Source organism: Endozoicomonas sp. ALB091, from assembly GCF_049310265.1.
GTDB lineage: Bacteria > Pseudomonadota > Gammaproteobacteria > Pseudomonadales > Endozoicomonadaceae > Endozoicomonas.
Genome location: NZ_JBLYNQ010000001.1, coordinates 230,685 through 282,500 on the forward strand (window position 1 = coordinate 230,685; position 51,816 = coordinate 282,500).

Genomic DNA, 51,816 nt, shown 5'->3' on the forward strand with positions numbered 1-51,816 from the left:
TTCACAGGGAAGAAAGTTCGCTGGGCCCAGAAGTGTCTGGACCGATTCAGATACAGGATACTCAAGTTGACCAGTCGTCGCTGGGGTGTCTCACTGCAACATCGGTTACACAAACTGGCGCAATATATCCGGGGTTGGATGGGGTATTTCCGGTTATCGGAATATTACCGACCAATACCCCTGCTGGATCAATGGATACGTCGGCGAATCCGTTGCTGCTTTCTGAAGCAATGGTGCAAGCCGAAAACCCGTTTTAAAAATCTGGTCAGGTTAGGCGTTGATAAAGTGAACGCTGCCAAGATCGCAGCCAGCAGCAAAGGGTATTACCGTCTGAGTAAAACCTATGCGGTACAGCAGGCACTGAATAACAGTTACCTCGCGAAAGTTGGGCTTGTTTCATTGAAAGACTTATGGGTCAGGTTTCACCATCATCGTTGAACCGCCCGGTGCGGACCCGCATGCCGGGTGCTGTGGGGAGGGTTGGAGAAAGACCAACCCTTACCCGATTTATGCGCGGCTTTGATAGTAAAGCAATTAATCTTTTCTAGTACTTAGATACAGATTTAAAGATTTTTTAAGCTAGAACTATTTAATAAGAAAATCGAATTCAATTTTTTGGATTTATAGCATAGAGAATCTCTCCCTATGCTCATGAAAAATTTAAAATGAATAATCAGATGAAGGTGGTTTTTTGGGAGCCGGTGGCTCAGGCTTAAACATGGAATCTATGTATGCTATTGCTTCAGCTTCTGTATTAAATTCTTTTAAAAAAGTACCATCTGCCGCAAAAACGGAATATGTGACAGTAAGTTCGTAATTATCTCCTGTCTTGTCAATTCTTTGCGCTTTAACGCCGTTTTTGCTGTATATATCGATACTTCGTACCATGATTATTACTTCCAAGTAACAGGTAAAAAATAGATTTTTATATCTGTGTTTTACAGACTGAGGATAATGAAATCAACCCGAATCTACTATTTATTATCTATAGATTACAGAAACCATAATAGTTCGATCATTTACTGAGAAGGTATGGTTGAGTATAAGCGCATAACGCCTGCATAACAGTAATTCCCGCAATAACTAAAATCCCTTTGCTCCCAAGGGCTGGAAGCTTGCGGGACAATTTCAGCTACGCAGTCTAGAATAGAGGATATTTTTGGAAAAATACTCACACATTGTCATATGCCTTCCTCTCATAATCATTCGGTTACCTCTGACCTCATTGATATTGTTTTTGAAAAAGTTCAAGAGATTCCTGACCCTCGCTCACAAAAAGGGCGTTCATCAAATATTTCCATTGCCGATTTTTTTATGTATAGCCTTGGTGTTTTTCATAATAAAAATGCATCATTACTGACCTGCGATGACAAACGAGACCAGCCAACAATTAAAGAAAATGCCAAGAGTTTGTATCACGTTGAACACATACCTTGTGATACCTACCTGAGATCAACTATTGACCTCGTTCAGACAAAACATATTCGTCCACTGTTTCTCGCCTGTCTTGCTTATTGTCAGCGGCGTGGGAAATTGAAACAGTTCCAGTATTTTAAAGAGGGCTACCTGGCTCCCATTGATGGAACACAAACCTTTACGTCAAAGTCCATCAGCTGTAAAAACTGTTGCACAAAAAACGCTGACAACCCAAAAAAAACAACCATTTACTATCATCAGTTATCAGCAATCTGTCTTGTAAAGCCAGGATTGAAAACGGTTATTCCATTAATGCCTGAACCGATTACCCAACAAAAAGATGCTTCCAAAAATGACTGCGAAGTGCGTGCCCTTGAACGCATCCTGGAAGACCTTGCCAGGGAACACTATCACCTTAAACTGGTGCTGGGTTTAGATGGTCTCTATTCCAAGGGACCAACCCTTAAACTCATCCGGTCTTATGGTCACCATTTTATCGCTGTTGCCAAGGACACGGATCATAAGGCATTGCTGGAAAGCATTGATGATCTGGACCGGAAAGGCCAAGTTCGGCGATTCACTTATACGGACAAACGGGGGCATCGGCACTCGTTTCGCTACGTAAATGGTGCTCCACTAAATAAGTCACACCCTGACTTTATAGTCAATTACGTGGACTATGTGGAAACGGATCCGGATGGGAAAGTAAAATACTTCAATAGCTGGGTAACCAATCTGCCAATTCACAACCATATGTGTTGCATGAAAATCATGCGAGGAGGACGCGCAAGGTGGTTAATTGAAAATGAAACGTTTAATACACTGAAGAATTTGGGTTACAGTCTGGAACACAACTTTGGTCATGGTGAAGATAATCTGTCAAGCAATCTTGCCTGTCTGATGTTTCTTGCCTTTCTGATTGATCAAATTGTCGAACTTTCCTGCCCCTTGTTTAATGAAGCGCTGACGGCTAACAAACGGAAAAAGACGCTTTGGGAGAAACAGAGAAATTTCTTTGAGATTTTCGTGGTTAGTTCTTGGGCGTTATTCATGAAGGGGCTGATATTGCAGGGAGCACCTGAACCAAAAGCAAAAGCAAAAGCAAAAGCCAAGCAAGTTAAACAGTGGCTCCCGACGAATACACGTCAGAAGGCCGAACCTGAAAACCGGTGTATTCATAATTTCTGAAAACGCAAAGAGACTACAGCTCGTGCTGCTATGGAAAATAACTATCACTACCCTGAAAAGTTCTGGCTATCTTGCCAAATCATGACGTGTCAAAAGCTATCTTTTGTGCTTTAGCACCATGGGCAATCGCTTTAAACAAACTGTCCCAGCTATCAATCATCAACGTGAGAAAGAAACTGGTGATCTTCCTCCATAATCGCTTGCGTGTAGGCTTCTTTGGCTTATTTAAAGCCTGTTGAAATTTTGGACAAGCCAGTTCCTGTATCTGATCAACCAGGAATGCCAGAAAAGTAAGGTAGGCGAAATTAGTAGCCAGATGTTTTTCGCCATGACCGTAATTGTGCTCAAGTTGATAGCCTTGATTTTTCAGGGTATTAAACGTTTCATTTTCAATGCGCCATCTACAACGACCTCCTCGCATTACGGATTCAACGGTATCATCGGTTAATTCAATATCGGTTATCCAGCACCAGACATGCTGAATTCTTTTTTTGTCGATTTCAATGTAATCCAGAACATTAACCCGCTCAGTTTCATCCTGAAGATTGAGTGGTACGTTATTGGCGTAGCGAAATTTATCAGTCGTGTTATTTTCCTCATCAACGATTTTGTGATGATGAACCTGACCCTCATCATAAAGGGTGTTCATGGCCTCAATAAGCGACACATGGTTACCATCCTTGGCCACGATGATAAAGTTCCACCCATACTCCCTGATCATGGCAATGGTAGGGTTGTCCGCATATAGACCATCTAGCAGAATCACCAGTTTCAGACGTGGATGGTCGTGTTTTGTCTGGGCCAGAAAACGTCTTATTGCCGCTTTTTCACAATCATTCTTTGTGGAACCATCTTGTCGACAAATCGCTTCGGGCGCTAATGGAATGACGGTTTTTCTGGATGGGTGGACAATACAGCCCCCCATAATGTTGTGGTAAAAGGATTCATTTTTTTTGCCCTCATTTTTAATGCAGCAGTCATCACAGCGGCAGGTTCCCGAATAAAAGAGACCAGTGCCATCAATAGGAAGCAGATAACAATTTTTCAACTTGGCGAAGTTGAATGCATAAGCCTGCAGAGCGCCATTGCGCTGAACGACAGAAAACAGTTCTTTAAACGGTGTCTTCAACCCAATGGGGTTAACCGGATCAATAACCTCTCTCATTCGAGTATCGGAAGGAACTTTGCCGTCTTTTACATGATAGAGTTTTTCAAGATTATGACAGCAAATATCATCCAGCCGCTCTTCATCAAATCCTAATAGCGAATCGAACTTCTGGTGCATCATAGCAAAGGCAGATTTCAGGAAGTTAGGAAAGGGAATAACGCATTTATTTGGACGATGATCTGGGATGTTTTCGAAGCATTCTGACACCGTTTTTATCAAGTAAGAGGCGCTGAAATGCCTGATATTTTTCTTAATAGCGGTACCCATGATTGACCCGACGACAACGATTGATTATTAGGCAATTTTAGTTGAAGAATTGTGCGGACATGATTTTTTTACCTTGCCTGCAGCCCTTATGGCTGTAGTGCTTCAGAGTTCATCGGGAATTGCTGCAAGTTAAACCTGGTGAACAGCCAAAACGAAAAATGATCAGCATCCGGAGTTTATTTCCTGATACGGCATAGTTACCAATAAAAAACCATTTTCTTCAGTGTATTTAAATTAACCTATTGATCAGTTTTTTTTCTGATGGTTCTGGTTGTGTCTAAAAAATCAATAAAACAATTAAGGGAAAATCGTAGCTTCTCAAAAAGTGCTGGGAACCGATAAAAATATACAAAACAATAGTACTGTATCGGTGATTACCAAGGGCTTTAGATACTTGGTAGTTTGGTTACCCAGCAGTTTTTGAGAAGCTACGGAAAATCTTCATTTTTCTATTTTTTGCGGGAATTGCTGGCCTGGTTACGGTTATGATTCTCCGAAATGTCGTGACTATATTCAATGAACCGAGAAACCTATGTACGGGACAAAAAATCTGGAGGCCAGAGCTGGCAAGAGTTTAGATGGGATGAGCTGACTTCCCATGTAAGGTAATCTATGCGGTCTCTAACCTCCGAACAGATTATCGTAGTAGAAGTACATGGAAGAAGTCAGCTCATTAGCCAAGGAGCTTAAAGCTCATCTGCCCTGGCATCAAGCCCGGATTATATTTCTTGCACAATTCATTCTCGGCTTGATACGTGGGCGCTCATGCAATCTTTATCGTGTGGCAGAAGAGTTCCAAGGTCAGTCTCAGGCAGAATCAAGCTATCGCCGCATAAAGCGCTTTTTTGCCGGTTACACCTACTGTTATGAGCAGCTGGGTAAACTGATACTTCACTGGCTGAATCTCGACAGATACACACTCTGCATGGAGCGAACCCTGAAATTGATTCCAGCGGATAAGATAGATGAGCTACTTGCTGATCGTGAATTCATTGGCCGTGACTGGTTCAAATGGCTGGACAATCAGGGCATCGTCTGTCGACTGCGAATCAAGGAAAGCACTACTGTACTGGGTAACTGTGGCAAGAATATCAAAGCCGCACAATTATTTTGGAACATAAAGCTTGACCAGACAGTGACCTGGCACAGCAAACGCAAAGTCTCAGGTATTTATCTGTATATTGCTGCAAGGCGCACAATCAAGGGGCTTTTAATTGTCGTGGCAACCCAGAAACCAGACACCATGATTGAGGACTACTTTAAGCGTTGGTCGATAGAAACGCTGTTTGGTTGCCTGAAAAGTCGAGGCTTTGATCTTAAGTCTACCCACATGACGGATCTAGACCGCATGGAAAAGCTAATGGGCATGCTTGCATTGACATTTGCCTGGTGTTTGATTGCTGGTCACTGGCATTATGGTGAAGCGAAAGAACTCCCTCTGAATAAGCATATGCGGCCAGCCAAAGCTCTGTTCAGACTGGGAATAGACATGCTCCGCAGGGTTTTGAAAAACGAAGGTTCAAAAAATGATCAGATTGGATTTCAGACCCTGCTTCAGGTTTTGTCCCGTACATAGGTCTCAGATAAAACCGGGTAGTATAGGCTCTGCTTTGTCAACAGCCCCCTGTCCAGCGGTAACTTTGTCCAATTGCTTCTCAAGACCATCCCAAAATCTTATTCGTGCTGAAATAGCCTCTTTCGCCTTGGCAACGGCCGATGCTTCGGCAGTTTTGTCCCCATTTATAGACTGTTTCAGCAGGTTCTCTGCTGCCGGGCCATGCTCATTCCCATCAAGGTCAATATGTCTCTCAAGGTAGTAGGTCATGGCAGGAACGGACGCCGGGGGGATTTCCCAATGATTCAACAGGGAAGAAAACATCTGCGGAATGGCATCTTCACGGCCGAAAAGAAAATAACTGGCCACTTCCGGTAACGAACCATACTGGGCGATCTTCAGCGTATCCGAAACAAATGCCTGAATGTATTCCGGTACCTCAGCAACCACCAGGGCCTGCTGCCAGGGAACCCCTGTCTTGATGCTATAAATTACCTGTTCGATTTTGCTGGTATCCGCGGATACTTCATTCATGGCAGCGAGATACATTTCCAGATGACTCATGGGCGTGCCATGAAGATCCTTATCCGTCTCTTCATAGAGAATAATTTCATTAATGAAGCGGGCAGACGGGGCATCCGTAACTGGCACCCAGGGTAGCTGCATGGAAGTAAACTCAAGCTGCAATCTTTTCGCCAGCGACATAAAATCCCATACAGCAAATACATGAGCTTCCATAAAGGCCGACAACGTCTCCACACTGTTAATTTTCTGGTAGATGGAGTGATTGAAAAGTTGTTCTTGAAGAGGGCGTAAGTCTTCTGTAAACATGATAGTCTCCCGCTATAAGCAATTTGCTCTGGTAGGCCGACAAGACTACATAGATATTGGACACATGGCAGCCTGTGCTCATTTTTTTATCGGCAAAACATGTGTCGGCTGGAAGGCCCTGACTATATTTCCAAAACACAGAACTCCAAGGGCGCAGATGAAATTTATACAATCGATAACAGGCGCTGATAAATGTGCAGAGCTGCTGGATCAGCACGTACCACGCTGGAAAGACTTTATTCAACTGGCTCGCCTTGATCGCCCCATTGGCATTTATCTACTGCTATGGCCAACACTCTGGGCGCTCTGGCTCGCGGCCGAAGGCATACCCTCTGTTGGTAATCTGGTGGTTTTCATTCTTGGGGTGGTGCTGACCCGCAGCGCTGGCTGTGTTGTTAATGACTATGCTGACCGACATTTTGATGGTCATGTAAAACGAACCCGGCAACGTCCGTTGGTGACCGGAAAGATAACCCCGAAAGAAGCCCTGATATACGCCGCCAGCCTGTTTTTCGTGGCCTTTCTCCTGGTGTTGACCACCAATGCCCTGACCATCTATCTCTCCTTTGCCGCCCTGCTACTCGCCTCAGCCTACCCTTTTGCCAAACGACACACGTATCTGCCGCAAGTGGTATTGGGTGCCGCATTTGGCTGGTCCATCCCCATGGCATTTGCCGCCGAGGCCGACACACTGACCACTCAGACATGGCTGTTGTTTATCGCCAATCTGTTATGGACTGTCGCCTACGATACCCAGTATGCCATGGTGGACCGAGATGATGATCTGCAGATCGGCATTAAGTCCACCGCCATTTTATTTGGCGAAATGGATAATCTGATTATTGCCTGTTTTCAGACGTTTACCCTGATAGCCCTGCTGATGCTGGGTTTACAGCTGGAATTAGCCTGGCCATTCTATGTCAGCCTTGTTGCCGCCGCCGCAGGTTTTACCCACCAGCAATGGTTAACCCGCAACCGTGAAAGGGATCCTTGTTTCAAAGCCTTTCTTTCTAATCATTGGGTTGGTGCCGCCATATTTCTCGGTCTGGTCTGTTCTCTGTGATGACTGACTGAAACACCTGAATTTGAAGGTTGAGCCGAAAGCGCTCAACCTTCACCTCCCCTTTATCACTTCAACGACGGGAAAACAGTAACTCATGGGTTGGACAACCCGCAAAAAGTCCATCAAATTTTCCTCAACGTCATTTTTCTGTAACATTCCCTCGCTGTAATACCTGTCATAAAGATAAACGGTTACCAAAGCAATCTTCTCTCATTCAACCCCGGGGTATTCTCATGTCTGGCAAAACAATTCTAATTGTGGATGATGAAGCACCCATCAGGGAAATGGTCGCTATGGCGCTGGAAATGGCTGGTTATCAGTGCCTGGAAGCAGCTGATGCAAAGCAGGCGCACTCACTGGTGGTGGATAACCGACCCGATTTGATCCTTCTGGACTGGATGCTACCGGATATCTCGGGTATCGAACTGGCCAGACGACTTAAGCGTGACCAGCTGACAGCAGAAATTCCGATCATTATGTTGACCGCCAAAGGGGAAGAAGACCATAAAATCCAGGGGCTGGAAACCGGTGCGGATGATTACATCACCAAGCCTTTCTCCCCCCGCGAGCTCGCTGCCCGACTTAAGGCCGTACTGCGCAGAACTCATGGAATGGACGAACAGTCGGCTATCGTCGTCAAAGGACTGGAACTGGACCCTGTCAGCCACCGGGTCAGTATTGATGGCAACCCGGCCGAAATGGGGCCAACGGAATACCGGCTGCTGCAGTTCTTCCTGACTCATCAGGAGCGAGCCTATTCCCGTGGGCAGTTGCTTGACCAGGTCTGGGGTGGCAATGTGTATGTTGAAGAGAGAACGGTGGATGTCCATATTCGCCGCCTGAGAAAAGCGCTGGGCAGTGGCTATGAGAATTACATTCAAACCGTCAGAGGTACTGGCTACCGTTTTTCCACTAAAGCGTAGAATGCTGGAATTCAATGAAAATGGCTTCAGTGACGTTTTCCTCATCACCACCTGATGACATAAGAATGATGGTCAGGATCAATCACCATAAGCTCAACAAACTGCGGAACTGCCTGTGACCACCTCTGCCCGATCCTGGTTTACTGGTCGAATAGTGTCAATGCTTGCCATCGGGCTGCTGGTCGGCTGGCTGGCGGACCGGATTTTTCTGGGGCTTTTTCTTGCCACATTATTCTACCTTCTCTGGAGCCACCAGCAACTGCACCGATTGCTGATATGGCTTGATAAGGCTGCCCACAAAGAGCTGGATCCCCCGGAAAGCACAGGCGTATGGGGTGAGATCTTTGACGGTATTTATAGAATTCAGCGCAAACACAACCGCTCAAAACAGCGACTTGCCAGCGTGATAGAACGCATACAGGATTCAACGGCAGCATTAAACGACGGAATCGTCATGGCCGACCAGAATGGTTCCCTTGAGTGGTGGAACCGTGCCGCCGGAGAGTTACTGGGCCTGCAAATGCCCGATGACCAGGGACAGCTCCTGACAAACCTGGTCAGAAATCCAAAATTTGCCCGCTATATGAACAATAGCCACGGCAAAGAGCCCATTAAGATCGATTCACCGGTGCATGAGAGCCGACAGCTTCAAATAGCCATTACCGTTTATGGGCAGGGCAATCGACTTCTATTGGTCAGGGATGTCAGCCGGTTGCATCAGCTTGAAATCATGAGAACCGATTTTGTTGCCAATGTTTCCCATGAATTGAGAACACCTCTAACCGTGATTTCCGGTTACCTGGAGACCATGAGTGACGGTATAGCAATGAATCCGGATACACCGCCCATCTTTAATCGTGCCCTTGGTCAAATGCAGGAGCAGGCAACCAGAATGCAGCGACTGATTGAGGATCTTTTGTTACTTTCACGGCTTGAAGCGACGGAACCGGAAAGAATAAGTCAGTCAGTGACGCTTAAGTCTCTGCTTGCCGGTATCGTTAACGACGCCAAAGCATTGAGCGGTGAAAATCAGCACCAGTTACAACTTGAATGCGACGATGATGCCTTATTAACGGGTGATGCCGTGGAGCTGCGCAGTGCCTTTTCTAACCTGGTTTATAACGCTATCCGCTATACCCCGTCTGGAGGAAAGGTGCAGGTGAAGTGGTGGCAGGATCAGGAAGGTGGACACCTGATGGTTCAGGACAATGGTGTTGGCATTGACCCCGTTCATATTCCAAGACTGACTGAGCGTTTTTATCGGGTGGATAAGAGCCGCAGTCATGCCACAGGGGGGACCGGTCTTGGACTGGCGATTGTAAAACATGTGTTATTAAGGCATGAAGGTCGTATCAGTATCAGTAGTCATCCGGGAAAAGGCAGTCGTTTTATATGTCACTTTCCCCTGTCGAGAATCAAGCATGCCAACGTCGTCAACGTATAGCAGGCCGGTTGAACACGATCTTTCCGGTAAATGATGATATTAACGCCGTATTTGCCAAAATAGAAAATAAAAAAGGGTCTGCAAGACCCTTTTTTATTCAGAGCGAATAAAACTTACTCTTCGATCTGTTCCAGAGCGCAGTCCAGACGCTTCTTGCCAGTACGCTCCAGGTACGCCTGGAAATCACGTGGCAGACGGCCAGTAGTGGCACCTTCCCACTTAATGCGCTCACCCGCTTCGTTCTCGTATTCAAAAGTGTACTTTTGAATGTTTCTGCGACGCTTCTGTACTGTCTCTTCCGGTTCCAGATTACCCACACCCAGATCATTCATGGAAACACCACGGTCGGCCATAATCTGCTTGATGGCTTCAATGCTTTCCTGCTTCTTCTTACGCTTCTCTTCGTCTTTGGCACGCGCTTCCTGCTTCTCAGTCAGCACATCGTTCAGACGGGAAATGATGCGCTCCAGATCTTCCGCGTGTACATCTTTAAACAGTGAGCGAATACGGGTTTTGCTGCTGAGGCGATGCAGAACTTCTTCAAAAATATTCATTTACTCTACGACTCCTTGGTCTTGATAGAACTTCCTACTTAGGAATAAAGATGTTCAATTCGATGAACTTTATACAGCAAGATTTTTTTAGATGGAAGTACCATTATATAAATTTTAAAAATAATGTGAATCACTGATAGTAAAAACTGTCAGTTTATTAATCCAAAATCAGGCAGGTTGTTTTTTTGATCAAAAGGAATAAGTTGTATAACTCCGATATGGATCATGTTGAATGGGAACCACAAAGGACACAAAGAGCACGAAGAAGAGCTTTTCTTTTCCTTTGTGCTCTTTGTGTCCTTTGTGGTTCAAAAATTAATGGATAGTTACTTAATATTTACCGTAAGCGTACCAGCAATCAATCGACGTTTATTTGCGTTTCTTATTCTCACTGCACTGCCAGCTTTGAGTGACTGCGCCATTTTCAAACGACTCAATCTCCACATCAAACTGCCAGATCCGGTGTATATGCTTCAGCAGCTCATCGGTCTCTTTTCCCAATGGCCGACCTTCATGCTGGTAATGACGGAGGGTCAGCATGCGGTCACCCCGGATATTGACATTATAAACCTGAATGTTTGGTTCCCGATTGCCGAGGTTATACTGAGCGGCCAGTGACTCACGGATGGCTTTATAGCCTGTTTCATCGTGAATACTGTCCACCTCAAGATAAGTGCGGGACTCATCATCCAGAATTGAAAACAGTCTTAAATCTCGCATCACTTTGGGTGACAGAAACTGCAGGATAAAGCTTTCATCCTTAAAGTTTTTCATGGCAAAGTGCACAGTATCCAGCCAGTCGCTGCCGGCAATATCCGGAAACCACTCCTGGTCTTCATCGGTAGGGTTTTCACAAATACGACGAATATCCATAAACATATTGAAGCCGAGGGTGTATGGATTGATACCACTGTATTGCGGGCTATCAAAAGGCGGCTGATAGATAACACTGGAATGGGAGTGAAGAAACTCCAGCATAAAACCATCGGACACCTTGCCCTCATTGTATAGCTCATGCAGAAGGTGGTAATGCCAGAAACAGGCCCACCCCTCATTCATCACCTGAGTCTGTTTCTGAGGGTAGTAGTATTGGGCAATTTTTCTGGCTATTCGCAACAGCTCCCGCTGCCAGGTTTCCAATAACGGTGCATTCTTTTCCAGGAAGTAGAGCAGGTTTTCTTCCGGGTCTTTAGGAAAGCGCTCTTCCTGTTCCTGCTCATCTTTCTCAACCTTTGGAATGGTGGTCCAAATGTCGTTCAGAGTCCTCTGGATATACTCCGCCCTCTCTTCCTGCCGGGCCTGTTCCTGCTCAGCGGATAAGGGCCGGGGCCGTTTATATCGATTCACCCCCTGATTCATTAATGCATGGCAGGCGTCGAGTATTTCCTCGACCGCCTCAATGCCATACTTCTCTTCACATTGTGCAATATAATGTTTAGCAAATAACAGGTAGTCGATAATGGACTCGGCATCAGTCCAGGTTTGAAACAGATAGTTCCCTTTAAAGAATGAATTATGACCATAGCTGGCATGGGCTAATACCAGTGCCTGCATGGTCATGGTATTTTCTTCCATTAAATAGGCAATGCAGGGATTTGAGTTGATCACAATTTCATAGGCCAGCCCCATTCTGCCCCGTTGGTAGTTTTGCTGGGTATGAAGAAAGTGTTTACCAAAACTCCAGTGGTTATACATTAATGGCATACCCGTTGAGGCATAGGCATCCATCATCTGTTCAGAGCTGATAATCTCAATTTGATTCGGGTAGGTTTCAAGGCGGAAGCGATCAGCAAGACGGGCCAGTTCCCTGTCGTATTCCTGAATTAGCTCAAACGTCCACTCCGGTTCACTGGAAATCAACTGGCTGCTCATGCATTTTCCTTTTTTTCAAACAGTTTACGGAAAACCGGGTAAATATCACTGGGCGATTTAATCTGCTGCATGGCAAAGTGATCTTTAAACTTCTCCGCTACACTCTGGTACTCACGCCATAAATTCTGGTGGGCACGGTCGGTGATTTCCACATAACAGTAATACTGAACCTTCTGCATAATCTGCTCGGTGAGAATCTTGGTGCAGACACTGGAATCTCCTTCCCAGTTATCACCGTCCGATGCCTGGGCAACATAGATATTCCAGTCCACCGGGCTGTAACGCTTGTTGATCACATCACGGGTCATTTCCAGGGCACTGGAAACAATGGTTCCCCCGGTTTCCCTGGAATAGAAAAAGTCATCCTCATCCACTTCTTTAGCGGCTGTATGATGACGGATAAAGACCACTTCAATCTCTTTATAATTACGCTGCAAAAACAGATAGAGCAGAATAAAGAAGCGCTTGGCCATGTCTTTGATGTCCTGAGTCATGGATCCGGACACATCCATCACACAAAACATCACGGCCTTATTACTGGGCGAAGGCACTTTGACCATGTTGTTGTATTTCAGGTCAAAGTCATCAATAAATGGTAGTCTTTTCAGCTTGGCATTGAGCTCTTTTATCCGTTCTCTTAATTCAACAACTCGTTGCTGGTCCGTTTCATCCGGGCTGACTTCCATTTCCCGGAGCTCTTTTTTAAGTGCCCGTATCTCCCGACGATCACCACCGGATAAGGCAATACGCCGGGCATGGGCTGAACGCAGGGAGCGCACCACATTCAGGCGATCCGGCGAGCCTGCTGTCGTATACCCGGCCTGTCGAATCTTGAATTCCGTCATATCCTCCAGCTGCTTCCGAACCAGGTTGGGCAGCTCAAGGTTATCAAACATATGCTCCAGGAACTCATCATGATTTATCTGGAAGCTGAATTCATCCATTCCTTCGCCGCTGTTGCCAGCCTTGCCCTTACCGCTTCCTGAGCCACTGCCGCCCGATGGGCGCTTGATACGATCACCACTGACAAACTCCTTGTTGCCCGGATGAACCTGCTTATAACGCCCACCCTGACCGTGGCGGAATACCGGCTCAGAAAGATCTTTTCGGGGAATGGTGACTTCGCTGCCAGAAACCACATCTGTAATGGAACGTTTATTCACAGCATCAGACACTGCTTTCTTGATGTGCTTCTTATATCTCTCAAGAAACCGCTGGCGATTGACGGTACTTTTGTTTTTTCCATTCAACCGTCGATCGATAATAATACTCATGAACACGCTCCTTGTGTGCCCTTTATGACAAACAGGGCGAGAATCCGTTCGCCCTGCCTCTCTACCCGGACGGCAGTTACTGCGACTTGCGCACCCGGATATACCATTCAGCCAATAACCTGACCTGTTTCTCGGTATACCCTCTCTCTACCATGCGCTTAACAAACTCATTGTGCTTGCGCTGATCTTCCTGACTGCCTTTGGCATTGAATGAAATCACCGGAAGCAGGTCTTCTGTATTGGAGAACATTTTCTTCTCAATCACAGTGCGCATTTTTTCGTAGCTGAGCCAGCTCGGGTTTTGGCCATTGTGATTGGCCCTGGCCCTGAGCACGAAATTAACGACTTCGTTACGGAAATCTTTCGGATTGGCGATACTGGCCGCTTTCTCGATTTTCTCCAGCTCATCATTGATGGCCGAGCGGTCGAGAATATCGCCGGTTTCAGGGTCACGGTACTCCTGATCCTGAATCCAGAAGTCAGCATAGGTGATGTATCGGTCAAAAATGTTCTGTCCATACTCGGAGTAAGACTCAAGATAGGCGGTCTGAATCTCTTTGCCCAGAGACTCAATGTATTTGGGTGCCAGGAACTCTTTCACATAGCGCAGATAACGCTCATGCACCTCTTTCGGATACTGCTGCTGCTCAATCTGCTGCTCCAGTACGTAGAGCATGTGCACGGGGTTAGCGGCAATTTCCGTAGGGTCAAAGTTGAATACCTTGGAAAGAATCTTGAAAGCAAAACGGGTAGACAAACCTTCCATGCCCTCATCAACACCCGCTGAATCCTTGTACTCCTGCAGCGGCTTGGCATTGGGGTCGGTATCTTTCAGGTTTTCACCATCATAGATCCGCATCTTGGAATACACATTGGAATTTTCCGGCTCCTTGATGCGCGACAGGACGGTAAACTTGGCCAGCATTTTCAAGGTATCCGGTGCACAGGGGGATTCCTTGAGTGAGCTATTAGCCAGCAGCTTTTCATATATATGAATCTCTTCCGTCACCCGGGTGCAGTAAGGCACCTTGACGATGTTCACCCGGTCAATAAAGGCTTCATTGGTCTTATTATTCCGGAATGATTGCCACTCGGATTCATTGGAGTGGGCAAGAATAATACCGTTATAAGGAATGGCACCCATGCCTTCGGTACTGTTGTAGTTACCTTCCTGGGTCGCGGTCAGCAGCGGGTGGAGTACCTTGATGGGTGCCTTGAACATTTCCACAAACTCCATCATGCCCTGATTGGCACGGCAGAGTGCGCCAGAGAAGCTGTAGGCATCCGGGTCATCCTGAGAGTATTCTTCCAACTGTCGTATATCCACCTTGCCCACAAGGCTGGATATATCCTGGTTGTTCTCATCGCCGGGTTCGGTCTTGGCAATACCCACTTGATTCAGAATACTGGGATGCAGCTTCACCACTCTGAACTTGGTGATATCACCGCCAAACTCATTTAACCGCTTAACCGCCCAGGGTGACATGATGCCGCCCAGGTAACGATTGGGAATGCCATATTCTTTTTCCAGAATGTCGGCATCTTCATCAGGATTAAACAGATTCAGAGGTGACTCAAAAACCGGTGAACCTTTGATTGCATAGAATGGGACTTTCTCCATCAATGCCTTCAGCTTTTCTGCCAGAGAAGACTTACCACCACCCACTGGCCCCAGAAGGTAAAGTATCTGTTTCTTCTCTTCCAGCCCCTGGGCAGCGTGCATAAAGTAGGAAACGATTTGCTCAATCGCCTCTTCCATTCCATAAAATTCACGGAATGCCGGATAACGCTTAATCAGTTTATTGGAAAATATACGACTGAGCCTTGGGTCCCTTGAGGTATCCACCATCTCCGGCTCACCAATGGCCATAAGCATGCGCTCTGCCGCATTGGCATAGGCAGAAGAATCCTGCCTGCACAGTGCCAGATACTCTTCGATGGTCAGCTCTTCCTGCTGGGTTGATTGAAATCTCTGCTGATATGTATTGAAGATGTCCATGCCTTCACCCACCTTTGTCTGCTTGAATTCCTGAACAACGACCAGGAACGTTTGACCGATAGCTCATCTGGAAGCTTATCCTTCTCAATTACGCTATCGGCAGAGTCAGAACTTTGACCACATTTTTTTATAACTTTTATTGAGTAGCTATGAATGCCAGAAAAGCAGTTCATGCTGATCAACAATGCTATAGAAAAAGGTGGCATATAATGCCCGTCCGACAAACCAGAGAACTCGGTGTCATGACCGGCAAAAGCGGGATACGAACATTCAGTCGAAAAAATCTGGCCTACATTGATGCACTTTTCATAACAACTTATAACAACGGACTTCCTTGCAGCATGCTGGCAGAGATATTATTCTTCATCGCTCACAACTTCTGGTGGTCTCGCACTTAGCCTTGGAAAAGCTGCCCGACAAGCGTGGCACTATCAAAACAACCCTGCGTTTTTAACCGCAAAGTGATAGCGCATTTTTTCTTGCCCCAGAATTTATAATGTGGATTTTTGACTACTTCTGCAACTGTTGAATCATTGCATGGAGGAAACGTGTTGCTTCACCACCCGTTGCTGCGCGGTGATCAAACGACAGTGACAAAGGCAGGGTACGGTGGCTCTCAGGCTTGCCATCAACGCTGACGATTTCTTCCCTTAACCGGCCAACACCGATGATACAAACGGTTGGCGGCACAACAACCGGTGTCGCGTATTTTCCGGCAAAGACACCAAAATTACTTAACGTGATGGTTGCACCCTGAAGCTCTGAGTTTGGCAGACTTCTGTCTTTCACCCCTTCCCTGAGCTTATTGATACTCTCTCGTACTTCTGCTTTCTTCATTTTTGCCACATCACGCATCACCGGAACGAGTAGTCCCTCGTCACTATCTACCGCCAGGCCCAGGTCAACAGCATCATGAAGCTGACGGCTCATGGAAGCGCCATCAAACCAGGCATTAAGCGCAGGCTCCACGGCACTGGCTTTGGCAATTGCCTGAATCAGACGAACAGTGATGTCTTCTTTATCATCCCAATGATCAATATCCACATCATCAAACAGCGTTACCTGAACGACGGAAGCATGAGATTTTGCCATGGTGCGGGCCATATGCTTGCGGACACCTTTCAATGGCTCTGGATTGTCCAGGGGATAGGCAATGGCAGGTTGTGCAGCGGTTCTACGATTTGTGACAGCACCCAGATCCACCTGGAATTGCTCAGCCAGTGATTGAAGTCCACTTTGAACCATGTGCGATGAAGACGACGGTGGCATCTGGCCATCCGCTGGTGAGCCAATAATAAAAGCATCATCGCTACTGGTGCTGGCATCATCACTGACCAGTTTGCCGACTACCGTACCGCTATCTTCCCCATCGGTGACAAACTCCACCAGCGGGGCTCCGGTAAGAATAGTGTCACCGGGTTGGCCACAAAGACGGGCGATCACTCCGGTGCAGGGTGCAGGAACTTCCACAACGGCTTTGGCTGTTTCGACTGAGACCATCGGCTGATCTTCCCTGATGCTATCCCCTTCTCCCACATGCCATTCGACAATATCGGCTTCAGGAATACCTTCCCCTAAATCGGGTAAATTGAAAAAGCGCATGAATGTACCTTTTTATTATAAAAATACTGACTGCTTCTGGTTTTGCAGTCCTACAGGTTCCTAGTACATCGTTTCAATGAGTTTGACGTTTACAATCTCCGTTCACCCTGAGCGGAGTCGAAGGGTGCTTGGCACGATCTATCAGAGGCCGGAGTTTCCGCCTTTAGGCCCTATGGGTCCTTCGACAGGCTCAGGACGAACGGAGTGTGGAGGCACGACAACCCGTCAAACTCATTGAAACTATGTATTAGTGCCTGGCAAGACTCTTGATCGATGCCCTGACAATATCATCGACCTGAGGCAGATAATGGTCTTCCATCCTGTAGTAGGGCATTGTCGTATCAAAACCGGTCACCCGTTCAACCGGTGCCTTCAGATCATCAAACGCCCTTTCCATAAGACCGGCAGCAATCTCGGCCCCCACACCAAAACTCCGACAGGCTTCATGAACAATGACACAGCGTCCGGTCTTTCTGACTGACGTCAGAATAGTCTCCATATCAAGAGGCTTGATGGTAGCCACATCAATCACTTCTGCAAAAATGCCATGCCCCTCCAGAATGTCGGCTGCCTCCATGGTTTCACGAACCGATGCCCCCCAACTGACCAATGTGACATCCTGCCCGACTTTTAACGTGAAACAGGTGTCCAATGGCAGCGGGTCACTGGCAGCATCAATTATCTGCTTACTTGCCCGGTAGATGCGCTTTGGCTCCAGGAAGATAACCGGATCCGGCTCATTAATGGCAGCACGAAGCAATCCATAGGCTCTGACCGGTGACGATGGAATAACCACTCTTAGCCCGGGAATATGGGCAAACAGTGCTTCGGTGCTTTCCGAATGATGCTCCGGGGCGTGGATACCTCCGCCGAAAGGAGCCCGCAGCACCAGGGGACACGCCAACCGCCCCCGGGTTCGGTTTCTCATGCGTGCTGCGTGGCAGATTAATTGTTCCATTGCCGGAAAAATAAACCCCATAAACTGTATTTCCGCCACCGGTTTCATCCCCTGGGCAGCCATACCCACACTGATACCGGCAATCAGGGTTTCCGCCAGCGGGGTATCCATCACTCGCTTGAGGCCATATTTATCCCGCAGTCCCTGGGTTGCCCGAAAGACACCACCATTGACCCCAATATCTTCGCCAAGCAACACAACATCCGGATCATTGTCCATAGCATGATCAAGCGCCAGGTTGACGGCCTCAACCATGGTCAGTTTGTTATCCATTGAGATGGCCTCCGGCTGATTTCATGTTTTCCTGACGCATCTGTTCTCTGGCAAGCGCCTCGTTTTTCTGTTGCTCCAGTTGGGCTGGCATATTCGCGTAGTGATAATCAAACAGGTCTTCAATAGCGGGCAGCGGAGTGTTCAGGTAGGTTGCCACGGCCTGCTCAATGATACGGTCAGCCTCATCTTTTAAAGCCTGTTCTTTGCGCTCATCCCACAACCCCCGGTGGTGCAGGAAGTTACGGAGCCGCTTGATGGGTTCTTGTTGCCAGGCCTCCTTGAGCTCGTCACTGGCACGGTAACGGCTGGCGTCATCGGCCGTGGTGTGATCGCAAAGCCGATAGCTGACCGCTTCTATCACGGTAGCGCCCTTACCCTGGCGTGCACGGTCAATAGCGGCGCTGACCACTTCATGGAGGGCAATAACATCATTACCATCAACCTGGTAAGACGGCAGGCCAGCGGCCAGCCCTTTCTGGGCCAGCGTCGGTGCACCGGACTGAATTTTTCTGGGAACCGAAATCGCCCACTGATTGTTGTTAATGATATAAACCACGGGCAGCTGCCAGGCACCGGCCAGGTTCAGGGCTTCGCCAAAATCGCCTTTCGACGTAGCGCCATCCCCCAGTGCACATAAGGCCACTTGCAACGGGTCACCGGCCTCATGGCGGATTTTAATGGCGGTGGCGATACCGGCCGCGTGGCCAGCCTGTGTCGCAATGGGAACACAATTCGGTAGATCCTGACCCCAGGCCGGACTGGCACTCCCACGCTCATCACCACCCCAGTAGAGCATGACATCACTCAGAGCGATGCCTCGTCGCATCAACCCGGGAAGATCCCGGTAATAAGGAATCAGAACATCTTCTTTTTCCAGCAGGGCAGCACACACGGTGCTGATGGCTTCCTGTCCAAGACAGGAAGGGTAAGTGCCCATCTTACCGGTCCGCTGCAATGCCACCGCTTTTTGATCGGCCTGCCGGGCGATCACCATGGAACGGTAGTAATCAATGAGAATGTCGTGATTGCTGACCCAGGCTGGCAGTCGTTTGATGACTTCGCCTTCAACATCCAGAAACTGCGCCATGGCGAGGGAAGGGTTTGCTGTTAAATCCATTTCTTTTCTCCCTATGCCGTCAATTGTGAAGGGTTATCACCATGCACAATGGCTTCTGCCATCTGGTCAGCAATAACACTGGCAGGTAACCCGGCCTGATTCTGTCGGCTGAAAATTTCTAACAGGGTGTCATGAATGCCACGAAGGCGCCGGTGCATATCACTCTGACTGCTTTGCAGGTAAGTCATGGCGACAAAAATCAATCCACCGGAATTAATCAGGTAGTCCGGGGCAAAGAGAATGTTGCGGTCGAAGAGGGCAATACCGTCTTCCTCCGTCAGTAGCTGGTTATTGGCTGAGCCGGCAACAGCAGCACACTGTAACTTGCCAATGGTGTCGCTATTGAGAACGCCGCCAAGGCCACAGGGGCTGAACAGATCGCAGGGCACCGAATATATGTCATCCGGTGCCACCACTTTGGCACCGAACTCCCGGACACACTGATCAACACGATCCTGATTGATATCGGCAACAATCAATTGTGCCCCATCGTTAAACAGTCGCTGACAAAGGGCATAGCCAACATTACCCAGCCCTTGCACAGCGACCCTTAAACCTTTCAGATTATCTGGCAGGGAGGGATGGGCTTTAAGGCAGGCAAGCACGCCATAATAAACCCCTTCAGCGGTAAAAGGTGCCGGGCTGCCACCGGATGAAGTACAGGTCACATGGGCTGACTGAGTAGCAATGGTGTCCATATCCGCCACCGTTGTGCCACTGTCCATAGCCGTTGCATAACGACCGCCAAGCTCATTGAGAAAACGCCCGAACGCTTTGAAAAGCGCGGTTCGGTCATAGTCACCTTCCGGTTCCATAATGACCGCTTTGCCACCCCCGAGATCCAGGCCAGCCAGTGCTGATTTGTAGCTCATACCACGGGCAAGGCGAATGGCATCCGTGATGGCTTCGTCAGAGGAAGAATAAGGAATGATTCGACATCCACCGAGGGCTGGCCCTCTGCGGGTACTGTGAATAGCGATGACGGATTTGAGGCCGGATTCTTCATCGAATTTGCAATGAAGATCGTTGATACGCGCCTCGGCAATCTGTCTGAACATGACGGGATCCCTCCGTATGTTGCAGAGCAGCAGGCTCTGGTTTAATGCCCTGTCTATCGGCATCCCGGGGTTAGGGCAAGCTGACAGACGTGGCTATTTATTGTTGTTTTACAGGGTAGAACTTTCATCACATTCAGCGGTTTAAGCTCTATCAACAACCAGGCTTTCTGATAACGCCTTATTCGATTACAGAGGAAGTTAAGCCCTATTGTCAACAGTCAATAAGTTTTAGAAAACATCATGCTCTGCCGCCATTGGCCGCTATTTAAATCAACTAATTGACTGAAAATCTCACCATCCATAAACCACGTTTTCATAAACACCTGTTTTGGCAAAACAGGTAAAAGATGCATTTTGAAAACAAAAGGTGATAACTTAGTTCTTCCTTCCCTCTAATCCATGGAGGCCAAAATGTCGCAAATACAACAAGAAAAGCGTCGATTTCCCAGAAAAACACTGGAAAAAACCGCAGAAGTACTGGATAACGACACCGGTCTGTCTATCGGCATTCTTGAAGATGTCTCAAAAGGAGGATTCAGCATCCTGACCGATCGGGGTGTCAGGCCATCAGAAACCCGGAATGTCACATTGATCCTGCCCGGGCCGCAGGAAGGTGCTTATCGAGTGTCCATGAGTGCCGAGTGCGTCTGGTGTCAAACCGTCAGTGAACAGGCTGATTTCGCCGCAGGTTTTGTTTTACGCAGTATCGAGGACCAGGACGAAGTCGCATTGAACTATTACATAAGGGATTATCAGGTAGCGGGCGAGCTTCAGGAAGGTTAAATACCTTTCTGAAGCCGATAAGAGCAGAAGCAAACACTCACAAACAACCTTTAACAAGCCAGGTAACGGTTAATCTGCAATTGGCAGGCTGAGCGTTTCCTTGAGTTCTTCCATCACGATATAGCTCTTGGACTCCCTGACCCCTGGCAACTTCAGAAGAATATCCCCTAACAACTCGCGGTAAGAGGCCATCTCTGAAATCCTGGCTTTGACCAGATAGTCGAAGTGACCAGAGACCAGATGGCACTCCAGCACGTTTGGCAGCTTGATGACCGCTTTGCGGAAGTCATCAAAGATATCAGCGGATTTGGTATAGAGGCTGATTTCCACAAACACAAGAAGCCCTGCCTGAAGATACTTCGGGTTCAGGCGTGCAGAATAGCCCTGAATAATACCTTCCCTTTCCAGGCGCTTGACCCGTTCCATACACGGCGTCGTACTCAGCCCGACCTTATCCGCCAGCTCTACATACGATATACGCCCTTGCTCCTGCAGGGTACGGAGAATATTACGATCGATACGATCCAACTGGCGAACAACTTCTTTTCGGCTTCTCATGATTTCAGTCGTTTATTGACAATGCGTGTTCAGGCACCAAGAAAAGTGGAACACAATAGCATAAGGGATTAGTGAGCTTTGTATTCATCTTTTTTAGGACAGATCCTGATTAAGACAACCGTTATTCTAATATCTAATGGGTAAATCACCTCCCCTCCTAGCAGAGGGAGGTTAGGGTACCAATGATGAATCTGCAAGTGAGGATTACTAATATCCTCCATCAGGGTTTATCGCAAAATCATTTTCAATCCCTGCATTTTTATGGACAATGCGCGGGCTTTTCACTTCCTTGAGGGTTTGAAGGCTCTTTTCATAAGCAAAGAACCCATGGTCACCACAAGCGAACCTGAGTTTCTAACGATAAACTTGTGTCAACAGAGCCTATTAAAGCACACTCACCGGGTTCTACCCTGTTCTTTATACTCCGGGCTGGAGAAAATTTTAGATGAGTACAGCATCTGCCTCCCCGAAACATTCCCCAACGCCGTCGACGCTTTCGACAGCTGCGACAAAAAGTCGCTCAGGCAATGAGATCCTGGTCAAAATCGACCAGGTCACCAAAAAGTTCGATGACGTTATCGCTGTTGATAATGTCAGTCTGAATATTAAAAAGGGTGAGATTTTCGCACTGCTGGGTGGCTCCGGATCTGGAAAATCCACATTACTACGGATGCTGGCGGGCTTTGAAACACCGTCTGAGGGCAAAATTTACCTGGATGGGCAGAATATTACTCACCTGCCACCGTATCTGCGCCCCATCAATATGATGTTTCAGTCCTATGCCCTGTTCCCTCATATGACGGTGGAGCAAAACGTGGCATTTGGATTAAAGCAGGACCGCCTGCCCAAAGACATCATTGCCCAGCGTGTAGAGGAGATGCTGACACTGGTGCATATGCAAAAGTATGCCCGCCGTAAGCCCCATCAGCTTTCCGGTGGCCAGCGCCAGCGTGTGGCCCTGGCGAGAAGCCTGGCAAAGCGACCAAAATTGCTGTTGCTGGATGAGCCCATGGGTGCGCTGGATAAGAAGCTGCGCAGCCGCATGCAGCTTGAGGTTGTGGATATCATCGAAGAGGTGGGTGTTACCTGCATTATGGTGACCCATGATCAGGAAGAGGCGATGACCATGGCCGAGCGCATTGGCATTATGGATGCCGGCTGGATTGTCCAGGTGGGTACCCCTATCGATATCTACGAAAACCCCAACAGCCGCATGACCGCCGAATTCATTGGCTCCGTCAATATGTTTGAAGGAGAAATCACCGAAGAAGAAGCGGGTTACGTCATCATTCAATCGCAACAGGTGCAACAGCCGATCTACATTGGCCACGGTATCATGGCACCACTGGAAGACCGCAAAGTCTGGATTGCCGTGCGTCCTGAAAAAACCATGGTGACCCGGGAGCAGCCGGAAGGGAACTACAACTGGAGCAAGGGTGTGGTGCACGACATTGCCTATCTTGGTGGACATTCGGTTTATCATATCCGGCTTCCGTCGGGCATGACGGTACAGTCCAACATGGCGAATGTGATCCGGACCGCCGACAACCCGACCTGGGGTGATGAAGTCTATATCAGCTGGGATGATGACAGTGGTGTCGTCCTGAATAGCTGATCAATCACCGCTAACCTTATTCAGTATTTTTCGTGTTTAAGAACAGTCTGAAGGCTTTACATTGGCTAAAAGCCGAAGGCTTTCTATTTCGTAAACTATTCAGGCTTACCGCCGTACATGTAAGCCACTGGTAACGGATATTTTGTGGAATCTGTCATGTCCAACCTGTTAACAAAAGGTGCCTCCGCAGCCGCGTGGGGACCAGAGAGGCTAAACGCCTTAAGGGAGCTGTGGGGACGTCGCCTCGTTCTTGGCGTCCCCTATCTCTGGCTACTGCTATTCTTTCTTGTCCCCTTCCTGATTGTGGTCAAGATCAGCTTTTCATCGGCAGAAATTGCCATTCCGCCCTATTCGGCCATCTTTGAGTACTTTGATGAAGTACTGACACTGAATTTAAATCTGGGCAACTACCTGTTCCTGGCCGAGGACGAGATGTACCTGCAGGCCTATCTGACCTCGATACGGCTGGCTCTGGTCGCTACCTTTTTCTGCCTTCTGCTGGGCTATCCCATGGCCTACGCCATGGCTCAGGCATCGGGAAGAAAGCAAAGTTTCCTGCTCATGCTGGTACTTCTGCCATCATGGACCTCATTCCTGATCCGCATATACGCCTGGATGGGAATACTGAAAAATAACGGGTTATTGAACAACCTGCTGATGTGGTGTGGCCTGATTGACCAGCCCCTGCAGATCCTGAACACTAACATCGCCGTTTATATAGGCATCGTTTATGCCTATCTGCCCTTTATGGTGCTCCCTATTTACGCCAACCTGACCCAGCTGGACAAATCACTGCTGGAGGCGGCCAACGATCTGGGCTGTCGGCCATGGGAAACCTTTTTCAGAGTTACACTGCCACTGTCCATGGGTGGCATTGTCGCGGGCTGTATGCTGGTCTTTATCCCTGCCGTGGGTGAATACGTGATTCCTGAGCTGCTGGGTGGGCCTGAGAGCCTGATGATCGGTAAAGTGCTCTGGCAGGAGTTTTTCAACAACCGTGACTGGCCGCTGGCCAGTGCCCTGGCCATGATCATGCTGTTGATCCTGTGTCTGCCCATCGCCTTCTTCAATCGCCAGCAGGCGAAGCAATTGGAGGCCAGCCTGTAATGACGCTTTCTACAGAAACAGCAACTGAACGCACAAGCACCCTGGGAAGAGTCAAAACACCGGGTTTTTCCACCATCATGCTGATACTTGGGCTGATCTTCCTCTATCTGCCCATGTTTATCCTTGTGTTTTACTCCTTTAACGCTTCACGACTGGTGACCGTCTGGGCCGGCTTCTCAACCAAATGGTATGTGGAGCTGTTTCAGGATGAACAACTGATGGGCGCGGTATGGATCAGCTTGAGAATTGCTTTCTATAACGCGTCCATGGCGGTCATTCTGGGTACGGTGTCGGCTTTTGCCCTTGACCGCTTTGGCAAATTCCGTGGCAGAACCGCCTTCAACAGCATGTTGACGGCACCCCTGGTGATGCCCGATGTGATTACCGGCCTGTCGCTGCTGCTGCTGTTTGTCACCATGGCCGACCTGATCGGCTGGCCCATGGAACGGGGCATGCTGACCATCTGGATCGCCCACGTCACCTTCTCCACCGCTTATGTGGCTGTTGTCGTTGGCGCCAGGTTGCGGGAGGTGGATCGCTCTATTGAAGAGGCGGCGATGGATCTTGGTGCAACACCACTGCGGACGTTCTTTCTGGTCACGATTCCAACCATTGCCCCATCGTTAGCCGCTGGCTGGTTACTGGCGTTCACCCTGTCTCTGGATGATCTGGTGATTGCCAGCTTTGTCTCCGGCCCGGGCTCGACCACTCTGCCAATGGTGGTATTCTCTTCGGTGCGCCTGGGGATCTCACCAAAAATTAACGCCATGGCGACGCTGATTATTCTGGTGGTCTCTCTGGCAGCCCTGTTTGGCTGGTGGTTTATGCGTCGCTCAGAAAGGGAAAGGAGGGCCAGCCTGGAAAGGTTTGGCACCAGTTAGCATGATAATCAGATGCCGGATCTCATCCGGCTTTTTAATTCGTTCCTCGACTTTTACCAGACCCGTATGCTCCGGGATTGTCACGACGTGCATTTCTGCTTGACGTCCTCACTCCAAAAGCCTGCGACCTCAGTCTGGATCAAGCTCGTGCGGCGAGGAGCGTCCGTCCCCTGAATGGCTTATGTCCGAACCCGTTGTCGTTTGTGCAAAAGCATCACCGGGCATCGACTATGCCCCGTCTTTACGGACAAAATAGAGTTTTGGCAGCTCCCCTTGCCTGGCCATCGTTAATACCTGAGGATCTAAATAAACCTGCTTCAGTACAGCTTTGAGTTCACTATCTGTAGCCCCTCCAAGCTCATGCAGTGGGAACACCAGCCTTTCTTCCCGAGCAGCGTTGGTGATTAACGTTACCAGCTGCTGCGAAAACCCACTTATATCCGTTATTTTTGGAAAGAACACCGAATGAATTTTCTCGCAGCCTTTAAAGCCGTCAGTCTCTTTATATCGCCATGCCTGACATTGATAGTATCCCTCGCGCATGAAGGTAGCCTGACCGCCGCCCTTGGTCATGTGCTCGATATACCCCCCTCTATCACCCCCATGAAGCGCCACATCAGTATTCAGCACATTACCAAACCTCCGCACGGCATTTACCAGTGAGAATGGATCACTATCGCCATAGTGTTTCCGGGCAAAGCCAAGTACCCCACCTGGATTACTAAACAGCCTGGCAAAGTTTTTTGGTATGGGCGAATCGGCTGGCGTTGAAACCCGGGATTGAGGCCTTGACCTGGAGGGCACTGCTGATTCAGATCTGGCAGTTCCCGATTGGGCTGTCTGGAAATAAGAGGCAGTTTTCTTAGGGATTGCACCATGTCCTACAGCAAGCATAGTGCCTGAAACACCTGCCGGGTGGATACCGACAGGTGTTATCCCCGAGGGTAAATGTACCGGATTAGCCGCGTTCAGGCTCTTGAAAACTCGAATAAACTCGTCGTGTACTTCCTTATCCTTATTACTTTTATTATCCCAACCCACGAGTATTAACTTGGGTACTTTGGATAACTTCTGTATACGAGGATTCTTATAAGCCGCATAGAGCGCCTGGGCCATATCCTCACCACTGCCACCAAAAATTGCACAGCCTATAAAACAACTGACAATGGTATTGCTGCCTTTTTGGCTGGCTCCAAGGAGCAGTGAAACAAAAGCATTGGTGAAATCCTGCTGATACTTTATTACCCCTGCACCAGAACGGTTAACACTCAAATCATAATCTTTCCTATTTGGGGCAACCACGTTATGAATATGCTGGCAATGGCGCAAACCACGGGTGGAATCAGTGGCATATCCATAGGGCCCGGTGGTATAACACTCGCCAGTTCCAACCTTATGAATACTGGTATCGTGGTTAAATTGAGCGCCAAGATCACTGGCAAATTGTCCTGCGATACCCCCACGATGTTGCATTTGACTATTTGCAGCATTGACCAGATCGAATGGTTTTCCTTGTTTTGAGAGCTCTCTGGCACAACCAAACATGCCATAATCAGGGTGCATTGCTATTTCCAGCTGTCTGGGAAGCAGCTCTGTCGATGCCTTGTCAGCACGGCCTGTGCTTGCTGTCGTGTTAATTGCCGTGGCCACAGCCCCGGGGCTGCTCATTGCAGGGGGCGTTGTTACACGGCGAACCGGTGAACGTGTTGCGGAATTAAGTTGAGCCAGCATATTCCAGTGACTTGCAAAGTCTTGGCATGCTGTCCGGTCACTGTCTTCAGAAGACCTGCCCACCAGAACCAGTTGTGGTGCTTGCCTGCCTGTTGATTCAAATTGTTTCTTGGCTTTCGAAATCGCTTCTGCCAAATCTTCTCCTGTGCCACCCGCAAGACCACAACTGAGCAGAGGGCAGTAAATCCGACGTAGTTGATTGGTTTCAGCCGCTTTAAATAACTCAAAAAACGTTTTTTCAAGCTTTTCTGCAAACTTCTCATCATTTGCTAAAAGAACCAACACATTGTGAACTGCCCGACAATTATTGATATCAGATGGTTTGTCACCACGAATACAGTCATAAGTAAAACATTCACCGTGAGTGATACGATTCCCGGGCTGCTGAGACACCTGAACATAGTTACTATTGTTGCCACCAAACTTTTCTTTGATAACCTTTGCAATACCTGTATGAAATTGCATGTTCACGTCCACAGAGTTCACTATCCCATAGGGCATAAGTTCATCTTTACGCTTTACCCATGTCAATAATCCATCATTACAAGTAACCAGTGTTACCCTGCCAGGCAATGCTTGTTCAGTCCCATTAACCAGATTGGTACAATGTTGTGACACATCCTTATGTGTGACAAAGTTTTTGCCAACTATATGCCTAAGGGATGGATACTTTTCCAGTTGTTTAAGCAGGCAATCATTATCAGTTTTACGAACCGCTCGCCCAAAGACCGCTTGTTTCAATTCTTCATTGATTCCACATTTCTTCAGCTCAAGAGAACCGTACATCACTACCTGACCACAGAATTTTCCAATGGCATCATCCATTTCAGTCTCCTTAAATTATCGTGTAATTGATATTTATTTGTGCAATCAAATAAAAGCAACTGTAGATCCAATAATCGAATTAGACTGAAAATCGGTAATATAGTTCCAAAATTAGCAGGCATTTTCTCTCACGCGACTCCAGGATGGTGTCTTCATATCTCAACTATGTTTTTGAAATATCCGGGTTTAGCGGCTGTGTGAGCCATTTTGATCCGTCATCGGTAAAGGTTCCTGAACCAACTCAACAGCCCTTGCACCGATAGCCTTTTTACAGGCAAATGCACAACACACCCCTGCGGCATATACCATTAAACCGGTCAGGGCACCGTAGGTGACATTAACTTGTGTATCAACCTCATTCACCTTCAGCCCCCGGGAGTGGGAATAGAGAAAACCACCGCCCACACCACCGCCAACCAGCAGAACATACCCACCCAATAACCCGACAGTAGAATTCAGACAACAACGCCGTCCAAATGCAGACACTCTCACAGCCAGGGTAGCCGCAGCTTCATTGGCCCCGTTGGGTTGAGCAGCCTGTGGATATACGATACCTCCGGAAACACCGTTCACTGACCGGTCACCTCGTGATTTCACCAGTAAGTTCCCGTGACAGGCATAGCCAGTCTTGAGCATTGGTCATCTGACTTTTTGCAAAAAGCAGAGCGTGGACAGCCTTTAGATCGAAAAGTTCCGAATTGGTTCACTATTTAGTCAGACCATTAATAAATGTGTCCCAATCGAACTCATCTTTAATTAATGCTTTATTAAAATGTGCCTTTCTCATTCTGCCCAGGTGAATTCTATTATTTTCAATCATATTGGCTAATGAATCCACCTTTTCAGTTTTATCTTCAGTTTTTATTACTTGCTTAACCTGTAATGCAATGTTTAAAAAAGACAAAGCAAATGTTGTGGCATATTTCTCACCTTTTAAACTCATTCTGTTATTAATATCTATCGTTAATGAACAAATATGTGCTGTAAACAAGACATCCGCTGGATCTAACTGCACATTTTTGACTGGTAAAACCTCAGTTTCTGTCATCACTTCAGCAATTTCACCGGGCTGTAGAGGATTGCATGTAGAATCTAACTGCTCATTGTTGACTGACAAAACCTCAATTTCTGTCGTCATTTCAGCAATTCTATCAGGCTGCAGAGGATCATCTGTAGAATCTTCCGGTCGTTTGTGCTCAGTTACCGATGAATCACCCTTGGCGAGCATGCATAGTTGTTGAAATAATTTAACAAAATCGTATGGTTGATAGTCATTAATGCCAAAAATATCATTCATGATAAGTCTTGCCGGACCGGGAGATAGGGCAATAGACGGTATAATTACATTCAGAGACTGATCCGTTTTAATTTCTTCATCAATATCAAAAGGGTATTTTTCTGCTCTTTTTTTTAAATCCTCAAGCCTTTCAAGCATTCTTACTTTTAGTTTATTTTTAAAAGCCATTTTTACTAAAAGATCGTCCGATCTAAGAGAAAGGTAATTATCCACATTAATTGAGCTAAAGGCGAGAAAGTCCTTCAAATTAAGGTGTTGGGTAATTTTAAATCTTAATTCCTGGAATAATGGAAAATAATTATTTTCTGCAGGCTCTGAAGTCACCTTTCGTAACGGGGTGAATATATTAGCTGTTGGATTTTTTACAAATTCACTTGACCTATGATAATCAGAAATATTAGCAAAACTATCAACAATGGCATTTTCAGAATTCATCATTATGCCTACATTTCTGCAATTCCATATCGATTTGATCATCAGATTGGGAAAAAGTTCCGCTTTGGATTGATCAATGAAAATCCTGAGTCAAACCCCCACTTCATCACCGGTTTTATTTTTTGCTGGATACCATGAAAAGTAGATCGTGGACAGCCTAAAGATCGAAAAATTCCAGTTTTTTATTCTTCTTTAGTCGCAGAGAATCAATAAACTTGTCCCAATCGAACTCGTTTTTATTTTTTAATACTGATTTAAAATAATAAACTTTACTTAGCTTCCATCTTATAAGTTCATTGCTTTCAATCATATTGGCTAATGTATGTAGCTTCTTATCTTTTTCTTCAATACTTATCAGTTGGTTTACTTGTGATGCAATCCCTATAAAATATAACGCAAGAAGTGAAGTACCTTCAGTATTTTTACCGCATTTTAAACTCATTCTGTTATTAATATCTATCGTTAACGAACAAATATGTGCTCTAAAAAAGACATCCGTTGAATCATCATTGGCAAGCGTACATAGACATTGAAATAATTTAACAAAATTAGCTGATTGATATTTATAGTTTACAGGATCCTTCTTTAAGAGAAGTCGTGCAGGCCCGGGAGATATGGCCACAGGCGGTATTATTGCGTCATAATTCTCATTCAATTCAATTGGCCCATTAATTTCGAAGGGATATTGTCGTGCTTTTTGTTTCAAATCATTGAGCCTTTCAAACAATACTACCAGCGGTTCATTTTCAAGAACTCTTCTTACCAGAAGGTCGTCCGATCTAAGCGAAAAATAATTATCAACATTGATTGAGCTAAAGGCGATAAAGTCCTTCAAATTAAGATATCTGGCAATTTCAAATTTTAAGTCGTGACTCAATGGTAAATAATTATTTCTTGCAGGCTCTGAACTTACCTTTCGTAACGGACTGAATATATTGGCTGTTGGATGATTTACAAATTCGCTTGACCTTTGATAATCGGAAAAACTGACAAAACGATCAACAATAGCATTTGCAGCGTTCATGGTTATGCCTTTACTTTTTTCCCTTCCTTCAGAACATAGGTTTGGGAAAAAGTTCCGCTTCAGAAATTTGCAAATAGCATTGGTATCAGATCTCCATTTGATCAAAATCCAGTTGCTCAGGGATGAGAATGCCGTGATATAGCACAGGAACACGGTTCAAATTACAAAGCAGCTGATAAGGAATAGTACCTGCACCCATTGCCACCTCATTAATGGGCAAGTCATCTCCCCACAGGATGGCACGGTCCCCTATCTGCACATCGGGCAAATCGGTTAAGTCCACCGTCAGCATGTCCATGGATACTCTGCCCACCAGCGGTACACGGCAGCCATTAATATACACCGGTGTGCCATTGGCGGCATGGCGGGGGTAACCATCTGCATAGCCGATAGCCACCACACCGATCCGGGTGGTTCTACGGGCAATCCACTGACTGCCATACCCCACGGAACTCCCGGCAGGAATGGTTTTGATGCTGATGATGGCTGAACTCAGCTCCATCACCGGTTTTATTGTTTGCTGGATATCATGAATTTGAGCAAATGGAGAGACCCCATACAGCAGCAGACCAGGACGATTCCATTCGCTCTGCACTTCTTTCAGGGCAACCAGCCCGGCAGAGTTACAGAAACTGCGCTCACCAGGCAGGCCATGGGTATAAGTATTGAACGTTGTCAGCTGCTGTTGTGCATGATCACTGTCCGGCTCGTCAGCACAGGCAAAGTGACTCATCAACACAATGTCTTTGACAAAAGGAAGATCATTGAGTTGCTCCCAGACTTTGCGGTACTCATCAGGGGCAAAACCGACCCGCCCCATACCGGAATCCATCTTCAGCCACAGCCTTACCGGATGTTTGGGACGGTGGGCGACTAATGCATCAATCTGATACTGATGATGGATCACCGTATCCAGACGATACTGGTCAATCATTTCCAGTTCTGCAGGTTCAAAGAAGCCTTCCAGCAGCAGTATGGGTTGTTTGATGCCAGCAGCACGAAGTTCCAGGGCTTCCTCAATAAAGGCAACGGCAAACCCGCTGGCAATATCCGCCAGCGCGGTTGCACAGGCTGTTGCACCATGGCCATAGGCGTCCGCCTTGACCACCGCCATCACCTGACCATTACCAGTGCCCCTGGCAGACAGTTGTTGGATAATACGATAATTATGACGCAGTGCATCAAGGTTTATCTTTGCTGTTGCTGGTCGGCCCATGCCTTTTGAGACTCCCCCGGAAATGCCAGTAAAGGGCAGCATCCTATCAATTAATAACTAACAGCTCTTTATGTGTTTATCGAAATCATTATATTGAATAAATAATACCCTTTGATTGTATTTATCCATAGTTTTGATTGCTTTTTATTCTTTATTAGACGGTAAGAGTCCACTAATCAGAGTCAGTTTCTCAGTGAAAATGCCAACGTCAATGGGAATAGCGATTAAGGAGCAACCTGTCGCTGCTGGTGCTCCTTCAATGAGGCGGGAATTAAGACTATTCTGCTTTTTTTCCGGGATCTGCCATAGTCCGAAACCGGGCGTCCATGGCAGCGAGAATACTTCTGGCTAAACGACCAATGCCGGGTTTCTGACCATCAGCATAAGGAATTGGACGACAGAGCGCCATGGCCCTGAGCCCCATGCGGGCGGAATAAATACCGACACCAACCCCGCTGGCGGCCTGGGAGCTGACCACGCCCAGCAACCGGTTGGAAGTAAAGTCTGATAGCTGATCAGACAGCAGTTCTGTCGCACCAGCCAGCGCCATCTGTTCCAGAACCATGGTTAACAGGTGGCTACGGGCAGGCAATGAAGGCCTGACACCGTATACCTGACAGATCTCATCGAGCATCCGGATACTGCGCCAGACCGACAGCAGCATATCAACGGCAGCAAATGGGCTGAGAGCCACCATCAACGCAACTTGCTGGCTATGTTGTGAAATACAGGCAAGTGCCCGCTGGTCCAGGGTCTGGAAAAAATGGCTATCCAGGTAAGCCAGCAGCTCGCTGTCATCACTGTAATCCGGCATCTCGGACAACACTTGTTCCAGCAGCATCTGCTGGGGCTTACCCTGATAGAGCTTACTCAACTGCCCGGTCCACTGGCTGGTTAATACGGTCGTTCTCTGGTCTCGAAACTGTGCAGCCTGCGCCTGTAGTTCGGTGATCTGTCGAAAGTCCCGTTGATACAGGAAAAACTCCACCACGGCTTTAACGACAGTGACCGCCAGGGCCAGAAAAAGCAAGGCAAACACTAAGGCCAAAGACCAATGCAGTTGATAGAGAAAAAGGCCCAGTTCCACCGTTTGCCAAAGCACCAATATCAACAGCAGGGTCAGCAGCCCGTAACATGCCGACCGGATAAAGCGCAGTGGTTTGGCCGCCAGTTCGGGTCCCTGCAACACCGGATCCCGGAAACCATCACTGATGGACTCCGGAGTCTCCAGGGGTTGCTCTGGTTCCAGAGGGATAAAGTACGGATCGTGATGTCGGGTCATGAAAACCGGTCTCCCAGCAGATCATTAAGAATGCTATCCAGACGGATATGGGGTAATCGGCCACCTGCGACCAGCTGCAGCCCACCGGGCGGCATCAACCGGCGCAATTGCCACTGGCCCAGAGCCTGCCAGTCATCCAGTGTCGGAATCTGTTCCGGAATATCCGGGTGCAGCAGCACTCCCGGCCCCTGCTCCGTCATCCCCTGCAGAGACTGGTGCCCCTGGTAATCGACATATGTCGTTGAGCGAACGGCGGCAACCGCTTCACAGCGGACATCCGTCGCATTAAACGCCGCTCTGCGCCTGGCCTCCTGAACCAGGTTTGCCGTCAGCCCTCTCACGGCTTCATGCTGGTCAGGCAGCACCTGATCAATTTTACTGGCGGCAAAAACGACCCGGTCAATACGTGGCTGAATTAATCGTCTGAGCAGGCTGTTGCGCCCATAATCGAAACTTTGCAGTACCTGAGTCAACGAGAAGCGAAGATCATCAAACGCTTCCTGGCCACGGTTCAACGACTTGAGCACATCCACCAGCACCAGCTGTCGATCCACCTTCTGAAAAGTATTTTGATAGAAGGGTTTGACCCGGGTTTCCAGGTAACGCTGATAATGCCTTTCACACACTTTGAATAAAGAGTCCTCCACCGCTTCCTCCAACTGATCTTCTGAACAACCAGTGATGGCAAGCAGGGGGATAAACGGCAGTTTACTCTCGTCACCTGAAGGTGCGGCATGCAGCCAGCGTCCGGGTTGAATCATGGTCAAGCCCGCCTGCTGACAAGCCTTGAGAAAGGTCAGTTGTTCCTGCCACAGTACTTGCAGTTCCAGCTCGGAAATGGTCTCCAGAGGATTAATGGACTTCAGCTTTTCGATAAAACTCCGGCCAATAGACCGGCGTACGGCACTGTCAAAAAGGGCGTGACATTGCCCACACCAGGCACGGTAATCCATGGCCAGTAGCGGCAGATCCAGCAGCCACTCCCCCGGATAGTCACGAATCTCCAGATAAAGACGACTGATCCCCGGTTTTCCCCGACGCAATAACCCGGGTGGCTGACGGAACTTGATCTCCAGCAGGCAGCCAGACTCATCCCTTGTAGCTTCCGGCCACCGCCCTCTTGATAACGCGTCAATACCCCGCTGGTAAGGAAACAGTGTGACACCATTCAGAGCGGACAGTTTTACCCCCAATAAGCGATCCTGAAGCACCGGGGGGAAGGCAGCCAGAAGGGCATCAGGATAGTGCTGTAACTGATGAATAAGACTGGTGATCAGGGTGGTTTTGCCACTGCCACTGAAGCCGGTCACTCCCAGTGTCATTCGCCGGTTAAGCAGCCGGTCGACGCCATTTTCCAGGGAACTGGCTGCTGACCTGGCAAGATCCATCGCTTTATCCTGCCCAATCAGCAAAGACTGCTTGACCTTGGTCTTTATTGGTTTCATTGAACCATTCTCGATTTTAAGAGTCTAATTCTCTGGATAATTATTAAATCAGATTAAAAATCATAAGGAATACAAAAATTTGTTTCTGGAACTTCCCGCTGCGGTTAAAGTTCAGGAGCCCGATGAGGAAGTATCCGCTGATGCATAAGCAGTTAAAAGAGAACATAAAAAAATTACGAAAAGCAATCAGTGGTTCTTTATTAAATCAACATCTAAAGTTGATCAGAACTGACTGAATTTGTAGAAATACCTTCGGATAATATCAGATTCCAGTCTTTTCCGGTCAACTTGGCCAGGCCGCAATAAATTGCATTATTTTTGGATTCCATCATCAGCTCACGCACCTGTTGGAAGAAAGTCCCTCCAAACTCACCGCGCAAAAACAACGCCAGGTCATCATCAGGACTGCCTGCCTTTGGCTCAAGAAGCGATCTTATCTCTGCATCATAAGTCATGTTCCCATAAAACAATTGCCCAATAATTTTATCCAGCAGACTTTGCTGACCGTCCCCATCCCTGAACAATGACGCCAGTAGGGCATCATCGGAAAAATCCGCCCTGAGGATATGAAATAAAGTGGGAATCAAGAGTGAAAAATTATCACAAATATCACCAACCAATTCATTCACGTCTACATCGCGTCCAGCATCTTCCGTACTCACAGGACACTCCACAGTCGTTGCCCTGAAAACGTCAAAACGTCTGAAAGACAGGGGGGCAAGCTGTGATCTGAGGTTGGGCATATTTAAACCTGAAGTACGATAAGCAATCAGCTTTTCTAAATTCACATGGTTTCTTCGTAACGCTTTGCCACACCCTATGAGTTTTACCTTAAGGGCTTCAGGAATCGTCCCGGGTAACAGGCTATTGGCCAGAGAGAGGCGTGACAGCCATTCCTGCTGGTCTTCGCTCAATAACCCACTGCTATAGGTGATCGCTTCCAGGAGAGATGGACGAAAGTGTGATTCAGCAAAGTGATTGGCACCAACCATGCCTGCAAACCCGGACACCAAATCCTGAGTTGCTATCGGGGATAACAATGGCCTTAGCTTTTTACACAGGTCCAGCGCCACAGAATAGTAGTTGTATGCCTGCAAATCATGGGTGAGGCCTCTGCCAAGCTGCTCAATTCTTGCTCGCTCAACACTGGCAACAGGGGTATGCATGGCAGGGGTGTACTGCTGTTTGGCTGGAGGTGAGCCAGGCAGCTCGGGCAGCGGGGTATCGCCATCTGGCCGCAAAGGCAGATAAGCCTTGCCCAGCAGATTCATAAACGTAGCGCTGTTAGCCCCTTCCTGAATCAGGGGGCGATCAACACAGCTGATCCATTCAAATAATGGTTTGGGTACCGGGCCACAATACAGAAGCTCGACAGGTTCATGAACCGAGTTCTCCCATTCCCTGTTCTGCAAATCATAAAATGGCACCTGCAACGATTTTTGTAGTACCCGGAGCCGTTCAAGGCTTGCCAGTGGACTCAATACCAAAACCACCGTTTTCTCCAACTCTGATGTATGACTTTTCACGACCCCTGACAGCAATCTTCTGATAATCACGTCATGGGCAGGCTCCAGGGCATGATGGTGAATACCATAAAGGGGCAGCAAATGAATTCTACCGGCTTCCGTCTCTCTCAGGATTTTTATCAGGCTGACGGCTCTTGAGTCGCCCTTCATTAGCGCCGGGATATCAGGTTTTTGCAGTAAATAAGCGGTCTGATAGTTTGCCAGCGCCGGAAGGTCCAGGTTCTGATGCATGCCATTGCACCGCTCGATTCTGGGCGTCGTGTTGCTCCATTTGAAGGGCGGGATAACAATCGCCACTTTTGACACCAACCATGAGCGGTTACCGTTCATGGCCCAGAAACCAAGGGGTTGCTCCAAAGGTCTTTGGTTAATAGTGCAATGATCCGCCAACTGTTTAAAAGGAATACACTCACACACCAGGCCAGAATAATGCAAAGTCTGTACGCCATCATTCCCGGGGTTAAATTCTGGCATGAATAACCGGAGCTTATCCTTCATCCGCTGCCAATCATCCTCCCCATTAAATTTCAGAACCAGCTCAACCCTGCCTTTGAAACCAAGGTGAGCCAGCCCTTCGATGATACTGAAGGCAGCCGTATGGTCTCCCTGGCCGGGACTCTCCGCAAGCCCCACCCGGATAACAGGAATGGCACCCAGCTTCTCAGACAGGCTACTCTCTGCAGTATCAACCTTCCTCTTGCCCAACAGGGGTAGATCAATGTCTTTTTTGGGCGACTCATTAGCACAACCGGAGAAATGCTTGCGAACTGCGACAGCTCGAATGGATGAATAAACTGGAGAATCAGGAGATCGCTTGCCACCTCCATTCATCGATCGCCTGGTCAGGGCATTTACAGACAGTGACGAATTCACGGCTATATCCGATTAACAAAATTCCTTAATATAGCTCGTCCCTCGTCCCGCTGCCCTTACAAGGCAGCAAGTTATACTGACAATCAACCTGGGAAACCTATCAACCGAAACAAATAAACAAATCCTCCCCATATGGTCTACTTTTCTAACGGCGTTCCTGCTGCAGCATAAAAAGTCAATTGAACTGTGATACGGGATTCTATTCCCGGCTGTGGTGGCCGCTGATTCAATCTCATTTAATAAATGGTCTGCTACCCATGAAACGTTTACTGACATTTATAGTGACGCTATCACTGTGTTCAATTGCACAGCTCTCAATCGCCGCCCAGTATCTGGATATGCCGCCAAGCTATGAAGATGCCACTACCTATACGATTCACCTGAAACCGGGTGATGACCGGGAAATCAATATGAGTGAAATCTTTCGTCTTTCCAGTGAGGGCTATACGTCGATAAGAATCAAAGTGGCTACTACTAACAGGGTTAATAGAACCAAGCCAACCAGGCGGTATCCGTTTTACCATAACGACATAGCTGAACGAATCCCTCATTGCCGCCTGTTAAGGCAGCATGACTACGATGATAATTATCGGGTATTACTGGACAACACCATTTATCAGTCCAATCTCAGTTACGATGATGCCATTTTACTGATTGGCAAACTCGTATCGGTGAACTCCTGTACATTTTGATGTCCATGGGCACAGCTTAAAAAGTCCTGACCCGGCCCTTCATCACAGGGCCAGGGTGTAGGATGCTATAACCTATTGATTAAATTACTGATATTAAGAACCTGAATGGCTCGGAAAACTATTTCGGTTTTGCATACATTCTCTTTATGTCTCAATGAGGAACTATTTTCCAATTTATCAGTCTGAAGTTAGAGAAAACCCTTTAATTCTTACTATTTGAATAATTTACAAGGACTGATTCCATGAAACTCATCCACTTACTGTTCAGGCTATCTTCCCTGATACTTTGTACTACTGTACTGTCAGCCGGGGCTTTTGAACTTGCTGCACCTGCTTACCATAATGATTTACCGCCCAGCTATGAAGATTCCGTGGCCCATTCCACCTATACCATCCAGCTCAAGCCCGGGGACAACAGATTCATTAGCTTCGTTGAACTTTTTGGTCGGGGCTATTACAACCTGAGGGTCAATGTAGCCAGTGATTTGAAACAGCCACATTGCCGTCTCTTTAAGCAGAGCAACGGCTATTACCGTGTACAACTGGATAACATGATTTATGATTCAAACCTGCATTATGACGATGCTGTATTAGAGATTGGTAAACTCGTCTCTGTGAACGCCTGCCGGTTCTGATCTCTGCGAAGATTGTAATGGTGGGGGCCTTACTGCTCCCTTCACAGAGGAAGCGCAGTGGTGAACTTCATCTGTTCCATGGCAAAACTGGAGGTTACATCGGTCAATCCCTCCACGGTGTTGACCAGCGCCTTATAGAAGCAATCAAATGACTGAATATCTTTTTCAGCCAGCTCAGCCAACGAGGGAGTCGTATCCTCCTGCAACTCCCGTAATATGTTGCGGTCAATTTTATCCATAATGTTTTAAATGCTGTCACTGGTTAGCAGGCCCACCACATTCTGGTCACTTTGCTGCGCTTCGGGGGAACTGAACAGACGTCGACGAATCAGGGTTTCAGCCAACAGGTCACCAATAGCCAGCAGAACCGTAGTATAGGTCGTGGGGGCTGGCTCCCGGTCTTCACGACTCTCAACCACACTGGCATCCAGCACGATATCCGCCTGCTCCGCAACCGGCCCCGCCGGATCACCGGTAATGGCAATCACTTTGTTACCCATTTGCCGGATTGCCGGATAAAGCCGTAGCAGCTCCCCAGTCCTGCCACTGTACGACAACATGATAATAACATCACCGGGGCCAATCATACTCAGATTGTCTTCCCAGGTTTCAGCGGCATTTAGTATGTGCGTAGACAAGCCTGTGGCATCAAGTGTTGCAGCGATTTTCTGCCCCACCAGGCCAGACTGCTTCATACCAAACAGGATGGCGCGTCCACGACACTCGGCCAACAGCTCCAGGGCAGCTGTAAAGCTACCATTGATTCTGTCTTCCAGTGATTTGAGCGCTTCGATCTGTCCGGCAACACTGTTGCGCATGACATCAGAAACCAGCAGGTTATGGTCTAAATTCATGGTCCATCTCTTCTAATCATTTTCCATCAGTGTGACACAGAGAGGGTGATAGATAATTGATCAGGAGCATTGATGCATAAAACATTTGGGCTAAGGAACTTTCAATATGTTTGTGTGTCCGATCAGATGTCGTTAACCGAAATTGGAGAGATCATGAATATTGGCAATATGGCAACAGGTTTGGCAGGGGTTGGTCTGACGGCTGCCGCCAGCCTGAATACTGATACAGGGTATCTGGCCAGATGGCAAGCCCGGGCCATCATGACTTTAGCCAGTACCGTAGGAACCACCTTAAGTCTGGTGAAATGCTGCCAGGAAGGTAGAAACATATCCCCCAGAACAGTGGCAACACTGGCAACAAACGCTGGCGTTCTTGCTTACAGTTGCCTGCAACCTTGTGCTGGCTCCTATGAAGTATCGTCCGAAACAGAGTGCGTTCGTGAATTCTTTGCTGATGGCACAATGAGCATGCCAAAATGCCGACGCATTCACCATAGTACTAAACCGACAGAGATGGGTGACATGTTTCGTTTTTGGCGGAATTAGTGCAACCTGCCTCTGTTATACATACACAGCCCCTTGGTTCCCACGGTCCATCATGGAAACCAAGGGTGTGGTTTTATGGGTATTCGTACTTTTCTGCACTGGATGTGTAAGTTATTTCAGGACAGTTCCATATCACCAGCATCAGCGAATCAGGGCTTCAGCCAGCAGTTCGCCCATCGCCAACAGGATTGATGCATGAAACATTTGGGTCAGGGAACTTTTTACTATGTTTGAATGTTCGACCAGGCATTATTAACCAAAATTGGAGAAATCATGAATATTGGTAATATGGCAACTGGTTTGGCTGGGATTGGTCTGACAGCTGCCGTCAGTCTCAATACTGGTGTAGCTGACTCCTCCAATCTGACCAAGTGGCGAACCCGGGCTGTTATGGCTCTTTCTGGTACCGTGGGTACCGGCTTAAGTCTGTTGCAATGCATCCGGGAAGGCAGAAACATATCGACCAGAACACTGGCGACACTGGCAACGAACGCTGGCGTTCTTGCATACAGTTATTTACAACCCTGGGCTGATTTTCCAAAAGAGTTAATGATTTATAAGTCCGAAGCAGAATGTCATGCGGAATTCTTGAAGAATCAGGGTGCAATGAGCATGCCGCAGTGTAAACCCTATCTTCATAAGGCTGAAGTTATTGAAAAGATGGTAGAGCAAGTGGGTCCCCGTAGGTATAAGATGTCGCGGATAACCAAATACAATTGGAAAGAGTAGCTGCCGATCTTCAACTCAGGTGGCGTGGGATTATCCAGCAGTTTGTACCGCCTGCTGCCCACAAAAGGATAAGCAGTTCCTGCTTGACGGGTAGTGGGAGGCGGGAAGAAACTGTAGAAATACAGGTATTATTTCAGGTAGACAACACCCTCAATAACCTCACACTCCAGGACAGTCAGCATATCCCCCGGACAAGGCCCGGCAATACACTCCCCCGTTTCAATCAGAAACTGGGCACCGTGGGTAGCGCACTGAATCAGCCGTTTCTCTGAATCCAGAAACTGGTCCGGCTGCCATTCAAGATTAATCCCAAAATGCGGGCAACTGTTTTCGTAGACGTATACCTGATCACCTTTGCGTACGGCAAAGATATGGCCACGCTCATTACGGAAGCCTTTGCTACCAGGATCCTGAAGCTCATCGATAGAACACAAACGAATCATTATTTGCTTTCGGCCTCTTCTGGCAGACGAACGTCAAAAGGCATACCTCGCTGCAACACAATCTGACTGAAATAGAGATTAATGGCCTGGGAAGTGGTCAGCCCGAGTTGGCGCAGAATGTCTTCGGCCTCCTGCTTTAATGACTCATCAATTCGTGCCCGTACAGTCGTCTCTTTTGCCATAATCACTGCACCTCATGCATCTTTTTAGAATATTTCTGTCAATAGTAAAGATGATAAAAAACATCCCATGCGGCGGGAAAGCTCTACTTTACGCGCAAGCGCTACACCCTGTTATCAATCTGCCGATTGACTGTTACAGGCTGACAAAATATAACAATGTATGATGAGTTGCCATGAGAGCTTCACCAAACTTTCGTCAATGCTTTCGCAGGGTGAGCGACTCACGGCCAGCGCTTTTATCACACCAACAGTAAAACAGGACGTTTTACGCAGTCACTAACAGGGATCATAGAGATTGAAGCTTTTGTTATGTTGAACAAGTTATCTCATTGCTTACTCTTTTTTTCATTGGCCACATCACTTCTGCTCCCCACATACAGCCTGGCTAACGAGTCAGAACGGCAGCAGATGCTGTTCACGCGCGTTGAAAAAGCACTGAAGACAGGGGACCATAAACTTTACGAGAGTTATCGATCAGAACTCAGTGATTACCCTCTGGCTCCCTACCTTGAGTACCTCAGCCTCACCAACGATCTTGATCGCATCAACCAGAGCGATATTGACCAGTTTGCCAGCCAATACCCCGATTTACCGCAAACCAGCCAGCTCCAGTACAAATGGCTGAGGCATCTGGCCAGTAACCAGCGCTGGCAATCCTATCTTGCTGCCTATCAGCAGGATGATGGCGGCCGCTATCAGTGCCTGAAAGGCGTAGCCCTGCACGCACTGGGGCAGACCGAACAGGCCTGGCTGGAGGCAAAAAGTCTCTGGCTGAAAGGCCAGTCACAACACAAGGCCTGCGATCCGTTATTCGACAGCTGGAAAGCCTCTGGCGAACTCACTCAAAGCCTGATTATTGCCCGCTTTTGGATGGCTGCCGAGCAAAACAACCTGTCCCTTGCCCGCTACCTGAATAAGTCCATTAAAGATACGTCTTTCAAGGTATCGACAGAGCTGTTCTGGGAAGTCAACAAACATCCTGAACTGCTTCATACCGCCCGCTTTAATGGTGACCTGGAACATCAGCGGATCATTATGCTTCATGGCATCAAAAAACTGATTACCAAAGATCTGGACCTTGCCGTCAGCACCTGGCTGACAATGCGCAACCGCTATCCTTTTTCCCCGAAGCAGCGATCCGCTGTCGACCAGCGGATCGCCATGAAAGCGGCCAAGAACTTTGTGGACAACGCCGAAGAAATTATTGCCAGCATTGATCCCGATTTTCATTATCAAAAGGTCACCGAGTGGCGAATCAGACTGGCGCTGGCTGACCAGGACTGGGAAAGAGTCCTGATACTGTTAGAGCATCTGCCAGCGGCTATCAGAAACAGCAGCCGCTGGCGCTATTGGAACGAAGTCGCCCTGCTCAAGTTTCAGGAGGCAAGCTATCAGCTGGTCGGGATGCCTCTGCCGAGCAAACCCACGCTGTTGCAAACACCGACACTGAGCGCACTGGGCCAGGAACGGAACTTTTACGCTTTTCTGGTGGCAGATCTTAAAGGACAACCCTTTCAACTGAACCACCAGCAAAAAGCCATTCACCAGCAGGATCTGCACAGACTCAAGCAATATTACCCGGGCTTTAAACGTATTCGTGAGTGGCTGCACCATAAGCGCTTTTATAACGCCCAGATGGAGCTGAACCGGATAACCCCGAGTCTGGATAAAACCCAGCAACAGTTAATTCCCTATCTCGCCCATCAATGGGAATGGCACCATCAGGCGATTATGGCGGCTGCCCGGGCAACGCTCTGGGACGACCTTAGCCTCCGCTTTCCGACACCGGACGCTGATATTTTCAGTGCGCAGGCAGAAAAACGTAAACTGGATTATCCGTGGGTTCTGGCCATTGCCCGCCAGGAAAGTGCGTTCCATCCCATGGCGCGCTCCAGCGCTGGTGCCATGGGGTTAATGCAGTTGATGCCGACAACCGCGAAACAGGCGGCTAAACAGGCCGGAATACCCTATAGAAAGAAGTCAGAACTGTTTAAACCAGAAATTAACATCGCCCTTGGAACTACTCACCTTGCCTGGTTGTCCAAACGGTTTGAAGACAGCCGAATTCTGGCAACAGCGGCTTACAATGCCGGGAGTACTCCGGTGAAACGCTGGCTGAAGCAGAGAGGGCATCTGCCACTGGACATCTGGATTGAGACCATTCCCTACGATGAAACTCGTAAGTACGTCCAGAATGTTATGGCTTATCGCGTGATTTACAGTCTGCTGGAAGACCAGCCTGCACGTATGCTCTCATCTCAGGAGATGGCCTCCCTCAGTCTTAACCTGCAGGAGTCCAGGATTATTGCCCAGAGAGAGCAAGGGCAACCATGACAGGGTGCTTCGGTTTTCCTCTCAGGAAAAGTCTTCAGGTTCTGATACACTGATTAGTTCTAATTTTTATTATTTGGAGAACAACGTTTATGGACAGGCGTCATAAAACCCATGCTGTTCAGGTTGGACACGTCACCATTGGCGGTGATGCTCCCATTGTGGTTCAGTCAATGACGGACACCGATACTGCGGATGTCCAGAAAACCATTGACCAGATTCGCCTGCTGGCGGATGCAGGCTCTGAAATTGTTCGCGTAACGGTGAATTCAGAGGAAGCAGCGGCCGCTATTCCGGCAATCTACGAAGGGCTGGCCAAACACAACTGCAATGTACCCATTGTCGGGGACTTCCATTACAACGGTCACCTCCTGCTGACCAAGTACGATGAAACCGCCAGGCTGCTGCACAAGTACAGAATTAACCCCGGTAATGTCGGCTTTGGCGATAAGAAGGATGACCGCTTTAATGCCATGATTGATGTTGCCATCAAATACGATAAACCAGTACGCATCGGCGTTAACTGGGGCAGCCTCGACAAAGAGCTTTCTACCCAGCTGATGGATGAAAATGCCCGATCCGCCAACCCGAAGTCTTCCCAGGAAATCCTCCATGAAGCATTGGTCCTGTCTTCCCTGACCAGTGCCGATGCTGCGGTTAAGCGTGGTCTCGGTGCCAACAAAATCGTTATCTCCTGTAAAGTCTCCCGGGTACAGGATCTGATCAGCGTCTACCAGATGCTGGCTGATCGCTGTGAGTACGCCCTGCACCTTGGGTTGACCGAAGCCGGGATGGGCAGCAAGGGCATTGTGGCATCCAGTGTCGCCATGGGCATTCTTCTGCAGCATGGTATTGGCAACACTATCCGCACTTCCCTGACGCCAGAGCCCGGAGCCTCCCGCGATAAAGAAGTCATTGTCTCCCAGCAGATCCTTCAGGCCCTGGACGTTCGCAGTTTTGCTCCGGAAGTGACTGCCTGTCCTGGCTGTGGTCGTACCACCAGTACGTTCTTCCGGGTTCTGACCGATGAAGTGGACGGTTTCCTGCGCAGTAAAATGGTGAACTGGCGCCACCAGTATGTCGGTGTGGAGAATATGAAAGTTGCCGTGATGGGCTGTGTGGTTAATGGTCCGGGGGAAAGCAAGCATGCCAACATTGGTATCAGTCTGCCCGGTACCGGTGAGGCACCTTCAGCCCCGGTATTTGTTGATGGCGAGAAATTCACCACATTGAAAGGTGAGAACATCGCTGAAGACTATAAGAAACTGATCGAAGAGTATGTTCAGAAAACCTATGCTCCCCGGGAGCAGGTGATCGCCAGCAACTGATGATAAAAGACTGATACATCAGCACCGCCACACTGTGGCGGTGCTACCCTCTCTTCATTTTTCCCTCAGCAAAATTGACATCCATCTAATTTGCCAGCTTTGCCCTGATGGGTCTTTCACTTCATAGGGAAGACCGTTATCAGGACAAACTTAAGGTTATTTAAGGCGTCAGGGTCAGGGTATATTTTGCATCACCCGGTAAGAACGGACTGGCCTTCCCTTCCACCCAGTCCATATAACCTGCGCTAAAGAAAGGAGAGAGCGGGTGACCACTCTGACCACCCGGCATGTGAAATATTGCTTCATCTTCACGCCCGGGAGACACCACCAGCCGCTCAGATACCCCTTGATCGGCACGCTGGGCCCTGGGCATCCAGACATCGCCAGAGAGAGGTACGGCGGGCATCTCCAGCAGTCTGCCAAAGACAGGAATGGCACCACTCAAAGGGTGGCGGATATCAGCGGTATTTCTCTGTCCCCAGGTGGCATTGCCCAGCTGATCTACGCCTCCCAGATCACTCACCACCTGATCCACGGTTTCGATCAGCAACTCATCCCAATTTTCGTACTGAGGACTCAGCCAATGCAGCGGACGCTCTTCCAGAAGACGCCATATCATCTCGCTTTCATGATTTAACTTCTGCATAAAGCCATCTTCTACATCCTCTTTGGCTTCTGGATAGAGGGACAGAAAGTAGCGCCCCAGTGATGACATGATCTTCAGTTTAAGCGCATCTTTATACTCACGGACTAAACGGTAACCAACATCGTCAGTGGCAGCCTTGCCAGACCAGTTGTTCACATAACGATAAAACGTCTGCCGGGAAAGGTTCCCTGCCATCACGTCATCCGTGAGTGTATCCAGCACCAGCCGCCGCCAGTTATCCATATAGAGAGCACGATGATCCAGGGCAATCTCCAGCAACGCCTGTTCATCAGCACGCTCAAGTGCCATCAGCGCATCACGAATCTGTATCTGCCGGGGTCCGAGGGCATAACCCCCGTTGCCCATCTTGTCGTAGTCTGCTCCGCTTACGATACGGGCATTGGCAGTCCAGACTCGTTGATCCGCAGGGTTATATACGCGGGGATAATGCACATCCGGAAGCCAGCTATCCCAGTCATCATCAGCCTGCTGCCAGGGCAGTGGGTAAGTGGAATCGACACCTGAACGGTTTGGAATCTGTCCGGCAACGGTCCAGCCAATATTGCCTTCACGGTCACCCACCGTAAAGTTCTGGGGTGGAATTCCGCTGCGGTTGGCAATGGCCATTCCCTGTTCTGCATTGCGGGCAACTTCCAGGCTTACCAGGTTAACATTGGTCGCCTGCGGACGGTGGGCAGTCCAGCGCAGGGCATATTGCGTATCGTCGTAGGCCGAATCAACCACCGGCCCCCAGTGGGTGCCTGAATAGTCAACGACAACCGGCTCCTGGTCTTTGATATGGATGGTTTCAGTCCAGCGTTCAAGGGGTTTCGGGCCATCATTGGTCATGTACTGGCCATCATCAATAGCCAGCTCCACCAGATCGACCCAGTCACCAGCGGTATTGGTAAAGCCCCAGGCGATATGGGTATTGCTGCCAACCACAATAAACGGTGTGCCCGGTAATGTGACTCCGGTAATACTGACCCTGTCCTCTGGCTGGTCCGGGTGTGGATAACTCAAGGAAGCCCGATACCAGATGGTGGGTACCCGATGGCTCAAGTGCATATCATCCTGAATGATGGCTCCACCATGGTCCGTTAACTCTCCGGATACCGCCCAGTTGTTACTGCCAATAAGACTGTCTTCCAGCGTCGTTCCACCCAGATTGGCATACAGCTCTGCCTCTTTGCTGCGCAGGTCAACCAGCTCTGCCCCCGGGGTTAGCACATCCGGCAACTCACCGGGCTGCATTGGTGAATCCCAGCGGGTTTTCAGTGGCGAAAGAAAATCGATAACAGCAGGTACGGTTACACGACTGAGGAAGCCTTTCAGGTTATCCAGTTTTACTTCATCATCATTGAGATCCATATACATGCTGAAGATCGACAGAAAAGAGTCTTCGTTTTGCCAGAGCTCAGGCTCCACACCCAGCAACAGATACTCAAAAGGCTTCTGTCCAAGATCTTTCAGGCCATGATTGACACCATCGGTATAGGCATTCAAAAGAGCCTGATGCTCAGCGCTCATAATCTCAACCGCCTGCTGAGCAACCTTGCGGAAACGATGTTTTCTCTGACGTTTATCGTGATCCAGCGCCAGCTCACCCACCAGTTCAGACAGTTCACCCGCAGAGTTACGCCGGTTCAAATCCATCTGAAAAAATCGTTCCTGGGCATGGAGATAACCGGTAGCAAAGGCAACATCCATACGATCACTGCCGGATATCAGGGGAACACCCTGGGCATCCCGCTCAATCGTAACCGCAGCATTCAGGAAGGGAGCCTCCACTTCACCCTCAAGCATGGGGAGACTTTGGCGAAGAAGAACAAACGCCGTAAGAATGATCAGCAGGGATATTGATACAAGGAGAAAAAAGCCTCTCCTTAACCAGATCAGCATTGATACTACTCCATTGTTGTTATTATGTGGTTGGAAAAAATAGCACAGTTTTATCAGGCTGCCCATGGATTCATAAAACCCATACCAAAGAGACTGGTCGCATACAAATGCTCCAGATACATCGTCAGCCCTGATCAAAACAGCATCATACGCTTGCAAAAATTATCACTTGGTCCAACGTTGTAAATCCCGATAGAATACCGCTCATTTTTAATGGTGCTAACGTACTAAATTGGTACTGCGCCTGAGTTCCCTCACCTCAACTAAAAAGGACTTGCTATGCAAACCAGCAATCGCGGCCTGAACATTCTGCTTTTATTATCGATATTTCATATCGTGACCATCACTGCCAGTAACTATCTGGTACAAATACCGTTTCAATTCTTTGGTATGCACACCACCTGGGGAGCATTCACCTTTCCGTTTATTTTCCTGGCCACAGACCTGACCGTAAGAATCTACGGGTCTGAGCAGGCCCGGAAGATCATATTTACCGCCATGTTCCCGGCCCTGCTGATCTCCTACCTGGTGTCAGTCATGTTCGTGGATGGAACCTTTCAGGGATTGGCAAGCCTGGCCAGCTTTAATGCCTTTGTCGCCAGAATTGCCGTTGCCAGCTTTGCGGCATACCTGATTGGCCAGATTCTGGATATCACCGTTTTCAACCGTTTGCGCCAAAATGCCATGTGGTGGGTAGCTCCGGCCTGTTCAACCATTGCTGGCAACCTGATTGATACCCTCAGCTTCTTCAGTCTGGCCTTTGCCGGTTCATCAGACCCTTTCATGGCGGCACACTGGATGGAAATTGCCCTGGTGGACTACGGCTACAAGCTGGCCATCAGCATGCTGTTCTTCCTGCCTATGTATGGCGTGTTGCTGAACTTCCTGGTGAACAGGTTGAATGTACCCATGCAAGTGAACTCTCAACAGGCTGCATAAAAGCCTGCGTATAAAGCAAAGCCCCGTTTAACGGGGCTTTACATAAATCCTGAGAAAGATAAGCTGATTGGGAGATCGGGGGATATAATAAAGCAATGAGTATTTCCGTAATAGCCAATCGCCTTACCCAAGGCGCTGACCTGAAAATAGCCGTGCAGGAACTGGTTAACAAGCACCGGATTTCTGCAGGTTCACTGGTATCCTGTGTTGGCAGTCTGTCCAGAATAAACCTTCGTCTTGCTGGCGCAGAAACGACGTTAGTTACTGAGGGCCCTTTTGAAATCGTCTCTGTCATGGGAACGTTGACACCGGACCATCAGCATATCCACATGGCTGTGGCTGATGCCAAAGGGCATGTTTTTGGAGGGCACCTGCTAGAAGGAAATATCGTTGATAGTACTGCTGAGGTGATTATTCACAGTTATACACAGCTGAGCTTCTCAAGAGCTTTTGATCCATCCACAGGCTACACGGAACTTGTTATTGATAAGCACTAGTTTTTAATTAGACGTATCATCTGAAGGCTGTCAAACATTTTCTTTTTATCGTTTTCCGATAGATGCCTGGTATTCACTGTTCTGACAAAGTCTTTCTGCTCTTTATTGTCAAAAGCCCCTCCATCTTTCAGGTATTCGCTGATTCTCACCACAATTTCATCACCAAGCGCCAAAATCTTTGGCCTGACCTCAGAAGCTAAATCCCGATATTCACTACGTTCAGGATGTGTAGATAACCAGTCAGCCATATAGCGATATTGAATCGCCTTGGCAGCATCCATCTGTGCCTGGAAGAAATCAGCAATAGAGTCCGGTTGCAAACCTGCCTGCTGCGCATTGACCAATGCCTTCTCAAGCACCTGCTGTTCTCTGGTCAGATCTTCGACCACACGATGGTTCCTGGCTTTGAATAAGGCGACATCCTGCATATAGCTCAACCGCTGGTTGATTAACTGAAAGATTCCATTCGACATTGTATCTGCAACCGCCAAGGTGGAGAGCGTCAAACAGAGCAACCCGGTTACGAAAAGCTTCATACTTCCCCAATAATCCTCAGAGCTTTGAACCAGTTTCATTCCATTGATTCAGCCAGTGACACCCAGCTCATATTTTACCCAATACCTATAAATATCTGCCAGGACCACAAGTGCTTGAGACAAAGCCTGACCTGATGAATTGGAAACGTTGTTAGTGTGGGATGTTCAGAAGTCACAGGATTAACTTCAAAAGTAACCGTACCTGTTCAAAACACAGGTGTTGTAGATATGGGCGCAATCGTCTGGTTTGGCTTTTCTTATCATCAATGCGCTGCCTGTCCATAAGAAAATTATGTGTATGCTGCGTATTTTCAATAACTATGCAATTCACTCCAAACCGAAATGATTATGTTAGCACCACTGACCGATCTGTTATCACCATTGCAGGGAACAAAAGGTACTGTCCTCGCATCAAACTCTCTGAAGAACCTACTGAGGATCACACCCATGCCAATAAAAACGCACCTGCAAGTATTCATTGCAACACTACTCTGCATTAGTTTTTTCAGCTTTGCTGAGACGGTTCAACCATGGAAAACGGGCAAAACAAGACGAATTGGTAGTGGCAGGATGCCAGTCATCCAGGTATACGAAGATGACGTCAATGGTTTTATTGCCTGTTATTCACATGACGATATTCCACCTGACCTTGTAACAGGAGATAAACACCTCCAAGGTTTTGTGGCTATGAAGGGAATATACAAAGGACGCATTTTTCATCCCGAGGGGTATTTAGATACAGATATCACCCCTTTTCATACAACGCCCAGCACCATGTGCCAGAACTACATTCCATCCTGCCGGGATGAGGGCAAAGAATGCTGGGCAGATGGTAATACTGGTGGATACTTCAGTCGCCTTATTAGAGCACTTGAAGCCGTCGATCGAATGCTGGACAGGCTGGAACCATACCGGTGGCAACTTCGGCAGCCTTGTTCAGGCACGTGAAGCTGTTGATCCAACCGTAACAATCTTTCTCCACAAAGCAAAAACCCCGATAGATTGCTCTATCGGGGTTTGCAGCCTTGAGCCTACTCAAGGTAAATAATGGTGCCTGGCGATGACCTACTCTCACATGGGGAGACCCCACACTACCATCGGCGATCGGTCATTTCACTGCTGAGTTCGGGATGGGATCAGGTGGTTCTAACCTTCTATGGTCGCCAGGCTAATTAGATACTAGAGACTAGAAACCAGTCTCTAGATGGAATCCTTTAATTAAGCTGCTTTCTTGCTTCACACTCTATGCGTATGGCTCCAACTGACAACTGGCCACTGACCACTGTCAACTGATTCGCAAATCGCTTTGGCGTTATATGGTCAAGCCGCACGAGTCATTAGTATTGGTTAGCTCAATGCCTCACAGCACTTACACACCCAACCTATCAACGTCATAGTCTTTAACGGCTCTTCAGGACTCTCTAGGAGTCAGGGAAGTCTCATCTTGAAGGGGGCTTCCCGCTTAGATGCTTTCAGCGGTTATCCCGTCCGAACATAGCTACCGGGCAATGCGTCTGGCGACACAACCCGAACACCAGTGGTCCGTCCACTCCGGTCCTCTCGTACTAGGAGCAGCTCTTCTCAAACTTCCAACGTCCACGGCAGATAGGGACCGAACTGTCTCACGACGTTCTAAACCCAGCTCGCGTACCACTTTAAATGGCGAACAGCCATACCCTTGGGACCGGCTTCAGCCCCAGGATGTGATGAGCCGACATCGAGGTGCCAAACACCGCCGTCGATGTGAACTCTTGGGCGGTATCAGCCTGTTATCCCCGGAGTACCTTTTATCCGTTGAGCGATGGCCCTTCCATTCAGAACCACCGGATCACTAAGACCTACTTTCGTACCTGCTCGAGATGTACCTCTCGCAGTCAAGCGTGCTTGTGCCTTTACACTAACCGTACGATGTCCGACCGTACTTAGCACACCTTCGTGCTCCTCCGTTACTCTTTGGGAGGAGACCGCCCCAGTCAAACTACCCACCACACAATGTCCCCGATCCCGTTTCGGGACCCGGGTTAGAACCTCAATATTGCCAGGGTGGTATTTCAAGGATGGCTCCACGATGACTGGCGTCACCGCTTCTAAGCCTCCCACCTATCCTACACAAGCAACATCAAGATCCACTGTGAAGCTGTAGTAAAGGTTCACGGGGTCTTTCCGTCTAGCCGCGGATACGCTGCATCTTAACAGCGATTTCAATTTCACTGAGTCTCGGGTGGAGACAGCGTGGCCATCGTTACGCCATTCGTGCAGGTCGGAACTTACCCGACAAGGAATTTCGCTACCTTAGGACCGTTATAGTTACGGCCGCCGTTTACCGGGGCTTCGATCAAGAGCTTCTCTCACCACCACATTGCTCTTGCTGACTGCGTTAAATGATTCCGCTCGCT

Annotated in this window: 45 protein-coding genes and 2 rRNA genes (2 of these 47 running past the window's edge); 19 read left to right on the plus strand and 28 right to left on the minus strand. The window is 48.2% G+C overall.

Annotation, left to right across the window (positions count from 1 at the left end):
* A protein-coding gene (locus tag ACO6UX_RS00930; RefSeq protein WP_422444015.1) for a group II intron maturase-specific domain-containing protein crosses the window boundary here: on the plus strand, window positions 1–438 show its 3' portion. It extends 36 nt beyond the left edge of the window; only the last 438 of its 474 coding nucleotides appear in the window; its start codon lies beyond the left edge, outside the window; the stop codon is at window positions 436–438.
* A gap of 222 nt (window positions 439–660) precedes the next feature.
* Here ACO6UX_RS00930 and ACO6UX_RS00935 read toward each other — a convergent pair whose 3' ends face one another.
* The gene (locus ACO6UX_RS00935) at window positions 661–888 is read right to left on the minus strand and encodes a hypothetical protein (protein WP_422444017.1); all 228 of its coding nucleotides are present in this window, start codon (window positions 886–888) and stop codon (window positions 661–663) included.
* A gap of 297 nt (window positions 889–1,185) precedes the next feature.
* Between ACO6UX_RS00935 and ACO6UX_RS00940 the strand changes: the two genes are divergently transcribed.
* Window positions 1,186–2,604 carry a hypothetical protein gene (locus tag ACO6UX_RS00940; RefSeq protein WP_422444019.1) on the plus strand — a complete coding sequence of 473 codons (1,419 nt, stop codon included), beginning with the start codon at window positions 1,186–1,188 and terminating at the stop codon, window positions 2,602–2,604.
* Between the two features lie 79 nt (window positions 2,605–2,683).
* Here the strand turns inward: ACO6UX_RS00940 and ACO6UX_RS00945 are convergent, their stop codons facing one another.
* The gene (locus tag ACO6UX_RS00945) at window positions 2,684–3,892 is read right to left on the minus strand and encodes a transposase (protein WP_422444021.1); all 1,209 of its coding nucleotides are present in this window, start codon (window positions 3,890–3,892) and stop codon (window positions 2,684–2,686) included.
* Window positions 3,893–4,694: 802 nt separating this feature from the next.
* Between ACO6UX_RS00945 and ACO6UX_RS00950 the strand changes: the two genes are divergently transcribed.
* Complete coding sequence (locus tag ACO6UX_RS00950) at window positions 4,695–5,615, plus strand: transposase (RefSeq protein WP_422444023.1); 921 nt, start codon at window positions 4,695–4,697, stop codon at window positions 5,613–5,615.
* Window positions 5,616–5,618: 3 nt separating this feature from the next.
* Here ACO6UX_RS00950 and ACO6UX_RS00955 read toward each other — a convergent pair whose 3' ends face one another.
* Window positions 5,619–6,425, minus strand: a complete 807-nt coding sequence (locus ACO6UX_RS00955) for a DUF3050 domain-containing protein (protein WP_422444025.1) — start codon at window positions 6,423–6,425, stop codon at window positions 5,619–5,621.
* A 157-nt stretch (window positions 6,426–6,582) separates the two neighbouring features.
* On the opposite strand from ACO6UX_RS00955, the gene ubiA reads away from it, so the two are divergent.
* From ubiA to phoR, 3 genes are all read left to right on the plus strand, one after another.
* Window positions 6,583–7,488 carry a 4-hydroxybenzoate octaprenyltransferase gene (gene ubiA, locus ACO6UX_RS00960; protein WP_422444027.1) on the plus strand — a complete coding sequence of 302 codons (906 nt, stop codon included), beginning with the start codon at window positions 6,583–6,585 and terminating at the stop codon, window positions 7,486–7,488.
* Between the two features lie 233 nt (window positions 7,489–7,721).
* On the plus strand, window positions 7,722–8,411 hold the full coding sequence (gene phoB / locus ACO6UX_RS00965) for a phosphate regulon transcriptional regulator PhoB (protein ID WP_101748266.1): 690 nt from the start codon (window positions 7,722–7,724) through the stop codon (window positions 8,409–8,411).
* Between the two features lie 115 nt (window positions 8,412–8,526).
* On the plus strand, window positions 8,527–9,855 hold the full coding sequence (gene phoR, locus ACO6UX_RS00970; RefSeq protein ID WP_422444029.1) for a phosphate regulon sensor histidine kinase PhoR: 1,329 nt from the start codon (window positions 8,527–8,529) through the stop codon (window positions 9,853–9,855).
* 113 nt (window positions 9,856–9,968) lie between these two features.
* Here the strand turns inward: phoR and ACO6UX_RS00975 are convergent, their stop codons facing one another.
* From ACO6UX_RS00975 to ACO6UX_RS01010, 8 genes are all read right to left on the minus strand, one after another.
* Window positions 9,969–10,409, minus strand: a complete 441-nt coding sequence (locus ACO6UX_RS00975; protein WP_209277133.1) for an H-NS family nucleoid-associated regulatory protein — start codon at window positions 10,407–10,409, stop codon at window positions 9,969–9,971.
* Between the two features lie 369 nt (window positions 10,410–10,778).
* Window positions 10,779–12,281, minus strand: coding sequence for a SpoVR family protein (locus tag ACO6UX_RS00980; protein WP_422444032.1), 1,503 nt, complete (start codon window positions 12,279–12,281; stop codon window positions 10,779–10,781).
* Window positions 12,278–13,555: a YeaH/YhbH family protein gene (locus tag ACO6UX_RS00985; protein ID WP_101748263.1), complete on the minus strand. Its 1,278-nt coding sequence runs from the start codon at window positions 13,553–13,555 to the stop codon at window positions 12,278–12,280. Before ACO6UX_RS00985 ends, ACO6UX_RS00980 begins: the two co-directional genes overlap by 4 nt.
* A 76-nt stretch (window positions 13,556–13,631) precedes the next feature.
* Window positions 13,632–15,554 (minus strand): PrkA family serine protein kinase, encoded by a 1,923-nt coding sequence (locus ACO6UX_RS00990; protein WP_101748262.1) that lies wholly within the window; start codon window positions 15,552–15,554, stop codon window positions 13,632–13,634.
* Between the two features lie 510 nt (window positions 15,555–16,064).
* Window positions 16,065–17,156, minus strand: coding sequence for a dihydrolipoamide acetyltransferase family protein (locus tag ACO6UX_RS00995; RefSeq protein ID WP_422444035.1), 1,092 nt, complete (start codon window positions 17,154–17,156; stop codon window positions 16,065–16,067).
* Window positions 17,157–17,403: 247 nt separating this feature from the next.
* Window positions 17,404–18,387: an alpha-ketoacid dehydrogenase subunit beta gene (locus ACO6UX_RS01000; protein ID WP_209203214.1), complete on the minus strand. Its 984-nt coding sequence runs from the start codon at window positions 18,385–18,387 to the stop codon at window positions 17,404–17,406.
* Window positions 18,380–19,504, minus strand: coding sequence for a pyruvate dehydrogenase (acetyl-transferring) E1 component subunit alpha (gene pdhA / locus ACO6UX_RS01005; protein WP_422444037.1), 1,125 nt, complete (start codon window positions 19,502–19,504; stop codon window positions 18,380–18,382). The genes ACO6UX_RS01000 and pdhA overlap by 8 nt, the downstream gene beginning before the upstream one ends.
* Before the next feature lie 11 nt (window positions 19,505–19,515).
* Window positions 19,516–20,562: a Leu/Phe/Val dehydrogenase gene (locus ACO6UX_RS01010; RefSeq protein ID WP_422444039.1), complete on the minus strand. Its 1,047-nt coding sequence runs from the start codon at window positions 20,560–20,562 to the stop codon at window positions 19,516–19,518.
* Window positions 20,563–20,973: 411 nt separating this feature from the next.
* Between ACO6UX_RS01010 and ACO6UX_RS01015 the strand changes: the two genes are divergently transcribed.
* Window positions 20,974–21,345 (plus strand): PilZ domain-containing protein, encoded by a 372-nt coding sequence (locus tag ACO6UX_RS01015; protein WP_163371993.1) that lies wholly within the window; start codon window positions 20,974–20,976, stop codon window positions 21,343–21,345.
* 69 nt (window positions 21,346–21,414) lie between these two features.
* Here the strand turns inward: ACO6UX_RS01015 and lrp are convergent, their stop codons facing one another.
* Complete coding sequence (lrp, locus tag ACO6UX_RS01020) at window positions 21,415–21,903, minus strand: leucine-responsive transcriptional regulator Lrp (protein ID WP_020582577.1); 489 nt, start codon at window positions 21,901–21,903, stop codon at window positions 21,415–21,417.
* A 445-nt stretch (window positions 21,904–22,348) separates the two neighbouring features.
* On the opposite strand from lrp, the gene potA reads away from it, so the two are divergent.
* From potA to ACO6UX_RS01035, 3 genes are all read left to right on the plus strand, one after another.
* Complete coding sequence (gene potA / locus ACO6UX_RS01025) at window positions 22,349–23,518, plus strand: polyamine ABC transporter ATP-binding protein (RefSeq protein ID WP_422444042.1); 1,170 nt, start codon at window positions 22,349–22,351, stop codon at window positions 23,516–23,518.
* A 156-nt stretch (window positions 23,519–23,674) separates the two neighbouring features.
* A complete protein-coding gene (locus ACO6UX_RS01030; protein WP_422444044.1) occupies window positions 23,675–24,625 on the plus strand; it encodes an ABC transporter permease subunit in 951 nt (316 codons plus the stop codon).
* A gap of 77 nt (window positions 24,626–24,702) precedes the next feature.
* The gene (locus ACO6UX_RS01035; RefSeq protein ID WP_422444730.1) at window positions 24,703–25,506 is read left to right on the plus strand and encodes an ABC transporter permease subunit; all 804 of its coding nucleotides are present in this window, start codon (window positions 24,703–24,705) and stop codon (window positions 25,504–25,506) included.
* 228 nt (window positions 25,507–25,734) lie between these two features.
* Here the strand turns inward: ACO6UX_RS01035 and ACO6UX_RS01040 are convergent, their stop codons facing one another.
* The 8 genes from ACO6UX_RS01040 to ACO6UX_RS01075 form a co-directional block, all read right to left on the minus strand.
* Entirely contained in the window at window positions 25,735–28,062 is a 2,328-nt protein-coding gene (locus tag ACO6UX_RS01040) for a macro domain-containing protein (protein WP_422444046.1), read from the minus strand.
* Window positions 28,063–28,248: 186 nt separating this feature from the next.
* Window positions 28,249–28,659 carry a hypothetical protein gene (locus ACO6UX_RS01045; protein WP_422444048.1) on the minus strand — a complete coding sequence of 137 codons (411 nt, stop codon included), beginning with the start codon at window positions 28,657–28,659 and terminating at the stop codon, window positions 28,249–28,251.
* A gap of 109 nt (window positions 28,660–28,768) precedes the next feature.
* Window positions 28,769–29,797 carry a hypothetical protein gene (locus ACO6UX_RS01050; RefSeq protein WP_422444050.1) on the minus strand — a complete coding sequence of 343 codons (1,029 nt, stop codon included), beginning with the start codon at window positions 29,795–29,797 and terminating at the stop codon, window positions 28,769–28,771.
* Between the two features lie 154 nt (window positions 29,798–29,951).
* Entirely contained in the window at window positions 29,952–30,818 is an 867-nt protein-coding gene (locus tag ACO6UX_RS01055; protein ID WP_422444052.1) for a hypothetical protein, read from the minus strand.
* Window positions 30,819–30,903: 85 nt separating this feature from the next.
* The gene (gene alr, locus ACO6UX_RS01060; protein WP_422444054.1) at window positions 30,904–32,034 is read right to left on the minus strand and encodes an alanine racemase; all 1,131 of its coding nucleotides are present in this window, start codon (window positions 32,032–32,034) and stop codon (window positions 30,904–30,906) included.
* A gap of 277 nt (window positions 32,035–32,311) precedes the next feature.
* Window positions 32,312–33,316, minus strand: coding sequence for a TIGR01620 family protein (locus ACO6UX_RS01065; RefSeq protein ID WP_422444056.1), 1,005 nt, complete (start codon window positions 33,314–33,316; stop codon window positions 32,312–32,314).
* Window positions 33,313–34,761 carry a YcjX family protein gene (locus ACO6UX_RS01070; RefSeq protein ID WP_422444058.1) on the minus strand — a complete coding sequence of 483 codons (1,449 nt, stop codon included), beginning with the start codon at window positions 34,759–34,761 and terminating at the stop codon, window positions 33,313–33,315. Before ACO6UX_RS01070 ends, ACO6UX_RS01065 begins: the two co-directional genes overlap by 4 nt.
* A 212-nt stretch (window positions 34,762–34,973) precedes the next feature.
* Window positions 34,974–37,160, minus strand: a complete 2,187-nt coding sequence (locus ACO6UX_RS01075; RefSeq protein ID WP_422444060.1) for a hypothetical protein — start codon at window positions 37,158–37,160, stop codon at window positions 34,974–34,976.
* A gap of 257 nt (window positions 37,161–37,417) precedes the next feature.
* Here ACO6UX_RS01075 and ACO6UX_RS01080 point away from each other — a divergent pair, with 257 nt between their 5' ends.
* Both ACO6UX_RS01080 and ACO6UX_RS01085 read left to right on the plus strand, forming a co-directional pair.
* A complete protein-coding gene (locus ACO6UX_RS01080) occupies window positions 37,418–37,852 on the plus strand; it encodes a hypothetical protein (RefSeq protein WP_163372013.1) in 435 nt (144 codons plus the stop codon).
* Window positions 37,853–38,094: 242 nt separating this feature from the next.
* Window positions 38,095–38,487, plus strand: a complete 393-nt coding sequence (locus ACO6UX_RS01085; RefSeq protein ID WP_422444062.1) for a hypothetical protein — start codon at window positions 38,095–38,097, stop codon at window positions 38,485–38,487.
* A 41-nt stretch (window positions 38,488–38,528) separates the two neighbouring features.
* Here the strand turns inward: ACO6UX_RS01085 and ACO6UX_RS01090 are convergent, their stop codons facing one another.
* Window positions 38,529–38,726 (minus strand): AsnC family protein, encoded by a 198-nt coding sequence (locus ACO6UX_RS01090; RefSeq protein ID WP_422444064.1) that lies wholly within the window; start codon window positions 38,724–38,726, stop codon window positions 38,529–38,531.
* A gap of 6 nt (window positions 38,727–38,732) precedes the next feature.
* Window positions 38,733–39,341 carry an SIS domain-containing protein gene (locus tag ACO6UX_RS01095; protein ID WP_422444066.1) on the minus strand — a complete coding sequence of 203 codons (609 nt, stop codon included), beginning with the start codon at window positions 39,339–39,341 and terminating at the stop codon, window positions 38,733–38,735.
* A 72-nt stretch (window positions 39,342–39,413) separates the two neighbouring features.
* Here ACO6UX_RS01095 and ACO6UX_RS01100 point away from each other — a divergent pair, with 72 nt between their 5' ends.
* The gene (locus ACO6UX_RS01100) at window positions 39,414–39,887 is read left to right on the plus strand and encodes a hypothetical protein (protein WP_422444068.1); all 474 of its coding nucleotides are present in this window, start codon (window positions 39,414–39,416) and stop codon (window positions 39,885–39,887) included.
* Window positions 39,888–40,160: 273 nt separating this feature from the next.
* A complete protein-coding gene (locus ACO6UX_RS01105; RefSeq protein WP_422444070.1) occupies window positions 40,161–40,616 on the plus strand; it encodes a hypothetical protein in 456 nt (151 codons plus the stop codon).
* Window positions 40,617–40,744: 128 nt separating this feature from the next.
* Here ACO6UX_RS01105 and ACO6UX_RS01110 read toward each other — a convergent pair whose 3' ends face one another.
* Together ACO6UX_RS01110 and ACO6UX_RS01115 are read right to left on the minus strand one after the other, a co-directional pair.
* On the minus strand, window positions 40,745–41,059 hold the full coding sequence (locus tag ACO6UX_RS01110; RefSeq protein ID WP_422444072.1) for a Rieske (2Fe-2S) protein: 315 nt from the start codon (window positions 41,057–41,059) through the stop codon (window positions 40,745–40,747).
* Window positions 41,059–41,241: a type II toxin-antitoxin system RelB/DinJ family antitoxin gene (locus ACO6UX_RS01115; RefSeq protein WP_101748239.1), complete on the minus strand. Its 183-nt coding sequence runs from the start codon at window positions 41,239–41,241 to the stop codon at window positions 41,059–41,061. The genes ACO6UX_RS01110 and ACO6UX_RS01115 overlap by 1 nt, the downstream gene beginning before the upstream one ends.
* Window positions 41,242–41,649: 408 nt before the next feature.
* Between ACO6UX_RS01115 and ACO6UX_RS01120 the strand changes: the two genes are divergently transcribed.
* Together ACO6UX_RS01120 and ispG are read left to right on the plus strand one after the other, a co-directional pair.
* Window positions 41,650–43,575, plus strand: coding sequence for a transglycosylase SLT domain-containing protein (locus ACO6UX_RS01120; RefSeq protein ID WP_422444074.1), 1,926 nt, complete (start codon window positions 41,650–41,652; stop codon window positions 43,573–43,575).
* An 89-nt stretch (window positions 43,576–43,664) separates the two neighbouring features.
* Window positions 43,665–44,900, plus strand: coding sequence for a flavodoxin-dependent (E)-4-hydroxy-3-methylbut-2-enyl-diphosphate synthase (ispG, locus tag ACO6UX_RS01125; RefSeq protein WP_101748237.1), 1,236 nt, complete (start codon window positions 43,665–43,667; stop codon window positions 44,898–44,900).
* Between the two features lie 160 nt (window positions 44,901–45,060).
* Here the strand turns inward: ispG and ACO6UX_RS01130 are convergent, their stop codons facing one another.
* Window positions 45,061–47,448, minus strand: coding sequence for a penicillin acylase family protein (locus ACO6UX_RS01130; protein ID WP_422444077.1), 2,388 nt, complete (start codon window positions 47,446–47,448; stop codon window positions 45,061–45,063).
* Between the two features lie 279 nt (window positions 47,449–47,727).
* Here ACO6UX_RS01130 and ACO6UX_RS01135 point away from each other — a divergent pair, with 279 nt between their 5' ends.
* Window positions 47,728–48,387: a 7-cyano-7-deazaguanine/7-aminomethyl-7-deazaguanine transporter gene (locus ACO6UX_RS01135; RefSeq protein ID WP_422444079.1), complete on the plus strand. Its 660-nt coding sequence runs from the start codon at window positions 47,728–47,730 to the stop codon at window positions 48,385–48,387.
* A gap of 95 nt (window positions 48,388–48,482) precedes the next feature.
* On the plus strand, window positions 48,483–48,884 hold the full coding sequence (locus ACO6UX_RS01140) for a PPC domain-containing DNA-binding protein (RefSeq protein ID WP_422444081.1): 402 nt from the start codon (window positions 48,483–48,485) through the stop codon (window positions 48,882–48,884).
* Here the strand turns inward: ACO6UX_RS01140 and ACO6UX_RS01145 are convergent.
* Entirely contained in the window at window positions 48,881–49,420 is a 540-nt protein-coding gene (locus ACO6UX_RS01145; RefSeq protein WP_422444082.1) for a chorismate mutase, read from the minus strand. The two genes, ACO6UX_RS01140 and ACO6UX_RS01145, sit on opposite strands and share 4 nt — an antisense overlap.
* Window positions 49,421–49,768: 348 nt before the next feature.
* Here ACO6UX_RS01145 and ACO6UX_RS01150 point away from each other — a divergent pair, with 348 nt between their 5' ends.
* Complete coding sequence (locus tag ACO6UX_RS01150) at window positions 49,769–50,368, plus strand: hypothetical protein (protein ID WP_422444084.1); 600 nt, start codon at window positions 49,769–49,771, stop codon at window positions 50,366–50,368.
* Window positions 50,369–50,472: 104 nt separating this feature from the next.
* On the opposite strand, the gene rrf is transcribed toward ACO6UX_RS01150, so the two are convergent.
* Together rrf and ACO6UX_RS01160 are read right to left on the minus strand one after the other, a co-directional pair.
* Window positions 50,473–50,588, minus strand: a 5S ribosomal RNA gene (gene rrf / locus ACO6UX_RS01155).
* A 148-nt stretch (window positions 50,589–50,736) separates the two neighbouring features.
* Window positions 50,737–51,816, minus strand: a 23S ribosomal RNA gene (locus ACO6UX_RS01160) (it continues 2,365 nt past the right edge of the window).

What these genes read in the sequence shown, in the direction of transcription:
- ACO6UX_RS00935 (WP_422444017.1), bottom strand. Translation starts at nt 888, where the DNA reads ATGGTACGAAGTATCGATATATACAGCAAAAACGGCGTTAAAGCGCAA.
- ACO6UX_RS00940 (WP_422444019.1), top strand. Translation starts at nt 1,186, where the DNA reads ATGCCTTCCTCTCATAATCATTCGGTTACCTCTGACCTCATTGATATT.
- ACO6UX_RS00945 (WP_422444021.1), bottom strand. Translation starts at nt 3,892, where the DNA reads ATGATGCACCAGAAGTTCGATTCGCTATTAGGATTTGATGAAGAGCGG.
- ACO6UX_RS00950 (WP_422444023.1), top strand. Translation starts at nt 4,695, where the DNA reads ATGGAAGAAGTCAGCTCATTAGCCAAGGAGCTTAAAGCTCATCTGCCC.
- ACO6UX_RS00955 (WP_422444025.1), bottom strand. Translation starts at nt 6,425, where the DNA reads ATGTTTACAGAAGACTTACGCCCTCTTCAAGAACAACTTTTCAATCAC.
- ubiA (WP_422444027.1), top strand. Translation starts at nt 6,583, where the DNA reads ATGAAATTTATACAATCGATAACAGGCGCTGATAAATGTGCAGAGCTG.
- phoB (WP_101748266.1), top strand. Translation starts at nt 7,722, where the DNA reads ATGTCTGGCAAAACAATTCTAATTGTGGATGATGAAGCACCCATCAGG.
- ACO6UX_RS00975 (WP_209277133.1), bottom strand. Translation starts at nt 10,409, where the DNA reads ATGAATATTTTTGAAGAAGTTCTGCATCGCCTCAGCAGCAAAACCCGT.
- ACO6UX_RS00980 (WP_422444032.1), bottom strand. Translation starts at nt 12,281, where the DNA reads ATGAGCAGCCAGTTGATTTCCAGTGAACCGGAGTGGACGTTTGAGCTA.
- ACO6UX_RS00985 (WP_101748263.1), bottom strand. Translation starts at nt 13,555, where the DNA reads ATGAGTATTATTATCGATCGACGGTTGAATGGAAAAAACAAAAGTACC.
- ACO6UX_RS00990 (WP_101748262.1), bottom strand. Translation starts at nt 15,554, where the DNA reads ATGGACATCTTCAATACATATCAGCAGAGATTTCAATCAACCCAGCAG.
- ACO6UX_RS00995 (WP_422444035.1), bottom strand. Translation starts at nt 17,156, where the DNA reads ATGCGCTTTTTCAATTTACCCGATTTAGGGGAAGGTATTCCTGAAGCC.
- ACO6UX_RS01000 (WP_209203214.1), bottom strand. Translation starts at nt 18,387, where the DNA reads ATGGATAACAAACTGACCATGGTTGAGGCCGTCAACCTGGCGCTTGAT.
- pdhA (WP_422444037.1), bottom strand. Translation starts at nt 19,504, where the DNA reads ATGGATTTAACAGCAAACCCTTCCCTCGCCATGGCGCAGTTTCTGGAT.
- ACO6UX_RS01010 (WP_422444039.1), bottom strand. Translation starts at nt 20,562, where the DNA reads ATGTTCAGACAGATTGCCGAGGCGCGTATCAACGATCTTCATTGCAAA.
- ACO6UX_RS01015 (WP_163371993.1), top strand. Translation starts at nt 20,974, where the DNA reads ATGTCGCAAATACAACAAGAAAAGCGTCGATTTCCCAGAAAAACACTG.
- lrp (WP_020582577.1), bottom strand. Translation starts at nt 21,903, where the DNA reads ATGAGAAGCCGAAAAGAAGTTGTTCGCCAGTTGGATCGTATCGATCGT.
- potA (WP_422444042.1), top strand. Translation starts at nt 22,349, where the DNA reads ATGAGTACAGCATCTGCCTCCCCGAAACATTCCCCAACGCCGTCGACG.
- ACO6UX_RS01030 (WP_422444044.1), top strand. Translation starts at nt 23,675, where the DNA reads ATGTCCAACCTGTTAACAAAAGGTGCCTCCGCAGCCGCGTGGGGACCA.
- ACO6UX_RS01035 (WP_422444730.1), top strand. Translation starts at nt 24,703, where the DNA reads ATGCTGATACTTGGGCTGATCTTCCTCTATCTGCCCATGTTTATCCTT.
- ACO6UX_RS01040 (WP_422444046.1), bottom strand. Translation starts at nt 28,062, where the DNA reads ATGGATGATGCCATTGGAAAATTCTGTGGTCAGGTAGTGATGTACGGT.
- ACO6UX_RS01050 (WP_422444050.1), bottom strand. Translation starts at nt 29,797, where the DNA reads ATGATGAATTCTGAAAATGCCATTGTTGATAGTTTTGCTAATATTTCT.
- ACO6UX_RS01055 (WP_422444052.1), bottom strand. Translation starts at nt 30,818, where the DNA reads ATGAACGCTGCAAATGCTATTGTTGATCGTTTTGTCAGTTTTTCCGAT.
- alr (WP_422444054.1), bottom strand. Translation starts at nt 32,034, where the DNA reads ATGGGCCGACCAGCAACAGCAAAGATAAACCTTGATGCACTGCGTCAT.
- ACO6UX_RS01065 (WP_422444056.1), bottom strand. Translation starts at nt 33,316, where the DNA reads ATGACCCGACATCACGATCCGTACTTTATCCCTCTGGAACCAGAGCAA.
- ACO6UX_RS01070 (WP_422444058.1), bottom strand. Translation starts at nt 34,761, where the DNA reads ATGAAACCAATAAAGACCAAGGTCAAGCAGTCTTTGCTGATTGGGCAG.
- ACO6UX_RS01080 (WP_163372013.1), top strand. Translation starts at nt 37,418, where the DNA reads ATGAAACGTTTACTGACATTTATAGTGACGCTATCACTGTGTTCAATT.
- ACO6UX_RS01085 (WP_422444062.1), top strand. Translation starts at nt 38,095, where the DNA reads ATGAAACTCATCCACTTACTGTTCAGGCTATCTTCCCTGATACTTTGT.
- ACO6UX_RS01090 (WP_422444064.1), bottom strand. Translation starts at nt 38,726, where the DNA reads ATGGATAAAATTGACCGCAACATATTACGGGAGTTGCAGGAGGATACG.
- ACO6UX_RS01095 (WP_422444066.1), bottom strand. Translation starts at nt 39,341, where the DNA reads ATGAATTTAGACCATAACCTGCTGGTTTCTGATGTCATGCGCAACAGT.
- ACO6UX_RS01100 (WP_422444068.1), top strand. Translation starts at nt 39,414, where the DNA reads ATGCATAAAACATTTGGGCTAAGGAACTTTCAATATGTTTGTGTGTCC.
- ACO6UX_RS01105 (WP_422444070.1), top strand. Translation starts at nt 40,161, where the DNA reads ATGAATATTGGTAATATGGCAACTGGTTTGGCTGGGATTGGTCTGACA.
- ACO6UX_RS01110 (WP_422444072.1), bottom strand. Translation starts at nt 41,059, where the DNA reads ATGATTCGTTTGTGTTCTATCGATGAGCTTCAGGATCCTGGTAGCAAA.
- ACO6UX_RS01115 (WP_101748239.1), bottom strand. Translation starts at nt 41,241, where the DNA reads ATGGCAAAAGAGACGACTGTACGGGCACGAATTGATGAGTCATTAAAG.
- ACO6UX_RS01120 (WP_422444074.1), top strand. Translation starts at nt 41,650, where the DNA reads ATGCTGTTCACGCGCGTTGAAAAAGCACTGAAGACAGGGGACCATAAA.
- ispG (WP_101748237.1), top strand. Translation starts at nt 43,665, where the DNA reads ATGGACAGGCGTCATAAAACCCATGCTGTTCAGGTTGGACACGTCACC.
- ACO6UX_RS01130 (WP_422444077.1), bottom strand. Translation starts at nt 47,448, where the DNA reads ATGCTGATCTGGTTAAGGAGAGGCTTTTTTCTCCTTGTATCAATATCC.
- ACO6UX_RS01135 (WP_422444079.1), top strand. Translation starts at nt 47,728, where the DNA reads ATGCAAACCAGCAATCGCGGCCTGAACATTCTGCTTTTATTATCGATA.
- ACO6UX_RS01140 (WP_422444081.1), top strand. Translation starts at nt 48,483, where the DNA reads ATGAGTATTTCCGTAATAGCCAATCGCCTTACCCAAGGCGCTGACCTG.
- ACO6UX_RS01145 (WP_422444082.1), bottom strand. Translation starts at nt 49,420, where the DNA reads ATGAAGCTTTTCGTAACCGGGTTGCTCTGTTTGACGCTCTCCACCTTG.
- ACO6UX_RS01150 (WP_422444084.1), top strand. Translation starts at nt 49,769, where the DNA reads ATGTTAGCACCACTGACCGATCTGTTATCACCATTGCAGGGAACAAAA.